The following is a 57,671-nucleotide window of genomic DNA, read 5'->3' as shown; positions in this document are numbered from 1 at the left end:
CAACATTACCTGGATTAATACGAATTTTCCCTAGTGCCTTTGATTCCTCGGGATAGTCAACTAAAAGCCTATCCAGCTCATATTGACCACACCCTACTATCATTTTTTCATCAAATCCTTCTTTCACTAGCGCATCTCTGATGTAAGGAACAGATTTAGTAGCTATATCTGAATTCAGTGCAATGCGAACAAGCTCAGAACCAGCATGCGCAAGTTCTACTACCTCTTGTATAGCTTCCTGTATATACTGCTGAAATTCCGCACCTTCGTGTTTATCAGGTTGCTTAACTGGACCAAGTGCCATAGATTGCACTACTACTGGACTGCTTCCTCCAATTCTTACTTTGCCAACTTTGACTTCATGAGCTCTATGTCTAACTGTAGGTATTATCCTGTACAACTCATCACTATAACAGAAAGTATCACCATCCTCTTTAAAAGATAAATTGCTATTCATAAAATTACTCCGTATCTATTTTAGCTTCTTCTTCTGTAAACTCATCTTTTATAAGCTCGTCTTCAAATGCTTCAATTTCAGTGTTACTTGCCTCATTATCCTCCTCTTGAACATCAGTAGAATCATCGCAAGTGCCGCAGCTACATTCAGCTTTGCTATAGTTATTAAAATTCACTATGGCTTCTTGATTACTAGAATTCATTGATTTTTTCTTATTCAGATTCTTCATCTTTGAGCCAATATCATGGCCTATTTCCTCAAATTCAGTTTCTATTTTTTGCAAAAGAGCTACAAAAGATGGCTTTTCTTCCTCGTGATTATGTTCATAATAACTGCTGTCATCTATAACCTCTATAAATTTTGCACCTTTAAGACGCGCAAGATCTATACCATAACTGTTAACCATAGCACTGCTATCATCAGTAAATTCATCACTGTCAGTAAATTGAGAACTTGATTTGGTAGATTGATTAACTCTTTTGCCTAGCTTGTCTGCTTTTGGAGCATAGTTATATTCCAAAGTAGTTTTCTCTTTTAAAGCATCTTGACGTTTTTGGTATAGTTCATACGACTTTGAAAACTTTTGATCGAAAAAAAAATATTCTCCCCCTGGATTGTAAATAGGGATGTATTTCTTACTGAATTGAATTTTTTTACTGCTACCGCAAAATATAAAAAAGAAACAAATAATTAAGAAAAAACTATTAATAAGCCTATACATTAACTTATCCTACTTTAGATAAAGCTGTGTATTAATATATCAATTAATATGTCTACAGCAAATTATTTTTATTCATGTTTAACCTGAATTTGAAAAAAGAATATAAAATTTAATAAATATATAATATAATTAATAGTTGATATCAAAGAGGGATATATGCAAGGAAAGCAAAAGAATGAAGTTAAACAAGTTCTAGATAAGCATTTAATGGATAATCGTATAATCCATGCAAATAGTGAGTTTGTAGAAACCTCTGGTCCTAAAACCAGAACAGCAAAAACTGTAACTTATAAGGATAATACATATGATACCAAGTTTGTAATAAAGAATGAAGGTTTAAAAAGTACAATTACAGAAGTTATTGCAGGTAGCCTATATAAAACACTACTTTATGATAGATCTCCTACTTTTACTTTAGTAGAAACATCAGATAAATCTAGCTCTACTGAGCTGAAGTTAAAATCAAAATTATTAAATAATTTTATTACATTAAGCAAGTTTATGTGTGATAAAAAGGAAGAAAAAATTTTGAATTTAATATATGAAAAGTCTTCTAATGACCACGAAAAAAAAGAGTTGGTAGAATACTTATCTTTTTTTGGTTACTCTAGATCCGTTGGCCGTTTTATAGATGAGTTAAATAAAAAAAAAGAAGAAGTAAAAGGGTTGGAAAAATTCTGTGATAACGTTATTAGTCAATTGGACGGTATAGATAGAAATATCAAACTAATAGAGAGTTTACCAAATTTTAAAGAAGTACTGGCTCAAATATTTGAAAAATTTAAAGATCAAAAAAGGGTTGTAAAAGATCTCTTTGTCGGTAATTTATGTTTATATGGTTGTTGTCCATTATATGAAGGTATGAAAATAGTACATAAAAATAAAAGCTTTCTTCTATCAAACACTATGAGTAATCTATGTGGTCATCGAAATGATGAATATATAAAAGAAATAATAGATGATTTAAATTCAATTTATGGATCACATAATCTTTTTAAAATTGATAAAGCAGAAACTAACAAGGAATTAATAGGTAAAATAAAAAAATTTATAACTGAAAGAACAGAGGAAATCAAGAATGTTGAAGGCATTTTTAAACAAATAAATGATTATGCAAACAAAAAGCTTAATGAAGAAGTGCAAGGTATTGAAAAATTAATAGTTGCTATGATGCTTTTAGGATATGGAGATATGCATGGTTCCAATATAGGTGTTATGGGGGTAAAATATAATGACCAAGAGGTAATAGAGAATGTGTATGCAAAAATTGATATGAGTGCTTCATTCTATAACTTAAAGTATACGCATTATCTTGATTATATAAATGAATTTAAATATCTGCTTTACCCAAGTATGCAATCATTAAACATAAAGATAGAATATGATATTAACTATAATAAATTGAAGGAGGAAATAAATAAAGCTTGTAACTTGTTTATCGACAATTCTGAATATGTAGAGTTGCTGGTACATAGAGCTCTATTTTATAAAAAGCCGTTACTAAAAACTGCAGAAGAATTAAATCTGGTTAAAGATTTAGCGGGGCAAATAAAAACACAAGCAAAGCTGTTAAGGGAATTTGCAAATAGTGAAGAGTTTCAGTTTTTAAAAGAATATGTTACTTCTGAGTGCAGTGACTACAAAACTTGGGCGCTAGACAATGGTTGGAAAGTTAACGAAGAAATACAATTACAGACAACAAAAATGCGTTCACGTAACAATGATGAAAAAAGCGTGATTGAGAAAATTACAGATGCAGTCAAAGCTAACTTAGCTCAAAATTCATCATACAATAAGAATTGTACAATTGAAGAGCATCGCATTAGCTGTATTAAAGATAATATACAAAAAGCCCGGTAAGTTAAATAATATAAATAGTAGGCAAAATATTATATATGAGTCATTGACTCACAGTATATATTTTATATACTTTATATTAAAGATTTAAAGTTTTGATGAAAATAATACTCTTTTTGCCTGCAATACTACTGTTACTTACAACCAGTATTTACCTTTCAATAAAACTAAAATGGGTACAGATATTAAAATTACCTTTTGCAATATCGCTGCTGGGCAAAAGTAATAATGGAAGCAGCAGATTATCATCTATTGCAGCACTGTTTATAGTATTTGGAGGTAACTTAGGCGTAGGAAACATTTCAGGCACAGCTGTAGCACTAAAAACTGGAGGACCAGGGTTTGTGCTATGGATGATCATAATAATTATGATCACCTCCATAATTAAATACGTTACTTGCTATTTTAGTTTGGAAAAAAGAGTAAAGCATGACGGAAAGTATATAGGAGGACCAATAACTTATGTTGGTGATGCACTGGGCAGCAGTAAAGTTACAATTTTATTTCTCATAGCTATGATTTTAGCCTCCATAACTGTTGGTAATCTAGTGCAAGTTAATTCACTGTCAATACCATTGAACCTTATTGATGTTCCTACAGTTGTGGGAGGAATTGCTATGATGGTTGTTTTTCTTGGCTCTATCACAGTTGATGCTCGTAAAATTACGATTTTAATGTCAACTATAGTGCCACTTATGACTGTAAGTTACTTCTTGCTTGCTACAATAGTCTTATATAAGTTTAGTTACAATATTTTACCGTCGATAAAATTAATCTTTAGCAACTTTTTAGCAATTGAGAGTTTAAAGTCCGGCTTAATTGGCAGTTTTATACTAGAGACTTTCAGTATCATTCAAGTAGGAACACTGCGTGGTATTTTTGCAACTGATATAGGTTTAGGGCTTGAAGGAACTATACACTCATCAATAAAGAGTGATGGAGACTTTCAGCAATTTAAAATTAAGCAAAGTTTAATTACAATAATATCGCCACTACTGGTTGCAGCAGTAGTTTTTGTCACAACACTGGTACTTTTAGTCACAGGTGCATGGGTAACTGATGCAGAAAGCACAAACATGTGCATATTAGCTTTTAAAGCAGCGATTAATTCAAATTACACGAATTATATTATAATCGCTATTATGTTTTGTTTTTCTTTTACAACTATTATCAATTGGTTTCTTTGTTCTAAGTCAACTATAAGTTATGTTTTTGCAGGAAATAAAAATTGCCTTAAGGTATGGGGCGTAATATTTGCTTTGGTTATACCTATAGGTTCAATATGCAAAGCCCAAATTTTATGGGATGCAGCAGATATTGCCATTGCCTTTATGATAATGATAAATACTGCAGCAATACTTATGATGTTTTTAAAGTATAAGGAGAATATAATAGGCAAATCTTATTATTTTTAATATTTTGACATTAAGAGATTATACATTATACTTTTAATATAATAATTAATGGGGGGTAAGATGCCAAATCAATCGTTGAAAGGACAAAAGTAGCAGGAGCAATATTCGGATTAGCAATAGCAGCAGCATTATCTTCAGTAGTGGGAATTGCGATATTTGATAGAAGCCGTAGTATTAATGATCCAATGGTTATTGCAGGTGGAGTGTTTATATGTCTGACTACGCTGAGTGCATTTACTATGTTTTGTATACTAATAAACAAGCCAGATGATAGGCAGCCTCCAAAACCAAAGGTTGCTGCTGCTATAGTTGTAGAAAATACAGGCAAAGAACATTGTATTGATGTTCAATACAATTAAATATTCAACACATATACATCTATAGTTGGTAGTGTTACATAATTTAAAAATTTTCTTAATCATTCGTAAAGTTACTCACACAGATTCCACAGCAAGATGCTTTTTTTCTATACGAGTTGATATAAAGAAATTTATATATTATACTATGAACTTACTACTTAGGGGGATAAGTGTCGGGTTGGAGGAAATTTGGAGTAGCATTATATTACTCAACAACACTCGCTGCAACAGCAGCAATAGGGTTTGCTTTATTTATAGGAGCTGCTCCATCTAACATAAATTTATTTGATAAAAATCGTTATGTTAGAAATTGGATTTTTATTGCAGCAGCAGTTTCTTTAGCATATATAACACTGAGTGCACTTACAATGTTTTGCGTACTTACCAGCAAATCAGCTAAAAAATCTGACTCAAAGTGTGTTAACACCGATCCTATTACAGATAACCTGCAGCAGAAATGTAAAATTGCTGAACAAAAGACGAATGATAATTCAGATTGGACAATGAACATGAAAGTACCCCTACATCTTTATGCCTCAGACATTAGTATTTAAAGATCATACCTTCCCGTATAATCTTTAAACAGCCCTTCGCTTGAACTAAAATATAGTTTTATGTTACCTATTGGGCCGTTTCGTTGTTTAGCAACGATGAGTTCTGCAATATTTCTAATTTTCTCCATTTTCTCTTGCCAATCCCTATGTTTGCTACTGCCCTCATCTGGTTGCTTTCTCAACTCATAATATTCTTCTCTATATAAGAACATCACTATATCGGCATCTTGCTCTATACTTCCCGACTCACGCAAATCAGAAAGCTGTGGTTTTTTATCATCTCTTTGCTCTACCAAACGAGAAAGCTGTGACAGTGCAATAATTGGAATATTAAGTTCCTTAGCAATTGCTTTTAACCCTTGAGTAATTTCTGATATTTCTTGCACTCTATTTTCACTACTTCTTTTTGTGGTTCCCCTTAGCAGTTGCAAGTAATCTATAAACACTACTCGTAAGTTATATAATTGATATAGAAGCCTTATTTTTGTGCGCAGGGCGCTGATAGATAGTGCTGGAGTATCATCTATTATTAGCGGAAGATCTGATAGCTTACTACTGGTAGTTAAAAATTTACGCAGCTCAAAATCGCTAATTTTTCCCGTTAAGGCTTTATAATAACTTATTCCAGACTCTATAGTCATAAACCTTGCAGTTAGCTGTTCTGCCGACATTTCAAGTGAGAAAAAACCTACGTGCTGTTCTTCAGTATTTTTTTGTAGAGCTTTGCAAGCATTTAGTGCCATATTAAGTGCAAATGCCGTTTTACCCATTGAGGGCCTTGCCGCTAGGATTAATAAATCAGATTTTTGCAGGCCCCCTAAAAGCTGATTTAAGTCATGAAATCCTGTTGTTATACCAAGTAGTTCTGGGTTGTGTTTTACCAAATTTACTTTTTCTATAACCTCTGCTATTGAGCTAGATAATTTTGCATAAGTTCTTTCAGTTTGTCCCTTAACTGCTAGATTAAATAGCTTTGTCATGGCTTGTTCTATCTGTATTTGTGCAGGGCTTTCAACATCATAGCTATAGCTGTCACTTACTATACCTTGTCCAATCTCAATTAAGCATCTTCTTAAATAAGCATCTCGTATAATTTTTGCAATGCTGTGAATATCAAGTGCTATACTGGCTTTAGCTACAAGCCTTGCTAAATACTGGACTCCTCCACATTCAATAAACCCTGCATCTTCTTTGAGAAACATTTCCAAGCTCATTTCATTTGCAACAATACCACGTTTTCTTACTTTAATGATCTGCTCAAAAATACGCCGATGCAATGGTTCATATAATGCCTCTGCTTTGATAATATCTTCCATAGCATCGCAAATTCCATTATTGCGTATCATTGCTCCGATTAACATTTGCTCTGCTTCTATATTATGCGGTAGCTTGCATATTTCTTGTTCTATGTTAAAAGGTTTATTTTGTAATAAATTGGTAGTCTCTGTCATTAACAATAATTCGTTAGTATTCTATTCTACGGTATAATTTAAAATGTTAGAGAAAAAACATAGTGATTATAATTTACCTTCTAATTTAGAAGAAGGAAAAGTAAATGTTACATATCGGTAGTATGTCCATGCGGTAAACACACAGATATTGGAAATTTTATGCATGCTCATACTACCTTCTATATGTGTCTTTAAGTCTATGGGCACTTACAAATACGTAGTGTTAATTAACCCTAATTACTTCTTTTTCAGTGGCAACTATATAATTAATATAATCAACTACATTGCTATTGTTAAAGGTAATTTGCAAAGACTTACTGCCGCATTTTCTTTTCTGAAAAAAACGATATTGCTTTATTTTACTTGATACATAATACCAAGTTTCATCATCATATTGTAATGTAAAAGTGGGACTGCCAAGCAAATCTACTACTGCTTCTTTACTATCTCCCAACTTTATTTTATCTCCTAATTTCATGTCCAAAGAAGAATAACCATGTTCATAAATAATTGGCTTAAAACCGAACAGTAAAATCAAACATAATATAGAGAAAATACGCATATTTAAAGGTGTATAATATAATCCGTTATTGGTTGTACTTACATTGTTAAACTTGTCAAATTTTTATAACTAAACAAAACACTAAACTGATAGAGCCAATTTAATATTGGTAACGTCTTCTCTAAAACATAGATAAAATTACCCACCTTTTTCTTGGCTATTGCCCTATCATTCTGATGATGAGTTTTCTATGTATTAGCTTGCTTATTAATACCAAGTTTTTCTAGATCTTCTGGGTTATTATAGTTAATTTTCCAATTATCACGACGTTCATCATCCAAAACGACAGTTGACGGCAAATTACTGCTAAAGTCCAGTAGTGCATTAAGAAAAAGATCATATGCCGAACGGTTAGTATAACATATATGACCATCTTTTATAACACATCCATGACGGGGTAGTAAACACTCAAACATAAAAGATGATGGTGATACATTACTCATCACTGTTTGTGCGAGTATTTTATCTTTTATTCCCACAATATATTGTGAAATCACACTATTAAAAAATGGACATTCTCTGTTAGGTTTGACAAAAAAATTACAGAAAACACTAGTACTTCCATCTCCACTTTGAACATTAAAGTTAAACCCATACTTACTTTTCAAAGCTCCTATTTCTCCTGTAATTTCTGTATCCATATCAAGGTAAATACCACCTGTTATATTTAATAATGGCAATCTAATTAGATCACTGGCTATACAATATTTAAGTGATATTTGCTCTTGATTTTTATAAAAATGGTATATTTTAAACACTTTATTGAACAGGTCATAAATTCTCTCATCTTGCTTATTAAATCCCATATCATACACATCAATCTTCCAAAGGTTTTGAGTACTAGTATCTCTTTTTAACTTAACTCTTGTTTAATGTCATCAATGCTAATACTTTCCAAACTACCAATATTTTTTCTATTATTTTCTGGTAGAGATTTTTCGCTATAAACTAAGATTACATCTCTTGATTTGTTTTTTCTGCAGCTTTCAATAAATTGTCAAAATATTTTGGTGGAACGTCACTACCAAACCAGATGAAGTACATTGGCAGATTATCTGAAACGACATTATCATTATTTGTAAGCATAGTTAATGATATTAACTATGCTTACAGTAACATATAATTAAAATTTGGTCCAGATTAATTTTTTTTAGTTGTGCATTTTTTTATTTTCTTACATACTGAAATTTATTAAAATACTTAAGAATATCATCTAATCTTTTTTAAGTGTACTTCAAAACCTTTATGTAGAATTTCATAATCACCTTTATAAGATTTTAAAAACCCATCTACTGCAGGTTTGGGGGTTAGCTCTGGATTTTCTTTAAACTTATCCCATCCATAACCAGCCACAGCCATAATTCCATCAACTTTTAACATTTCCCAAGATGATGTCATATCAAACATATAGTCTTTTGCTAAGTGCGAACCACAAATATAGACAAAATCAAACTTTTGTAGCTTATTTTGTGATACCTCATATGCTAACTTTAGTAACATTTTTCTAGATTCTCCTCTAAGAGGAATAACTTTTTTGTTTTTTATGTAGTCTCTTAAATTATAAGAAAATATAGCGAATAAATCTCTCTGTTCTTGTGGTGTGTAATATGATATCGGCCACTCCCACGTATCTATAACATAAGTCTTACTATTTTTTGAGTTACAGTAATTCTGAACAGTATATAGTGTTGATCTACCTTCAAGTGCACCGATTTCAAGACATTGAGAATTCTCATTACCTTCAAAAAAATCTTTATATTTATTCCAGTTCTCCAAATTATGGCTAAACCAGTCTACAGAAAAATCATAACTAGTTGTGTCTTTTGGATAAGTAATAAGTGGTTTACTTATTTTAATTAATTTTAACAGAGCAAACCCTCCTGTAAAAGAAACAAAAATAAAAGTCATAGTAATAACGACTATAAACAATAGCATTTTTTTGTAGTTGACAGTTTTCACCATTTATATTCTATAATTCTGCGTATATTAATAATACATTTCTTAAATTTTTATAAACTATATTGTTAATTCATCTATTTTTAGTACACAAGAATTATAACCCTTGTTAAAACACTTTTCATAATTTACTATTATTTAGTCTTTATTGGAGTTTTACAGATGTGTAAATTTATACCTAACATAAACAGAGAGGGTTACATCTTTATAGCAGCTTCTTTTGTTGTATCTTGCATAGCATTTGCCCTCTCTTGGGGAATTGGCATCACTTTTTTATTTTTAACTTTAATCTGTATTTATTTCTTCCGTGATCCAGTAAGGGTTGTACTGAATGATGAAAATTTAATATTAAGCCCAGCTGATGGCGTGATAGATAAAATTATGGAGATTGATTATCCCTTGTTAGATCAGAAACAGGATGGCGAACAAGAAAAGCTTGTATGTGTTAGCATATTTTTAAGTGTTATGGACGTTCATGTAAATCGCATACCAATTTCTGGTATGGTAAAGAATTTAGTATATAAAAAAGGAAGATTTTTTTCTGCAATGCTAGATAAGTCTTGCTATGAAAACGAAAAGCAAGTAATTTTAATTACTTGTAAAGACGGCAAGGAAGTTATTGTTGATCAAATTGCAGGACTGATTGCCCGCCGCATAGTTTGTAACTTAAAAGTCGGTCAACAAGTAAAAGCAGGAGAAAGATTTGGCATGATAAGGTTTGGCAGCCGTGTCAACATATATTTTCAGCATAACATTAAGTTAAGTGTGGTAGAGGGACAAACTGTAGTAGGTGGTGAGACCGTAATTGCAAATTTAAAAGACAATTCTCAAAAGAAACTAAGCTTTAACATTATATAAGTATGGATGAAGATAATAATCTTAAGTTCCTACCGATTACTAAATTGTTTCCTAATGTTGTAACGCTATTGGGTTTGTGCTGTGGGCTTACTGCAATTAAGTTTACATTTATAAAACAATATGAACTATCTATCATTTTTATACTAATTGCTGCAATTGTTGATGGAGTAGATGGTAGAATAGCACGTTTATTTAGGTCTACAAGTCATTTTGGTGCAGAGCTTGATTCCTTTGCTGATTTTCTTAGTTTTGGCGTAGCACCGGCATTTTTGCTTTACTTTTGGGTACTCAAAGAAATAAGGGTAATTGGATGGATGCTTGTTATGATATATGTAACCTGTATGTCCATAAGGCTTGCACGTTTTAATATTTCACTAAATGAAAAAAAATTACCATGGCAAAATTTCTTTTTTACCGGTGTACCTGCGCCTCTAGGTGCACTGCTATTACTCTTACCTGTAATTATTACCTTTCAACTTTACGAAAGCGAATATGTTTTTATTGCAGAAAGGTTTCTAACTAGAAATAATATAGCTATATATTCTGGAGTAATAGCCCTTCTTTTGGTAAGCAACATTCCAACTTTTTCTGCTAAGCATTTGTACATACCTAAAAGCCTGTCTTATATATTCATGCTAATTTTTGGCATACTAATTATCTCTCTTATAACTAAACCCTGGATAACACTACCAATAGTAGGGATAATATACATATTAACAATACCTATAAGTAGTACGGTTTATTTATATTTTGTATATAAGAACCATTAATTATAGAATGTTTAGTGATTCTTATAGCAATGCCAGGAAGGTATTTTTGCTTTTTTAGTGTTATTTATATCTAGAAATAGTAAATTAAATATCTAGCTATTTTGCAAATAAAATATCAATTTTGCCTAATACGGTTGATTATTACTTTATAAGTAGTATAGTAAGTATAAGTTAAACAAAATTTATATTCATCATTTATAATTTAAAGGTTCATTTGAGCAGGTTTAGTAATGTCTGATGTTTTGTGTGATAGTTTTTATTCTTGCAAAGAAGTATACAAGGAAGGATTAGAGCAAAAATATGAAATTACTGTAAGTAACAAGTATATAGAAAGTCAGTTGGGTAACAAGTTGTCAGAAATTTCTAAATATGCAAAATCACCTGGATTTAGAGTAGGTAAGGTACCATATCACATCATTGTTAAAAATTATGGTGAAGAAGCTAAGCAAGAAGTAATAAGGGATATAATCAACAAATGTGCCGATGATTATATTAAGAAAAATAAATTTAATTCCTTAGTTTCTTCAAACATTGAGGTAGTTTCTGCACCAGATTTAAATGAGCAAAAAGATTTGATTTATAAATTGTCTTTAGAGGTTATGCCTGAGGTGCCTCTAATAGATCCAAGTATAATAAGTGTAAAATCATTAGAAGTCAAAATAGAAGATAGCGATGTAAAAGAACTCGTCTCCTCAATTAAAAGTAAGTCTTATAGCTTTGTTTCCACACCTAGTGATCACAAGATAGTCGATGGAGATCGGGTTACTATTGATTTTGAAGGGCAAATAAGAGGTAAGTTATTTAAAGGCGGTAGCGCTAAGAATTTTGTTGTTGATGTTGGTAGTAGTCAACTTTTATCTGATTTTAGCCATAACTTAATTGGCATGAAAAAAGGAGGAACAAAGAGTTTTACATTAAAATTTCCTGAAGATTATAAAATCATCTCTCTTGCAGGTAAGGAAGCTAAATTCTATGTAGAAGTTAAGGATGTTTTAGTACATGTTGCTTTAGATAAAGATGATGAGTTAGCAAAAAATAACGGATTTGAAGATATTACAAAGTTTACTGATTATATAACTGAAAAAATTAATCTTGAATGCAATTACATGAAGTTAATGGTAATGAGAAAAGATTTATTTGGCCAGATAGGTAAAAGTTATGATTTTGAATTGCCAAACACGGTAGTTGGGCAAGAAGAAGAAAAAATACAAAAGTTAAAGGATAAGGATAGTACAATAGATTATACTTCAGAAGCTAAAAGACGTGTAAAACTAGGTATGCTGCTTATGAGATGTGCTCAAGAAAATAAAATATCTGTTAACCATGAAGACATATTAAGTGTAATTTTAAAACAGTATGTGACTGAGCATTCTCCAATAGAGGATGTGCTAAAATTGTTAAAATCAAATAGAAAATTTTATGAAGCTGTAAGTGGGCAAGCGATTGAAGATAAAGTGGTAGATTATATTATGGAAAAAGCGAATAAAGAAGAAAAGCAAGTTATATCAGTAAAAGAACTAAAAGAATTATTTAATGCAATTTAAAATATAGGAAGTTATATGAATCTTGTACCTATTGTTATTGAACAGACTAGCCGTGGAGAGCGTGCTTATGATATATATTCTCGTTTACTCAAAGAAAGGGTAATATTTGTCGTTGGCCCTATAGAAGACAATATGGCTAGTCTTATTATTGCTCAACTTCTATTTTTAGAGTCTGAAAATCCTGATGGAGATATTTGTATGTATATAAATTCTCCTGGTGGAATTGTAACTGCTGGTCTATCTATATATGATACTATGCAGTATATTAAGCCAAAAGTATCTACTTTGTGTATAGGTCAAGCTGCATCAATGGGTTCTTTACTGCTTGCTGCTGGCACGCCTGGTAAGCGTATGTCTTTGCCTAATGCTCGTATTATGATTCATCAGCCTTCTGGCGGCTTCCAAGGACAGGCAACAGACATAGAGATCCATGCTCAAGAAATTAAACAAATTAAAAAAAGGTTAAATAAGATATATGAAAAGCACACAGGTAAATCATTAAATGTTGTTGAAGAAAGCATGGAAAGAGATAATTTTATGGATGCTGAAAAAGCAAAAGACTTTGGAATTATTGATAAAATAATATTTGAGCGCTTGGAAGATAATGATAATAAACTTGAAAAGACTAATTTTAATTAAGGCCAATGAGTAATAACGATCAAAACCCTAAAGATTCTTTTTATTGTTCTTTTTGCAAAAAGAAACATGATGAGGTACGTAAGCTAATAGCAGGATCATGTTCGTCATTTATTTGTAATGAATGTATAGACTTGTGTTTTAGTATTCTACAAGAGGAAAATAAACTTTCTAATAAAAAAGAAAGAGGTGTTCAGTTAAAGCCTCAAGAAATAAAGAAAATTCTTGATGAGTATGTTGTTGGGCAAGAACATGCAAAGCGTGCTTTATCTGTCGCTATCTATTACCATCATAAACGTATAGCTCAAACTGATGTGATTAATGACGTAAAAGTTTCAAAATCAAATGTTATGCTAATTGGGCCTACAGGTTCAGGAAAAACCTTGTTAGTCAATACACTTGCTCAATTATCACAAGTACCATTTGCTATATCTGATGCTACTACTTTAACTGAAGCAGGTTATGTTGGAGAAGATGTAGAAAACATACTACTTCGTCTACTTCAAGCTGCAAACTATGATATCGATTCAGCACAGCGTGGTATAATATATATTGATGAAATAGATAAGATTAGCCGTAAATCTGAAAACATGTCTATTACTCGTGACGTATCTGGTGAGGGAGTACAGCAGGCATTACTGAAAGTTATTGAGGGTACTATTGCTTCTGTTCCCCTTCGTGGTGGTAGGAAGCATCCACAACAGGAATTTGTGCAAATCGATACTACCAATATATTATTTATATGTGGTGGGGCTTTTGATGGTTTAGAGAAAATAATAGAAGCCAGAAATCGAGGTAGCACTATGGGATTTGAAGCTAACGTCTGTAAGTTAATAGAAAAAACAAAAAATATCCTATACGATGTTGAACCAGAAGATTTAATTAAGTTTGGATTAATACCAGAGTTTATCAGCCGTATTCCAATTGTTACAGCTCTTGATAAATTAAGTCATTCTGATTTAGTCCGGATCCTTGTGGAGCCAAGGAATTCTTTAACAAGACAATACCAGAAATTATTTCTAACGGAAGGGGTAGAGCTTGAATTTCAAGATACAGCCTTATCTGCAATTGCAGATAAGGCTGTGAAGCATAAAACTGGGGCAAGGGGTTTACGAGCTATTGTAGAATTCTTATTGCGTGATTTTATGTTTGAAATTCCAAGTCAAGGTTTAAAAAATAGTAAAATTTGTATTACCAAAGAAATGGTAGATCCAGATAAAAATTCTGATTTTTCTAAGAAGAAGTTGGCTGTTGCCAGTTAAGTTTATATATTAAGTAAGAATAGGGAAGCTTTTATGGCTATTAAAATATCTGACAGTGGCGTTACTATATTACCAGTACTAGCACTACGTGACATAGTTATTTTTCCTGAAGAGATAACAGCTCTATTTGTAGGTAGAAAAAAATCTGTTAATGCCTTAAACTATGCTATGCAAAATAATAGTAAAATTTTACTCATTACTCAAATTGACGAAGGGGTTGAAGACCTTAAACCTCAGAGTTTATACAGGGTAGGTGTAATTGCTGATATCTTACAATTATTAAGACTTCCTGATAATTCAATTAGAGTTGTAGTAAAAGGTAAAAAGAGAGTAAAAATTATCAATTACTTTGATTCTGATCTTTTTCTTAAAGCTGAGGTAAGTTTCATAAGTGATGAGGTAGTGATAAAACCTAGTAAAGTGGAAGATCATATTGAAGCTTTAAGAGAATCTATTCTAAGTGAGTTTAAAAACTGGAATAAATGTAGTAAGAGAATCCAATTTGAGGATATGGATTCCATTAGTCAAATCAAAGATGCAAGCCAGCTTGCAAATAAAATAGTTTCACATTTAAGCGCCAAAACAGAGGATAAGCAAAGAGTACTTGAGTGTTTTAAGATAAAAGTGCGTCTTGAATTAGTATATTTTTTAATTAAAAAAGAGATTGCTATTTTAGATGCAAAAAATGAATTAGATAAAAAAATCAAATCTCAAATTGAAGAGGCACAAAAAAAGTATTACTTAAGTGAAATGATTAAAGCTACATCTGAGAAGCTAGAGAATAGTGAAGAAAATGATGAACACACAATGAATAAGTATGAAAAAAAAGTTAAAACAATAAAATTATCAGCGGAAGCAAAGGCAAAAGCAATTAGCGACTTAAAACGGTATAAGAAAATGAGTAATACTTTGCCTGAAGCTACAGTAATTTCAAATTATCTTGATTGGTTGCTTGATCTGCCATGGGGAAAATATACAAAAGCTAAAATTAATTTGGAAAATGCTGCAAAAATCTTAGATCAAAGTCACTATGGCATGGAAAAAGTTAAGAAAAGAATAATTGAATTCTTGGCAGTATTAAAACGAGTTAAGGAACTTAAGGGACAAATACTCTGTTTGGTTGGCCCTCCTGGGATTGGCAAAACGTCATTACCAGAATCTATAGCACAAGCAACAGGTAGAAAGTTTGTACGTATGTCATTAAACGGTGTTAAAGATACATCAGAAATTCGTGGTCATAGGAGAACTTACATAGCTTCTATGCCAGGTAGAATTATACAATGTATAAAAAAAGCTGGTTCAGTTAATCCTCTTTTTCTCTTAGATGAAATAGATAAGATAGGAAAAGACTTCAGTGGTGATCCAGCTTCTGCTTTACTTGAAGTTCTGGATCCAGAACATAATAAACATTTCGTTGACCATTATATGGAGGTTGAGTTTGACCTTTCAAATGTGATGTTTATTGCTACTGCTAATACCTTAAACCTTCCTCCGCCTCTAATCGATAGAATGGAAATAATAGAATTATCTGGTTATACAGAAGACGAGAAAGTGAAAATTACAAAACATCATCTTATTCCAAAACTTGCTAAAGAACATGGCTTATATGAAAAAGAATGGGAGATATCTGATGATGCTTTACGTAAAATAATTCGCTTATATACACGTGAAAGTGGAATTCGTAATCTGAGAGAAAAGCTTTCTGCACTAATGAGAAAAGCCATTGTAGAAATATCAACTAAAAAAACTCAGCAGGTTGCTGTAAATGTTGATAATCTAAAGGGTTATTTAGGGGTACATAAGTTTCACTATGATGATGTGGAAGAAGAAAATCTAATTGGTGTAACAACTGGGCTTGCGTATACTGAAAGTGGTGGAGATATTTTAGCTATAGAGTCAGTTCTAATGCCAGGCAAAGGGGAGATAAAGTATACAGGAAAATTAGGTGAAGTTATGCAAGAATCTGTAAAGGCTGCATATAGCTATATAAGGTCATGTTGTTTAAAGTTTGGTATAAAATCTAAGCAATTTCAAACCAATGACATACATTTACATGTTCCTGAAGGTGCAACACCTAAAGACGGTCCTTCTGCTGGAATTGCAATCTGTACATCTATTGTTTCACTTATGACTAAAATACCAGTTAGTAGAGTCGTTGCTATGACTGGTGAGGTCACTCTACGTGGCCGTGTTCTTGCAATTGGCGGACTTAAAGAAAAATTATTGGCTGCTCTAAGAGTAGGGATTACCACTGTTATTCTTCCAATGCAAAATGAAAAAGATATTGAAGAGTTACCAAGTAATATAAAAGAAGGACTGAAGCTTATTTTTGTTAAAAATGTTGATGAAGTAATTTACGCTGCTTTGACTGCAACACCTACTCCAATCACTGTGGATGAATTCATAGAACAAGAAAAGAATCTTCCATTACAAAAAGAAAGTAATAATTTTTCTTCTACTAAATTACTTAAGCATTAGTTTGTATTACAAAAAGCCCAATATTATTTCTGCATATTATTCAATAGTTGAAAAAGGTAAAATTAAATATGATGATACGCAGCTCGATGTATTAAAGCTGCTTGAAAAACTTTCTAGTAGTTTTTATAGCTATAATTTTTTTTCTAAAAACAAGTTAGGCTTATACCTTTATGGTCATGTAGGGCGTGGTAAATCTACAATAATGAATATTTATTATGAAAATTGTGGTATTACTAAAAAGCACAGGTTGCACTTTAATACTTTCATGCAAGAGATACACGAGCATCTTCATAAACTGCGCAATACATCTACTAAATCGCCACTAAATGAAGTTGCTAAAAGTATTGCTAAAGAAGTTAGATTATTTTTTCTTGATGAGATGCAAGTACATGATATTGGCGATGCTATAATATTATATCGCCTATTTTCTGCTTTGTTCACAAACAGAGTAGTCTTTCTTATAACGTCAAATTATTCTCCAGATGATCTATACTATAATGGACTACAACGTGAGCTATTTGTTCCAGCAATAGATCTGATAAGAAAAAACATGCATATTGTGTGCTTAGATGGTAAGCAGGATTATAGAATTCTAAAGGGAAAAGCTCATGATTATTTTTTTGGACAAGGTGCAGACGAAGTTTTAGCTAGTACTCTTGCAGACTTAACTTATAGTAAAAAAGAAGTAGATATCTCTAGTCTTTTTATTAATCACAAAGAAATTAAAATTAAACGAGCTTACGAGGGAATATTATGGTTTGAGTTTGCTGAACTATGCGAAAAGGCAATTTGGACTGCTGAATATAAGAAGATAGCACAGTCTTTCCATACGATTTTTATTTCCAATATTCCTGCTTTTGATTTTAGCAATCAAAATGAAGCAAAAAGGTTTACAGTATTAATAGATGAGCTATATGAATACAAGGTCAAGCTTTTTTGTTCTTCTGCAATTGAATTAAGTAATATCAATCAATATTCTCAGGATTTAAAAAGGACAGTTTCACGTTTAATTGAAATGTGTTCAATAGTTTAAAAATATGCAATTTTTTAAGTTGAATTTGAGTATAAATTGCTTTTCATAGTGAAAAAGAAAATTTGTTTAATAGAATCCTCTAAGTTATTGTTTGTTTTTAGACCTTTTGTATCATCAACCTGGAGATAAGCAAACCAGAAGAAGGAGCGTCTTTCTAGACCACCGATTATGTTAGCAGTACTCCAGACAGCAATATATGGGCTCTTCAAATACTTCATACAAATCAATTTGGGTTACCTATACTTCCCAGGTCAGTATCCCTATTATACTAACTATAGTATTTCCTAAACTGAATCACTGTTGACCAATAAGAAGTTTTGAGCCAACTTTTGATCGTATGCCAAAATAGGGTTCAAATCCGGAGAATATGGAGAAAGCAAATAGCAGCTTCTATTAATACTTTTGTTTTTTGTGCAAAGCAGCATAATTACTGTATGGTAACTTAGGCAATGCTCCAGCCGTTTATTACAACCTCCAGTAAAGCAACAAATCTTCTATCCCACCTTAGACATAAATTTTCTCTCCTCTTGGTGCCCCCTCTATATCTAGCTTCATCTATATACGATTTTTTCGATAAATCTCTGCCTATTTGATAAATTTTTTTAATGTGATTTTTAGCTATCTGACCAAATTGTGCTTATCCCGAAACCAAGTTTCATCTCTGCCAGCTGGATGCTTTTTTACATATTCTTCTATTACCATTCTTTCTTTTTTAGCCATCTATATAGCGTCTAAAAGCTCCACAACCTCAGCTTTTGACCCCCCTTCGATCACAGATATTGCTTTTTCTCGCTTATCTCTTTATATACTAAACATTTCATTTTTTTGTAGGTAATATAGGCTCTGTGAACAGCCATGAAATTCAAAAATCCCATAAAACAATTCTTTTTAACATTTTTAATTGGGTGGTTATGAGATGGGACAGAGAAATCTAATTTGAGTTTGAATTCAAGAATTTTTGATTATTTGTAAAAAATACCTAAACTTTATCAATTTCTAGAAATCGATTTAATCAGGTTTTTTACTCTATTATCACACCCTTTGAAGTAATTTGACAAATTCATATATTAAGTTAAATATTTAGAGTTTATTGTAATAAAGCCATGGGTTAAGTCACACGTCCATACAGTTGCTTTGCTTTGACCTTGACTTAGGTCAATTTCAATCTCAATATTACTTCCTTTCATATATTCCATAATTAAGTGCTCATTGTACTTGACACTTAATTCACCATTTTCTACTACCTGAACGTTACCGATTTTTATTGCAATCTTATTTTTATCAAATTTTATTCCCGCTTTACCAAGAGCCATAACTATTCTACCCCAATTAGCGTCTCCACCAGCAATTGCAGTTTTTACAAGCGGAGAATTTGCAACTGAAAGAGCCAGTTGTTTTGCAGATGGAACAGATGATGTGCCCTTTGCTATTATTGTGATAAATTTGCTTGCACCCTCGCCATCTTTAACAATAAGATGTGCCATTTCTATCAACATTTCTTTGAGTGTTAGCTTAAAACTGCTAAATTTTGGATCATCAAATGAGTCCACTTTTTCATTGCCTGCATAACCTGTTGCAAAGACAAGCAAAGTATCACTGGTTGAAGTATCACCTTCAACTGTTATGCTATTAAATGATATAGGTACATACTCGTCTAATATCTTTTGTAGAACTTCAGTTGAAATATTAGCATCAGTTATTACATAAGATAGCATTGTTGCCATATTTGGTGCTATCATACCTGAGCCTTTACATATTCCGTTTATAGTTATCTTGGTTCCACCTATGTCTGTTTCTCTGGTTACCATTTTATGATATGTATCAGTTGTCATAATGGAGATAGCTGCACCTTTCCATGAATTTGCACTTAGCTCTTTTGCAGCTCTTTTTACAGCGGCTTTCATTTTATCCACTGGAAGAGGCCTACCAATTACTCCCGTTGAAGAAAAATATACTTCTTCTCTTTTGCATTGAAATAGACCAGTGCATAAGTTAACTATCTCTTCTACGGCCTTATATCCCGCACTACCATTTGCAACATTAGCATTACCTGAGTTTACAATGAGCACTCTAGCTTTACCAAAAGGCAGGATTTTTCGGCAATGTTCAATGTTACTACTTGCAGCATATGACGTAGTAAAAACGCCAGCAACAGAAGTATCCTGAGTAAATTCCATAACTAGTATATCATTTTTACCAGAATTTCTAATTCCTGCTTTTTCTACAGCCATTTTGACACCTTTAATTTCAGGCATCTCCGGGAAATTTTGAGGATAAAAAGGAGACTTCGGTATTTTCATGAAATTGCTAACGATAAACCTACAACATATAGAATGTTTCAGTATAGCACAAACTACACTTTTTGTTGAATATCAAGATGATTGATTGATTTTATTACTAAGTAAGTATATTATATAATAATATTAATAGGAGGAGTTAATAGTGTCAGTATCAGAAAAACGCAAAAAACACCTATGGGAGAAGCTTATACATGCAGCTAAAAGTTTTGGTAAAGCTGGCACGAGATCTGATCATCCCAAAGTGCCAAAAGAAGAGCAATTATCTATTGATCTGGGTAATAAGAAGCCATTTAGCATTATAGGTAAAATACTCAATTGGATAGAAAATAAACTCAAATTCCTTTTTCCACGCTATAACCTTTTTACAGAAGTAGGAACAGAGGAAAGGAAGGTCATTGGAACTAATATTAAGGTTAAATATTTTCCTCAAGTAGAACAATTTGAACATGCTTTATATATTGGTGAAGAAAATAAAGATTTCAAACTATATAGCTTAAAAGGTAGGTTATACGATACGCGTGGCAAAATTAGCAAAACAAGAAAGGACTGTGTAGCTTATGTGGTAACTCTTGATGACAAACTAGTGGTGCATGAGCATATTGACGTTGGTAAATCAGAATATGCTTATCGTCATTCAACGCTTGCAGGAGGTAAACCGGTTATTTGCTCTGGTTTAATAAAAGTAGTAGATGGTAAAATTGCATACATAGACAACAATAGTGGACATTATAAACCAAAACGGGCAAACCTATATAATGCAGTAAAGAAATTAGAAGATCTATTTTTACAAGATGCAAAAGTTACTTATTTAGGATCTCTAGAGCTCTTAAGAAAACAAATTCCACTCATATGCAGAATTCCACATACACAAGAATCAATAAAGAAATTTTTGAAAAGAATGAAGAAAAAAGGAAAAGATGGACTAACTAAATATCAAAAACATTTTACTCAGATAAAAGAATATAATGATCGGTATATAGAGCTATATCAATGTACACCACAATTTAGACGGCAATTGTTTCTCAAAAATTATAAACCAGTTCCCATTCTAGATAGAGACAACCATAAAATGATTAAAATGGCAGTAGAGCACTCAATCAGAAAAATCATTGGAGCGGCTTATGGTCATAAGCCGATTATTGATTTTGTGCGTGATCAAGGAAATATTACAGCAGTTAGTATAACCTTTTGCTCTAAAAATAACTATGAAAGATTAACTGAGATTTTGGATTTAAAAGGGCTATCTTACCTCATTCAAAATAGGAAGGAAGGTGAATATATGGTTTCTGTAGAAAAAGATAACATGGATAAATTTATTAAAAACACTTTGCAAATTAATGTAGATAGTGTTAAACTACTTAGGGAATCTACAGATAATTATAAATTAAAATAATAAAAAATACTAATAAGAAAATTGAGATTCTTGTTTAAATAGATATTATTAACACTATAAGAGCTCCTCTTAAAACTTATTTAGTCAACTTTAAGACTATAAGCTTCAGCAATTATAATTCTGAGGTTTTTTAGAAGAAGATACCTAGCAATACAATATTACTCTTAATTTGTGTTAAGTTCATTCCTATTTTCTATAGATCTATTCCATGTAAGATGTCATTTTAGTTAAACAGCTTTCAATAAACTTAACTAAACCCATATCTTTCACAAGCTTAAAAAGCAATAATCTTATTCTCCTTTTATCAATTATATAATCATTTTCAATCCTTATGAAGGATATATAAACCTTTTACCCACCTGGAGCTACAACTTTACGTATTTCTTTTGATTTGCAAGCTATCATCTCTGCTATATGCTTAACTCCCTTGCTTCTTGCAAATTCCTCTGCTGTTTCTCCTTCATTATTTCTAATAGAGAAGTTTATGTCTTCACTTTTTAGTAATTTTTCTACTAATCTCTCATTAGACAATATAGCACCTATATGTAGAGCGGTATTACCATTTCTTTTATTTTGAATATTAATATTTAACCTCTTATTATTAAGAAGCAAATTAACCATACCATAGTATCGTTCTTCTTTATTATTATTAGTTACTACTGCCATACGATTAATAATATCCATTAAAATCGTGTTGCCATTATAATCTGTAGTGTTTATATCAATATTTTTCTCTTCTAGCAATTTATTAAACACTACAAGATCTACATTCTCTATTGTTCTTTTAATATTTTGTTGATCATTACTTTCTTCTGGGATTTTAGCAAGCATATATCCCCTACCCCAAATAGTTTTTATATGGTTTTTTCCATCATTAACTTCTGTTAGCTTTTGACGTAACTTACACGCAAATACATCTATTATTTTAGAATCTGAAGGCTCATCAGACCCACTATACAGATGATTCAAAAACATTTCTTTTGAGATAACTGTTCCCTGTCTCATAGCCATTAATTCTAGCATAGAGTACTCTTTATTAGTTAATTTTATATCATGTTCACAACCATCTTTTTTAACTGTCAACGTACGTCTATCAAAATTAATTTTAAAGTTGCCAAATTCATTAGAAGACTCTGGATGGCCAATAGTACGTCTCATCACAGCGTGAATGCGTGCTAACAGTTCACTTTTCGGTAAAGGTTTTACCATATAGTCATCAGCCCCAAGCTTAAGGCCTCTAGTTTTGTGACTAACAGAACTTATGCATGATGTTATTAACACTGGAACTGTTATTTTTGCATTTCTCAATTTAAGTAAAATATCAAAACCGTTATCATCATCTCCCAAATGTATATCCAGTAGGATCATATCATAATGACTGTAATTACTTGAATAAACCAGATCATTTCTATATTCTTGAGGACAATTTATAATGTCACAGGAATGTCCACCATCTCTTAACATCTTCACAACACTCCTTGCACTAACAGGATCGTCTTCAACTAATAACATACGCATATTAAAACCTCATAAAACTTACAACTTAAAATAACAGGATTATAATTACCATTTATACAAAAGCTTTTGTAAAACAATATTAACTAAACACCTAACTTATTTAGAACTTATAGATTACTTAAGCACAACCCTCAAGTTGAAATTTAATAAATATTAAATATAGTCAACACAAATTAATATATTTTTAATAAAAACTTAAGAGCAAAAACCTCATGTACAATTAAGTCGCTTGTATTTTTTTCTACTATCTATATCCTGTACCATAGTTGCTTCATTAAAAATAAAATCATAACTTAAGGGTAAAATAGTGGTAGAATCAATATCAATTTTAGGTGCTGGATCATGGGGGACGTCATTAGCAATATCGTTAAGTAGCAATACTAATATCAAATTGTGGACTCGCAATCAAGGTATAATTAAGTCTGTAAAAGATTTGAGTGAAAATAGTCAGTATTTACCTGGCTGTAAAATTCCTAGCAATGTTTCCATCACTTCCAATTTGAGTGAATTTGCTGCTTCAACAATAATAATTTTAGCTGTTCCAACTCAGTCCCTACGCAACCTATGCATTAACCTTAAAAAACAGAATCTTGTGAATAGTCATTTCATTATAGGATGTAAGGGAATAGAGCAACTAACACTTATGTTTCCTAGTGAAATTGTAAGCGAGATGTTTGGCAATAGTCCAGTTGCCGTCTTGTCCGGTCCAAGTTTTGCATCAGAAATAGGACGTAAATTGCCATGTTTTATGACACTTGCGTGTAAAAATGATAAAGTTAAGTCATTTCTTATGCCAAAGTTAGCAAATAATTATATAACGCTGCTTCCAAGTACAGATTTGATTGGGGTTCAAATTTGTGCTGCAATCAAGAACGTTATAGCTATAGCATGTGGTATAATTTTAGGTAAAGAAATTGGGCATGGTGCCCATGCAGTAGTTATAACTAAAGGTATGGAAGAAATAAGAAACATGTATGTAGCAAGAACAGGTAACACTAATATAGATACTTTACTTGGTATCTCATGCTTAGGAGACTTGGTTATGACCTGTAATAATTTAAACTCGAGAAACATGTCTTTTGGTTTTGTTATAGGAAAAAGCAATGGCAACGTAAAACAGACCTTATCAGAAAGTAAAACTGCAATTGAAGGTGCAGCAACTGCTGAAGCGGTATCACAATTAGCAACAAAGTTAAATATATCAATGCCAGTATGTGAAACTATTCATAAACTTTTACGTGCAGAGTTAACAGTAGAAGACTCAATATCAAACCTCTTAAGTAAGAAAGATTGAAGTGAAATTATTTTCTAAAATAATATCGACTTGGTTTCTACTTGGTATGTTTAAAAAAGCACCTGGAACAATAGGCAGTTTAGCTGCATTGCCACTTTTGCCTCTAATTCTACTAAATGGTCTCACAGGTATGATAATTATTTTTGCCATGTTTCTATTAGGTTTTTGGTCTATAACCAATTACATGTATCATTATGGAACCACCAATGATCCGAGCGAGGTTGTCATTGATGAGGTAATAGGACAGCTACTAACAATCTTTTTAACATTTACTACACTAGGAAATAATGTAAACATAAAACATCACTTTAGTTTATACTCCATATGTTTTATCTTTTTTAGGTTTTTTGATATAGTAAAAATCTGGCCTATAAGCTTCATTGATAGAAAGTTAAAGGGTGCATTAGGTATTATTCTAGATGATGTGTTGGCAGCTGTGTTTGCTTATTTCTCTATAATATTATTATACTACTTACTATGAAACAGAAAAATAGTATTCTTAAGTCATCTCTCGTAACTAAAAACCTAAGAGATTACATAATAGATACAACTAAATTGTCTAATTGGGAGATACATAAGTTTAATAACCTTACTGTTACAATAGGCAGCACTAGCCAATCTTTATTTAATTATGTGTTTTACACAGAAGAAGGTGAGTTTTGCATAGAGTCTGTCCGAGAAGTTCTAAGTTACCTACAGGAAAGAAAGATAGAAGCAACCTGGCCTATAGATTCCCACATAAAGGTTAGAACTAAATTAGAAAATCTTGGTATAAAAAGTTCTAGCACCCCTAAAAAAGCTTTCTTAAATATAAGAAATTATTTGCCATCTCAGGACAAGGTATCTAATTTAGTACTAAAGGTAGTTAGTAGTCAAGAAGATTTAACAGAGCTGGATAAAATAACATCTGTTATCTTTTATCATGACATAGGAATTGTAAGTACATTCCTACGTGGAATACTAAATCATGATAATCAGGCCTCTAAATTAAAGTTCTTTCTTGTAAAATTAAATGACAAAACAGTCGGTACCTGTGGAATTTACATTGAAGATGAAATAGCAGGTTTCTACAGCGATGGTGTATTGCCTATGTATAGAAACCAAGGCATTGCTACTGAAATGGTTATGCAAAGAATTAAAATAGCGCAACAACATTGTTGTAAATATGTTATAGCTCACTGTATGAAATCTTCAGTTAATCTTTATAAAAGAGTAGGATTTAAAATGTTAGGTAATTTGCACTTATACGTTTCTTCATAAAACTAGGTTCTTCAATTCGCTCTTTTAAAATAAAAGAGCGAGCTTGTTTTTATCTACTTAGGTTAATATGCTTACATACATTTTTATTTTTGTAAACTTATGGCTATCTTTTTTAGTTTCCTATTTTCTAATAAAAATTAACCACAAGTCAAGAAATTTGAAACACGAAAATATGCTGCTAAACAATCTAATTGATGCTACAGACGACGGGTTCTATTTATGGGATGCAGAAAAACGGATAGAGAGGTTTTCTCCTAATTTACTACTTTTATTTAACACTATATTCTACTCATTTAATGAGTTTGCAAATTTTTTTGAAGAATCAGACTTATTAAAAAGAAATCTAAATGAAGTAAAAGAAATAAGCAAATCTTTCACGATAAAATTAAAAGCAAAAGGTGTTGAAATTTATTGCGTATGTCATGGCAGAAGCATAATTGGAAGTACAAATGATATAGTTGGGGCTTTGTTATGGATTAAAAATATCTCAAATTCTGTTACAAGAATTAATAACCTTAATATGGAAAATATAAGGTATGCTCAAAAATTAAGAGACTTTACAGATGTTTTAGACATAATACCATACCCTATATGGAAGCGTGATCACAGTTTCAAAATAAGTGTATGTAATGCATCATATTCTAAATGCGTTAAAAGTTTAAAAAAAATACTAAACAACAATACGCTAAAAAACAACATTTCACCTCAATATTACACCGAAACTAAATATATCATAATTAATAACAAGCGAAAATTATACAATTTTACGGAAGTTAGAGTAGAAGGATCAAATAAATTTGTAGGGTATGCAGAAGATATAACCCAGATAGAGCAGCTAAATAACAAACTTAATAACTATATTACTATACAAAAAACTTTATTAGCAAGTTTACCTGTTGCTATAGTTATACATGATGAAAATCAAAGACTGCAGTTTTACAATAGAGCCTTTGCTGAACTTTTTAGCTTTGATTCATTACTGCTAGCAGCAAAACCTACTTATGAAGAAATCTTTGGCTTATTAAAAGTTAAAGAGACTTTAGAAAGTAATGATTACAATAACTTGTGCAAACAAAAATTTGAGTTTTTAAATACGTTATCAGATCCATATAACTACTTGTTACACTTAGCTGACGGTAGAACATTAAGTGTTTTAATTATACCACATGCCGTAGAGGGATTGATTTTCTTATATGAAAACATAACAAACAAAAGTAAAATAGAAGCATAATAGTAGTCTAGAAAAAGCTAAAAGATTTTCTCTTCTACATATATAAGCCTTTAAAATGTATCAACACAAATTGCATATTCAACCATTATGGATTAAAATCCAAAGATTAAGGAGAGCATGGAATGCTAATTTTCGACTTGAAAGTCACCAAATTTATCTTCTTTTTTAGAGTGATTCTCAATAGATATCTTTCAAAATGAAGAAAAAGGTATAGATCATACTTTTTGGGGTATAAGATATAAAGAAATAGAAACGCTGGAAGAAGAGAAATTTCGGCAGGAGTAAAAAAGGCAATTTTCAATAGAATGGTGGAAATTCTAGATAAGGAGATAAGAAAAAAAGAAAAGTAAAAGCAAGCTCTGCATAGAAGATAGGCCACTAATGGCACTGGAATACATAAAAGAACATATTTTCATATTGGTCAGAGTTATGGAATAAGTGAAGTTTTAAGATAATAAGGTGGATCGAAGATAGACTGATAAAACATCCGGATTTTGCCTTACCAGGAAGAAAAGAGCTGTTAAAAAGTGATATGGAGTATGAAGTTTTAGTGATACAGAGACAGCGATAGAGAGACCAAAAAAAGCAAAATTCCAGAAAGAAGAAAAGGTACGCGATAAAGACGCAAGTAGTGATGGAAAAAGAGAGTAGAAAAATTGTGTGCACGTCATTTTCTAACAGATGATTTTCGGATATTTAAAGAGTCAAAGGTACAGATATTAGCAAAAATAGAAGTTTTAGCAGATGCAGGGTTTGCAGAAAATTCATAACTATTGCCTCATAGGAGGACAAAAAATTGACCAAAAAGAAAGAAAATCAAGAGTAAGAGAGCAGTAGTTGAAAATGTAATAGGCTTATTAAAGAGGTTCAAAATTATCGCTATCGAAACAGATGAAAACGTTTTGCTCTGAGATTCAATTTGATAGCTGGAATTTATAATTTCGAACTTATTATATGAATTTTGTAAGAGGTCTAATATGGAGATTATGAATTGCTTACATAAGTACGGAGTTATAGCTGTTGCTCATTACATTATTGAGCGAATTATGAACTGTAGACATTGAGAAAATTGTCAATTTATCTTTAAGCTTTTTCTTTCAGTTCAAGATATTTACTAAATTAGTTAATGTGTGGCCTTTGTCTAAATTAAATTTTTCAGCAGAAATAAAAAGGTCAGTGACTTGTCGACACTTTTCATACCAGTATGAAATACTATAGCCAATGTTTTTTGTAATAAATTTCTCATTTGATTGCCACTCTATTCCAATTTTACTTTTTACAATTCTTAAAATTAAGTTTTGTAAAATATAAGCTATTATATCGAGTTCAATATCAGTATTTATTATGCAATTTGCTGTTTTGACATCACTTTGCCCCTGTAAGACTCTTAGTAAAGATTGATATAGATCATTAATTTTGCTGCTTGCAGTATTAATTATTATCCCTGGCAATCCACAGAACAGAGAAAATAACTCTTCGCACAGTTTCTGTTCAGAGGGAAATTTTGCTATGACTTGTTTTGTCTCATCGTAACTTAAAGGAGATAGCTTAAGCTGAAAGCAACGTGACTTTATAGTTGCAGGTACATGATAAGGTTTATGGCTAATTATAATTATTATTGAATTTTGCGTTGGTTCTTCCAATATTTTTAGCATTGCATTTCTAGCATTATTATTTACTGCTTCAATGCTATCTATTAATACTACTTTATAGTCAGAATATTTTGGGCTTAAATATAAAAAATTTTTTAGATATCTGATTCTTTCTACAGTAATTAAGGGATCTTCAATTATGAGAAAATCTGGATGATCATAAGATATGCTTTTTGTTAAAACAAAACTTGCAAAGGATTGAGCTAGTGTTGCCTTGCCTATGCCTTTTTGCCCGCAAATGAGCCATGATTGCACAGACTTATTGTTAATCAGCGTTTGTTTTGCAGATTTATGTCCTATTATATTTTCCATACTTATCAAATACCGTTTTAACGTTTTCTTCTGTTACTTTACCTCTTCTCAAAACAGAAATTTCATCCGTTGTAAGATCAACTATAGTTGACTCTACTCCCATAACTAATTTATCATCTTCTATGATGATAGAAGCTTCTTTCTTTATATCGCCTGGAATATCACAAGCTCTTGATACACTTTTTTCCCCTGAAATGTTAATGCTTGTTGCTACCACTACATTTTTAAATTCGTTTAGTATTTTAAGAGCGATTGGATGGTTTGGAATTCTAATACCAATAGTACTTTGGAAAAACTCCTTTGGCAGCCTACTATTTTCTTTAAGAGGTAAGATAAATGTTATTGGACCTGGAGAAAAATATTTAATAGGAGCGAGATAATTTTCCTTAACTATTGCTATATCCTTAAGTTGATCGATATTAGCTACAAATACTGACAGAGGTTTATCTTTATTACGTTTTTTTATTTTGTAGATTTTATCTATTGCACTTGCATCGTTAGCATTACAAGAAAGAGCATAGACAGTTTCTGTTGGAAAACATATCAGCTTACCGTTGTTTAAAGCATTAATTACGTTTAACATGTATTATGTTTATATGTTTTAACTGTAAAGTGCACTAAATATGATCATTTTAGGTTTAACAGGTGCAATTGGGGTAGGGAAAAGCTTTGTTGCAAGCTGTTTTCAAAGATTTGGGGCTGCTATATTTGATGCCGACGCTACAGTACATAAAATTTACCAATCAGATGAATTGATTATCAACTTAGCAAGAGACTACTTTCCAGATGCGGTAGTAGATGGAGCAATTAGCAGATCAATACTTAGGAAGCATTTCTTTCAATACAGTGAAAAATGGCAAATTTTCGAATCTAAAATACATTCTCTCGTTCTAGAAAAGCAAAATGATTTTCTCATTGAAGAGAAAAAGAAGAACAGCAAGCTTGTAGTACTGGATGTACCACTACTTATTGAAACAAAATCTCATTATGAATGCGATTTTATCATCTTTGTCACTGTAGATTCGAAATTACAAAATAAAAGGTTAATAAAACGTAATTTAACAGCAAAGGAGATTGATTTATTTGCCAAACGACAACTTGCTTATCATATAAAACATAAGCTTTTAGATTTTACTATAAACACTAGCTTTAACAAAGGGTATACTTTTTCTCAAGTAAGAGAAATTATAGACTGTGTCACTCGTAATAGCGAAGTTGTTTATGATGTAAGCTCTAGTTTTTAAGATAAAATAGGATGCTTATTAATGAAATGTGCAGGAAAAAATGTCAATTCAAATAGCCGCATCAATACTTTCAGCAGATTTTGCTAAGCTTGGAGAAGAAGTTAAGAAGGTAGGTGATTTAGGTGCGGATTTAATACATATAGATGTTATGGATGGCAATTTCGTACCTAATATTACAATTGGTCCAGGAGTTATATCAGCAATAAGACCTTACTCTTCTTTGCCTTTTGATGTGCATCTAATGATAAATTCTCCTTCAAATTATATCGAAGCATTTGTAAGTGCAGGAGCTGATATAATTACTATACATGTAGAAGCAGAAGTTCACTTGGATAGAGTAATTAAAAAAATTAAATCATATGGAATTAAAGTTGGAATATCAATAGTTCCTTCAACTCATCCGGGTGTATTAGAATACATAATACATGAACTAGATGTAATTCTTGTGATGTCTGTCAATCCTGGTTTTGGTGGGCAAGAATTCCTTGTTTCACAATTGGATAAAATATCTGAAATAAAAAGCATGATTAAAAAAAAATCACTTGCAACAAAAATAGCCGTTGATGGCGGTATTACTGTAAATAATGCGCCTTCTGTTATAAAAGCAGGAGCAGATATTTTAGTTATGGGATCAGCTATTTTTAAAGCACAGGATACTGCAAAAATGATAAGTGATATTAAGAGTTTATCTTAAGACTCAACTATAAGTGGCATATTGACGTATGTTAGTATTTATGTAATAATAGTTAACATTTCATAAAAAGTGGGGGAATAATGGGAGCATTAACACTAGAACAATTAGGAAAATATGAAGCACATTATGTCAAAAAAAATGGCGGTATAGGTGCTTTAGAATCATTGCTTGGAGGCATTGATAATGAAAACGAAATTGAAGAAATTAGAAGTATTGCATACAGCATGTATGAGGAATTCCATTCTGATCAAAAGAAAAGGATTATTAGAAATATTACTATAATTTCTACTGTTACAATGTCTGCTGCTTTTGGTGTATTTTTACTAATAAGACATTTAAATCCAATAGTAGACATAAAATTACCTATAGAGGTGGTATCACTTACGCTAGCGGCTACATGCTTACTTATGTTGTGTTATCAGTTGATAAAATATGAAAGCATAGAATACAGATTTGATAATAGATGTTCTAATGAACAAGATGACAGTAAAACAAGTATGATTCAAGCTAATGATAGCAATGATATTGTTACGTTAAAAACGCGGTTAAAAAGGCTTACAGATTGTGTAAGATCAGATTATATTAATAGCTGTGATGATAATAATCCACAGATGATTATAGAGAGTAAGAAGCTGTCAGGAGCACCAATGCCACCTCCTATGCCAGATGATAGTAAGAAATTACAAAAACAGGTAATGGCTTCCTACTTACAATCTCAACAGAAAAGTAAGATACAAGATGAAATGAATCATAACGATGAGCTAAGAGCGGCAGTAGAGATACGGGCAGCAAAGAGTAAGAAAAATTGGCTAGAACATACGCTTGGACAAGAAGTAATGACAGACCAACAAAATCAACAGGATGGTGATGATTTTCCTCCACCTCCATCTCTTTGTGATGATTTTAAGGGAGAAAATACTTCTACGTGGACCAGTGAAAAACCTATACTTGATGGTGTCCGTGATAGATAAAACACTTTGTTACTACTTATCTTAAGTAGTAACAAATTTATTTGTACATTAGCATTTCTTCTTATATTCACATAGATCTTTTATTATGCATGTTTTGCAAAGTGGCATGCGTGCTTTGCATACATACCTGCCATGTAATACCAGCCAGTGATGAGCATATAGGAGCCATTTTTTTGGCACTACTTTAAGCAAGCTTCTTTCAGTTCCTATTATGCTTTTTTCTTTTACTAAACATATCCTATTGCTGACTCTAAATACATGAGTATCAACTGCAAGTGTTGGCATGCCGAGTGCTGAATTTAAAAAAACATTTGCGCTTTTTCTTCCTACTCCTGGCAATGAAACTAGCTGATTAAACTCTGCTGGAATGTTGCCGTTATACTCTTTTATTAATATGGTGCTTAGTTTGATGATATTTTTTGTTTTGGTGTTGTATAAACCAATACGGCAGATATGATTCTTTAACTCTTGTTCTCCAAGATCTAGGATTTTTTGTGGAGAATCAGCAATTTTAAATAGCTGTTCTGTTATCTTATTTACACTAACATCAGTTGTCCGTGCTGATAAAATTATTGCGATTAGTAGAGTAAAATGGTTTATATAATTTAGCTCAATTTTAGGTATAGGGTTAGATTGCTGAAAACTTAAAAAAATTAACTCTACTTTTTGTGGGTTCATAAACATAGCAGTACTACTGCTCAAGTAGTGTAGGTTAGAGCAAGTTGAGATGCAAACTTTTTTCCTAATATGTACTAATTGTGTAGTTTTAAGAAACTCATTATAATAAACTTTGAAATAGTAAAATTAATTGAAGTTAATGGAAATAAATTTAAAAGATGTAATTAAAAAGGTTTTGCTTTCTGGTAGGGAAGTATGGCCTATTATAGAAGGTGGTAAAGGCATTGGAATAAGTGATGGATTTTCTTGTGGAGCCTTTGCTGCAGCTGGTGCAGTCGGTACTTTTTCAGGCGCTAACGCAGAACTTATAGATGATAACGGTGAGATAGTTCCTTTGATTTACAAAGGCAAAACAAGATATGAGCGTCATAATGAATTAATTGAGCGTAGCATAAAAGCAGCAATCAGCCAGGCACGTATTGCAAACAAGATTTCTAAAGGTCAAGGCCGCATACATATGAACGTCTTATGGGAAATGGGAGCTGTACAACGTATACTTAATGGGGTGCTGGAAGGTGCAAAAGGCCTAATACACGGAGTTACTTGTGGTGCAGGAATGCCTTATAAGTTAGCTGAAATAGCATCTAAATATCAGGTATATTATTATCCAATAATTTCATCAGTACGTGCGCTGAAAATTTTATGGAAGCGTTCGTATGAAAAAGTATCTAAATTTTTACTAGGAGGAGTAGTTTATGAAGATCCATGGCTTGCTGGTGGGCATAATGGTTTAAGCAATAATGAAGATCCAGGAGTGCCGCAAGATCCATTTGCAAGAGTTGTAGAGATTAGAGCATTTATGAATGAAGTTGGCTTATGTGATGTGCCAATTGTAATGGCTGGGGGGGTGTGGTATTTAAAAGATTGGCATAACTGGTTTGATAATGAATTGATAGGCAATATAGCTTTTCAATTTGGTACTCGCCCTTTGTTAACACAAGAAAGTCCAATTTCGGCAGAATGGAAAAACTATCTGCTTAATATCGAAAAAGGAGATGTTTACTTAAATAGATTCAGTCCCACAGGATTTTATTCCTCTGCAATTGAAAATGATTTTTTACGCGAACTCAAAGAGCGTAACTTGAGGCAAGTAGAATTTTCAGATAGTTATAGTAGTGTATTTAATACTGAGCTAACCATTGGACAAAGAAATAGAAAAGTTTATTTAAAAGCAGAAGATAAAGATTTATCTAATAAATGGATTGCAGGGGGGTATACAGAGGTATTAAAAACACCTAGTTCGACTATTGTTTTTGTGGCAAAAGATAAATTTGAAGAGATAAGAAGAGATCAAATTAATTGCATGGGTTGTTTAAGCCACTGTTTATTTAGTAATTGGAAGGATCATGATAATTATACAACAGGGCAAAAGCCAGACCCACGTAGCTTTTGCATACAAAAAACTCTGCAAAATATAATAAACGGTGGTGATATTAAAAATGAGCTTATGTTTTCTGGCCACAATGCTTATAAATTCAAAGAGGACCCTTTTTATAAAAATGGTTATATTCCAACAGTAAAAGAGCTAGTTGAGAGGATATTAACTGGTTTTTAGGATTATTTATAATGGCTGTTTTTGGTAAAAATTATTAGAGTGAAATTACTATAAACTCCCAATTCTTAAAAAGAAACAATTCTCAAGGAAGTTCATTGTACTGGAAGTATTAATATAATATACTTTAAATTAACATTTAAAAATATTATATGTCAGAAATTAGGAATTTAATCTTAGCAGTTTTTTTGTCAGTTTTAATAATGATTGGCTGGAGAATCTTCTACGAAAAATTCTTTGGCTATGAAAAAACTGCAGTAGAAAATGCTGATGACATCAATTTAAATGACACAGAATTAGCATTTCCTGAATTAAAGTACAAAGATCGTTATGAGATTATAAGTTCCAGCTCAGATCAAAGAGTAAAGATAGCCAATAACAAACTGCATGGTTCTATTTCTTTAAACGGAGCTAAGTTTGATGATTTGACCTTAGCCAATTATCATGTAACTTCTGATCCTACTTCTTCTGAAGTGGTTCTATTGTCTCCATTCGGTTCAAAAGATGTATATTTTGCTGAGTTTGGTTGGATAGATCCAGAAAATAAAATAAAGACTCCAAATTCATCAACAATTTGGCAAGCTGATAAAAAGAAGTTAAGTAATAAGGAAGAGATTATTCTCCACTGGGATAATTTAGATGGAATTGTGTTTAAAATAAAAATTAAACTAGATGATGATTACATGTTTAAAATAGAACAAATAGTTGAAAATAGTACAAACACACAGGTTCATCTAGTACCTTATGGTAGAATAAATCGCAGTCGTGATGATATTAAACATTCTTACTTTATATCACATGAAGGTGCTGTAGGCGTTTTTGATGATAAATTGAAAGAGTGGACTTATAAGAAAATTTCTTCGCAAAAAAATATTAAGATAAAGCAAAATCAAAATAATAAAAATTGGTTTGGTTTTGCAGATAAATATTGGTTTACAGCTATAATACCAGAAGGCTCATCAAGCATCAATATTAAACATGCTTTATCTTCTTTAGATAATAAATTTCAAATAGATTTTATGAAACAGCACAGTACTGCAAATAGTAGCCATTCTCATATCAACTATTTCTTTGCTGGTGCAAAGGAATTAAAACTTTTAGATCATTATAAAAATACTCTCAAAATAACACTATTTGATAAAGCAGTAGATTTTGGTGTTCTTTATTTTATAACTAAGCCAGTATTTATATTGTTGGAATATTTCCATACAGTATTTAAAAATTTTGGTTTAGCAATCTTGCTGCTAACACTATTGATTAAGTTGATTATGCTGCCTTTATCTAATAAATCTTACATCTCAACATTCAGATTAAAGCAACTACAGCCAGAAATGTTACGGATAAAAGAATTATATAAAAACGATAAAATGAAATTAAATAAAGAAATGTCATCATTATTTAAAAAACATAATATAAACCCGATGTCTGGTCTTTTACCGATACTGATCCAAATCCCGGTCTTTTTTGCACTTTATAAAGTGTTGTTTGTCACCATTGAAATGAGGCATGCCCCATTTTACCTTTGGATTCATGATCTTTCATCACCTGATCCTATGAATATTTTAACGCTATTTGGTCTTTTAGATTACAATCCTCCAATTTCGATTGGAATCTTACCTATAATACTTGGTATGACCATGATAATTCAACAGAAGTTAAGCTATGACAATAATTCTTCTGAAAATATGCAAGTAACAAAATTTTTGCCATATATCTTTACATTTCTTTTTGCCTCTTTTCCTGCAGGATTGATAATATATTGGATATGCAGTAATACTATAACAATTATGCAACAATTAATTATAAAGCTTTTTATCATTAAAGATAATACTATTTTTATCAAAAAAGTTTCAAATGAGAGTATGTAGTGTCTAAAGTACTCACTGTAATTTCAGATTATTATAAAGATATAGCAGGCCTTCTGTTAGTTGGTGCCAAAGAGGAGTTGGATGATAAAGGTGTTCAGTATGATGAACTCTATGTACCAGGCGCATTTGAAATCCCAGCAGCAATTGTTTTTTCAATTATGAGTGATCGTAGCAGTTACAATGGCTATTTAGCACTTGGGTGCGTAATACGTGGAGAAACAGATCACTATCACTACATTTGCAAAAGAGTAATTGGGTCCTTAGGTGAGATTGCTATTCAGCATTCTGTGCCTTTAGGCATGGGTGTAATTACAGCTGATAGTAAAGAGAGAGCCTCAGCCAGGGCTGATAAAAACCAAAAGAATGTTGGTGGTAATGCAGCTTTAGCAGTGTTACGTATGATGGAAATATATAATCAGTTTTTAAAATAATGGAGCTTTTAGCTAAAAAAAACTGTTATTCTAGAAGAAACATTGCACGTTTTCTTGTTATACAGGCCTATTATTCAGCCATGTTTGTAGATTACAAATATTCTGAAGAGTTAATTGATTACATAAATGAAGTTGCTCATTTATTTGGATTTTATAGTTTTGATAATCAGTTTTTGCTAAAGTTACTAGACGGTATCATCGACAATCCAAAAAAACTTGATACAGTAATAGAATCTAATCTAAGCCCTAAATGGTCTTTAACAAGAATAAATTTGATTAGTTTAGCAGTATTGCGAACTGCTGCGTATGAATTAGTGAATTGTGATACTCCCGTTGCAGTGGTAATAAATGAATATACAAATATCTCTTCTGATTTACTTGATAAGGCAAGTGAAATTAGTTTTATTAATGCTATTCTCAATAAAATAAATAATACATAATACTAGATATTTGCTACACATTAGATTTCTAAAAAGAGATGATAGAAGATTTAATTCCCAAATTGGTTGAGGCAACAGAAAGTGCAGCTATAGCTGCATATAATTTTCTTGGCCTGGGTCAAGAGAAAGAGACAGATAAAGCTGCTGTTGATGCGATGCGTTCTGCACTTAATTCTATAGATATGAATGGTACAGTTGTTATCGGTGAAGGTGAAAGAGATTCAGCACCAATGCTTTATATAGGTGAAGAGGTTGGAACAAAAAGAGGCCCAGAGGTTGATATTGCACTTGATCCCTTAGAAGGAACTTCTATATGTGCAAATTATGGAAGAGGGGCAATGTCTGTTCTTGCTGTTACAAAAAGAGGTAGTTTTCTAAACGCACCAGATGTTTATATGGAAAAGATAGCGGTAGGTAAAAACTTACCAAACGGTGTTGTATCACTTAAAAATAGTATTGAAAGTAACTTATATCAGCTGTCCGAAGCAAAATGTTGTAAAATTAGTGAATTGGTAGTTATAGTACTAAACAGGCCAAGGCATGAAAGCTTAATAATGAGAATTAGAAAATGTGGAGTAAAAGTAAAATTAATAGATGATGGTGATATATCAGCTGTTATTTCATTACTAAATAATAGTTATGATATGTATGTAGGAATTGGAGGCGCACCAGAAGGAGTTTTAGCTGCATCAGCCCTCAGCTCTATTGGAGGGCAAATGGAAGGAAGGTTAATCTTTGACACTGATAAGCTAAAAAAACGTGCGGATGAAATAGGTATCAAGGACAAGGAAAAGATCTATAGAATAGAAGATATGGTAAAAAGCAAATCGATATTTATCAGTACTGGCATTACAGATGGAGATATATTAAGTGGAATAAAAGATAAAAACAACAAGCGTATTATCAACTCACTTATAATATTAAAAGATGTAATAAAAAGGATAAAAAAAATTACTTAGAACAATTCTAGCAGGTAAAATATTTACTAGTTTAAAGTCAAAGAAATCATGAAGAATAATAAAAAGAAAATATTCAAAAAACTGAATCAAGCCACGTTTTTAATGATATAAAGCAAAACATAACCTGACCACTAAAAGCGGTAAAACTGTAAAGGGAAGAAACATTAGTAATAAGGTCAAAACTAAACAAAATAGTTAAGTAATATATAGTGAAGCTACTGAAGATTTTATATGAGGATAAGGCAAACAAAAGTAGTAGAAATATAGAAAAGTAGTAATATTTCCAGCATATGGACAAGAAAGAATGAGCTGAGAAAAATAATTTTCTGTTGTGCGATAGAAGAAATAAAATACTAGTTATCTAGATAAATAATATATTTACATTTTAATAAAATAGTATAAAATACATACTAATATATAGAGATATTATGTGAAGTGGTTCGAGTTTATCTTGGAATAGAATGCATTAGTCAACGATGGCAGTCAACTTAACCGAGAAATGAATCACAAAATAATATTTTTGTAAACTAAACAGAGGTAAAAATATGCACGGACAATTTCCCATTCATCAAGCAATAGAACAAAATGATTACCAAAACGTTTTAGAGCTAATTAATAAAGCTACATCAGACGATGTAAACGCAACAAATAGATTAGACCAAACACCACTGCATTTAGCAATAGCAGCAAAACATTTGGGTGGTGTTTTTACCGACTTTAGAGATGAGGTAATCAATGCTTTGATAGCAAAGAATGCTAATGTAAACGCTCAAGATAGTGATGGTGAAACGCCAGTGCATTATATTAGTAGGTGGTTGCGCAATGATAACAGTGATAAAAAGGTTAAGTCTCAAATTTACAATAATGTGGAAAAATGGTTAGATAAAAATTTAATCTCAAGTTTAGAGTGTTTAATTAAAGGAGACTCAAATGTTAACATTGAAGATAATACAGCTTTAGATTATATATTGAATTATAAAGAACTAAATCAATATAAGGCTATGAACACAATAGAGCTTCTACTGAAAGCAGATGCAGAGATTAAAACCTCAGCACAGGCACTTAAAGTAATAGATGCTAGTATTTTGTATAGTGAAGATAGTTTAGAAATAATAAAATTGGTAATACCTAAATATCTAGTTGATATAAATTATCAAGATGCGAAAAAAAATACAGCTCTTAGTTTAGCATACGAAAAAAAGAAATTTGATGTAATTAAGTATCTAATTGAAAACAGTGCTGATCCTGGCACTATTATACCATCAACCGGCAAAAATTTTATAACTCATGTTGTTGAAGAGAATCTATTTGATTTAGTTCCTTCTTTAAAGTTTGATACTATACTTATAAATGATTTTACACCGCTGATAATTGCTATGAATTCTGGTAATTACAATTCAGTCAAAACATTAATAGAAAAACATAAAGCTAATGTTAATTTCAGTGATGGATTTGGCAAAAAACCAATATATTATGCTGCAGCTGGTGGAAGTACTGCAATAGTTGAATACTTGCTGAATCACGGTGCAGATATTAAAGGTTTAGATGGAAATGGAAATACAGCACTTCATTACGCTGCAGCAAACAAAGATGGGAATGAAAATATTTCTTTTTTAATAGAAAAGGGAGTTGACGTTAATTATCGGGATAAGCATGGCAATAGACCAATAAGTTTAGCTATAGCTAATAATCTTTTTAACAACTTTCAAACCCTTCTTAATAACGGAGCAACGTTAGAAATGAAAGATTTCGAAGGAGTAGAAAGTATTAATCCATTCATTGTTGTAATTGCGCTAATGCGTAATCATCCAGTCACTGAGCTTTACTAAAAGATAAACGCGTTAAACTTAGTGATGTGTTTACACTTCAATACGATTATGACCCTGATAACAAAGAAAATCTAGGCACAATCTTGCATTGGGCAGCACAAAATAATAAACCTGATATTTTTGAGACACTTAAGCCGTATATTGAAAGTAAACGTGGTATTTTTAGATTCAAACCAAAAAATCAGTATATCAATCAAGGTTATAACCAAAATAACGAAACACCACTTCATCATGCTGTAGACGCCAATAATATTAAGATGGTTGAATATTTACTTGCAGTTCCCGGGATAGATGTAAATGCTTTAAATAAATATGGTTATAATTCTCTAATATATGCTAGAAATACAGAGAATGCAGAAATGGTGCTTTTATTAGTTAATGCAGGTATAGATATAAAAAGTAAAAAAGCTCAGATAGCTTTAGTTGAGACTATGATGGGTTTTGCCAAGAAAGGAGATACTAAATCATTAGAAAAATTACTATCACATGAATTATTAAAAGACAAGATAGATGTTAATGTTAGAGCTTCTGTCGGCGATTATAATAATGCCACAATGTTAGCAGTTGCAGCTTGGCAAGGCAATATAGAGATGCTAAAGATGTTACGTAAGTATGGAGCTGATGCAAATCTTAAAGGTATAAACGAAGGTGATAATGGAAGGGCAACTTTACATTACATTGTGCAAGAGTACAGCAAGACAGAAGATCCGACTAAAAAAAATAATATTAAAGATGTAATGACATTGTTAGTTTTACTTTTTGATGCAGATTTAACTTTAAAAGATAATAAAGGTAAGGCTCCACTGGATTATTTGCAAGACCAAGATTTAAGAAAATATTTAGAAGACATTGCTGCAATCGATAATATTGTCATTAAGAAATGTGAGAAATATGTGAATGATCTTTTCAAAAAGGGTCATGTTGCATTATTTGAAAAAGAAGCTACAAGTGAAAAAAGGATCCGTTTTAATGAATATTTTTCAAAAGAAGTTTTTAAAAATCTTGGCAACGTTGATAAGAAAAATTTCTTCTTATCAATTATTTCAAATTCAGCTACCAGTTATGAGCAATTTATTTCTGAATTTAAATCATGGCTCCTTGAAAAAGACCCTAAAAAATCAATTGTAGATCATGTAAAAAATTTAGACGATAATTTTGATCAGTTGATGGATGAGTACATTCATGATTCTGGCAGCCCTGCTAAAAGAGCTGATTCCAAAGATAACCCTAGTACTTCCTTTAAAAGTGCAGAAGTGAAAAAAAACGATAAGAACTGTACAATTTTGTAATGAAAAATTGGTAATGTAATTTTTAATTAAATTACTTCACTTTATTATACTTTGTATTATGCTCTTTTTGCTTCCTTCTGATTATATTGCGTTTTAAAGCTGCAGCTAAACGTTTTTTGTTTTCTTCAGCCTTATTTCTTTTTGACTTTTCCATGACTACAAATAACCTAAAGTACTATAGCCGTTATAGCTCAGTGGCAGAGCGCGTCATTGGTAATGACGAGGCCCCAAGTTCAACTCTTGGTAACGGCATAAGGCAATATCATATTAATAAACTAACTTCGTTGCAAACTATGTTTTATGAATTCACTTATGTTTAAAATTGCAATAATTGGGTTACCAAACGCTGGAAAATCAACCTTATTCAATAGGCTTATTGGCCGCAAATCAGCCATAGTAAGCAGCATTGCTGGTGTAACTAGAGACAGGCGTGAAGGCATAGGGGGAATTAGTGATTTGTCATTCAAACTGGTTGATACAGGCGGTTGGGATGAGAAAATCACCTTCTCGCAACAAGTAATGGAGCAATTAGAATTGGCAATTGGTGAAGCAAATTTAATATTTTTCTTAATCGATGCTAATTTGAGAGAACAAAATAAAGAGCTTGCTAAATGGTTAAAAAAACGAACCAAAAAACCCATAATACTTATAGCAAATAAGTGTGAAAGTGAAAAATCTTGTGATGCTGATTATCTACAGCATTTTGATTTCTTAGGTCCTGTATACATTTCTGCTGAACACAACCTAGGTATGGCAGATTTATATGAAGTATTGAGCCCTATTATATCTGAATTTTATAAAGAAAATACACTAGAAAATAGCAGCAGTAGTAACATTAGAATTGCAATTGTTGGTCGCCCAAACGTGGGTAAATCTACATTTTTAAATAGTATACTTGGTAGCAATAGAGTTATTACTGATGAAAAATCAGGAACAACACGTGATCCAATAGATACAATTTATAGTCATAATGGTCATTCAATTACCCTTATTGATACTGCAGGAATTCGCAAAAAAACACAAATTATAGATGATTTAGAGGCCACTTCTGTAAAAAATAGTTTGGATATCATGAGGCGCTCGCATATAGTGATTTTACTTTTAGACTCGGTGTTTGGAATTGAGCGCCAAGACCTTCACATAGGAGCGCAAGCAATGAATGAAGGTAGAGGGCTGGTTATAGTTTTAAATAAGTGGGATTTAATTAATAGTAACGATCGCAAAACATTACTTAAGTTTATAAAACAATATGAGGTTAGCTTCAGTGCTCCAATAATTACCACTTCAGCACTTAAAAATGCTCGCTGCACAGAAGTAATAGATAAATGCCTTAAGCTCTATACTTTTTTTGATAAAAGAATCAGTACTTCCATGCTTAATAAATGGTTTGCAGTTGCTACCCAAAAACACAGCCCTCCCTTAGCTAAAGGAAAACTTATAAAATTAAAATATATAACTCAAGTTAGCATAAGACCGCCAGCTTTTGTCATAATGTGCAATACACCAGAAAACCTTGAAGAAAGTTACAAGCGCTATTTGCTAAATAGCTTAAGAGAAACATTTTACATGGAAGGAATACCAATGAAAATAATTTTTAAAAAGAGTAAAAACCCTTATTTAAAAAATAGTAACTATCAACTACCACCAGCTAAAGCTGGTGGTTTGGGTAAACGTTTGCAAAGCAAGTTTTAAAACTCAGAGATGTTAAATATGAACTTCTTGCTCTTCAATATATTTTTCTGTGTTAGTAGAATAAAGTTCTAATAAATTAGTCATTTACATTTACTTTCTTTCAGTTTAAGAAAAAATGAATTGCCATTTTTATCTTTGTCAGAGAAAGTTTTGACCTCTTGATTACTGTTATTTAAATCAAAGTGAAGGTCTACATGAATAGAAAGTGTGTAATTTGTCTCACTATCTGAACCAAAGGCTTCTTTTATATTTAAATTAAAATGACTTTTTTCTAATGAATGCATATCCAAATAACATTTAGATGGATATGAAGTTGCGCAAATACCAGAGATATTGTTTAACTGACCGCTTATCTCTTCATATTTTGCTATTTTTTGAAAAGGCCATATCTTACCATCTTGGCCAAGGTGTACTATATTTGCTAAATCAACATTCATATTACCGTGATAATGAAAGCTCTCATGGCCTTTATTATCGATATAATAACTTTCAACTTCAAAACATGGAAAATAATGGAGATCCATAGAAGTACCTATAAATTACACTATTGCTTATTACAATTATACAGTAAAAAAGTAAAATAATTTTAATTAAAAGTTAAAAATTTAATTTACTCAAGACAAAATTCAGATTAAACACGAAATCTCAGAGAATTAATTCTGATAAACCCTTCTGCATCACTTTGGTCGTAACTTTCATCATCAAAACTTGCAAGTGTTTGTGAATAAATGCTATTGTCTGATTTTCTACTAACAATTGTCACTGACCCTTTATATAGTTTAGCACGTATAGTGCCATTGACATTCTCCTGTGATTTATCAATCAGTGCTTGCAACATCTCACGTTCACGCGTCCACCAATAACCATTATAAATTAGTGCAGCATATTTAGGCATTATCTCATCTTTTAAATGTGATGCTGCTTTTTCTAGAGTAATACTTTCTATAGCACGATGGGCATGAAATAAAATAGTACCTCCAGGAGTTTCGTATACACCACGAGATTTAATACCAACATAGCGATTTTCAACTATATCTACCAAACCAATACCATGCCTGCCGCCAATTTCATTTAACCTTCTTAAGAGGTTTGCTGGTGATAGTTTAGTACCATCTACTGAGACTGGATCACCTTTAGCAAAGGCTATCTCCACATATTCAGGATTATCTTGAGCTTTCTCTGGTAGGATGATGCGTTGTAACATTGAGTAGTCAGATTCAATACTAGGATCCTCTAAAACCTTACCTTCAAATGAATTATGCAATAGATTCGAATCTATTGAGTAAGGCGGCTCATCAGTTTTATCCTGTAGTATATTTATATTGTGCTTTTTAGCATATTCCATTAATTTATTACGTGAAGTTAAATCCCATTCTCGCCATGGAGATATTACCTTAATTTTAGGGTTAAGACTGTAGTAGCCAAACTCGAATCTCACTTGATCATTGCCTTTGCCCGTTGCTCCATGAGCTACTGCATCTGCACCTACAAGCTTGGCTATCTCAACTTGACGCTTGGCAATCAGTGGACGTGCTATTGCTGTTCCTAGTAAGTAATAACCTTCATATAAAGCATTAGCACGAAACATAGGAAAAACAAAATCTTGAACAAATTCCTCTGTTAAATTTTCTGTATATATGTTCTTATCTTTTATTCCTAATACAGATGCCTTCTCTTTTATTAATGAAAGATCATCATCTTGATCCAAATTGGCAGTAAAAGTGACAATCTCACAATCATATTTATCTTGCAGCCACTTTAAAATAATTGATGTATCAAGCCCACCAGAATATGCAAGTACTACTTTTCTCACTTTTTGATTATTCACTGCTAATCTTAAATTTATTTATTAATTAGTTTAGCCTCAAAATGTAGAAAATAAATCTTTATTTTGTGATATTAAATTAGAAACTTGTTTCCATAAGTTCTAAAAGTTCTAAACAGTTAATTGGGTTTGACTTTGATAATATTGGCACTACACCATGTGAAGATAAAAAACCAGAGTCAGTACTGCTACGCTGAGGTGAAATGCTAGAGCCAATATTATATGAGGGTGGGAAGGGGCTTGAGTTAATGCCATGCGAACTTGGTACTACTATACTAGGAGTAGGATGAGGAGGAGAGATAGAAGGAGTAGAAGAACTATAAACGTCATAATTGCTGCAGAGCCTATAGCTTATGCCTATTGCTGAAATAAAACTAACCGTCCCTACTACTGACGTTACAATTGAAAACGTTGATAACGCTACTGTGCTGCATTCAGCTTCTAATCCATGATCAAGAAGATATATACCAGAAGAAGCAATAGCACTAGATAAAGAACAGAAAAATGAAAAAGCTGCTATTGTAGCAAATATTCTTGCTATTCTGTCTGTACAAGTACTAGACGAACCTAAATAATTATTAACAACACAACTTGCACTGCTGTTACTGTTTGTCATACTTTCTCAAAAAAATTGATTATGTCTTTTTTACAATAAAATATTAAGCAGTCAATAAATATTTTTATGGGCATTTGATTTTTTATTATAAAATTTGAAATGGATAAAAAATAATGAAGAAATTTACATTTTTTATCATATCCTATATTTGTTAAATACAGGTTATTAGGTATGCAAATAAATCAAAGTTGGATAGGTAATAAAGAGGTAAGACTAGTAATAGATGCTACTGAAAAATTTGGTGGAGAGATACGGTTTGTTGGTGGTTGTGTTCGAGATAATGTCTTGCAAAGAGAAGTGCATGATATCGATTTAGCTACTAATTTGCTCCCAGAGCAAGTGATAGACGCTTTAGAAGCTAGTAATATTGCAGTTATTCCTACAGGATTAAAGCATGGTACCGTAACAGCAATTATAAACCAACAACCGTTTGAGATTACAACTCTTAGACATGATATAAGGTGCGATGGTAGACATGCCGAGATTGAATTTACCAGTAGTTGGCAGGCAGATGCCTCAAGACGTGATTTTACATTCAATGCCCTATATGCTGATAAATATGGCAATGTATATGATTACTTTGATGGCTTAGGAGATTTAAAGCAAAGAAAGCTTAGTTTCATCGGCGATCCTGAGTCTAGGATAAAAGAAGATTATTTGCGAATATTGAGAGCATTTCGTTTTCATGCAGATATATGTATAGGTAAAATCAGCGATAAAATACTTAATGCATGTAATAGGCACGCATGGATGATATCTAGTTTATCTGGAGAAAGAATAAGAGATGAAATGTTTAAACTGCTATCATGTAGTGACCACTTGGTATCCACTTTAGTAAGTATGCAGGAGTGCGGTGTTCTGCAGAAAATCATTCCAGATAAAATCTCATGTCATGTCCTATCACATAAGGTTTTAAGTGTAGTTGATCCCATAGTTAAGTTAGCGCTGCTCTTACGTACAGCTATAGCTCATAGAAAAAGTATAGGTGAATATATGAGTAGCTTTTTACGCCTATCAAAAAAACAAAAGAAAAAATTAATGTTTATACTTAAAAACAGCATACCAACTGACTTGTCAGAAAAAGAGCAAAAAAGGTACATATGTTTGTTTGGTTTAGAATTGTATAAGGATATAATAAAAGTTTGCTGTATAGAGGCAGAAAAAGATGTGAGTGAAATACAGGAGTATATATTATTTGCCGATTCATGCTTCATTCCAGATTTTCCTATATCAGGTTCTGATCTGCAAAATATAGGATATAGACAAGGAAAATATTTGGGCGAAAGCTTAAAAATGATCAAAAATTACTGGGAAGCTAGCTCTTATGCCCTCAAAAAAGATGAGCTAATTTCGTACGCTAAGAGTTTACTTCGTAAAAAGAATAGAGAAGATATTCTGTAGGGTATATAGCTAAAAAGACATAAGTTCTCAAAGAATTTATGAGTAATTTGAGTATATAAGACCTGGTGCAAAAGAGGAGAAATGGTTATATAAAGAGAGATAGAGCAAGAAAAAGTGAGGCAAGATGAGCATAAATTACCATAATATAAAAGAACATCCGAGGAATTTTCGAGATGTAACAGGTCTGACAATAAGAGAATTCGAAAAGGTTATAGAAAAAGTGCGCCCAGAGTGGGAGAAAGTTAAAAAACGGAAATGGAAGAACATCAAAATAGCCTGTGTTGGAAGACAAAATACTTTGTATAATTCTGTATTATAGAACTTACATAACACACCGATTCTTGAGTTACCGATTCAACTTGTATAACTCAAACATCTGCCGATTACTCAAGAAAATGGAACCACTTTTGGCTAAAAAAATCTCAATAAAAAAGGACAGAACTATGACGCCAGAAAGAATTTTGAAGATATTAGCAGATGTTACAGAACAACCAATAGAACGGCCAAAAGACAGGAAAAAAAGAAAATTGTCTTATTCTGGCAAGAAAAGAGTAAACACGATAAAAACGGAAATCGTTATAAGAGAAGATGGGCAAATTCTATCAGTGTCAAAGTCATACAGAGGTCGAACTCACGATTTTAAGATATGAAAGCAGGAAAAAATGTTACCAAAAGAGAATATAAAGTATGCAGATTCTGGATATCAGGGGTGGCAAAAATTGCAGAGTAACGTTATGATTCCGCATAAAAGGTATCGAAAAAAATTGCTGACGGACGATCAAAAAGAGCACAATCGGAAGCTGGCATCATTTAGGATGAAAGAGGAGCATAAAATCCGTGAAATTAAGATTTTTAAAATCATGTCGCATACCTATCGCAATTTTCAGAAGAAATACAACATGAGATTTAACATAATTGCTGGTCTCGTAAACCTCAGGCATGAGTTTTAATTGATTCTTGCTGTTGTTGCTGCTGAAATTAGTTGCATACCGTTTCTCAGCGGGTCTATTCTTCCCTTCTGGCAGATACTTTCCTTCAAGTGATAAAACCTTCATTGACTTCTGTAATTTTAACTCTATCAACCATTTGGCTAAAGCTTCAGCCACTGATGCATAAATTTCTAAGTTTCGATTTATCTATAAGTTCAAATAGCCTAGAGCCATCTCATTGCCAATTGGTGTGGTTAGAATATCTACTATTGATTGTTTTAAATGCTCTAACCCTTCTAATACCTTGCCAACTTTAGCATCCATTCCTCTCATATCCTATCTAAACAAAAACGTTGCTTTATAATGCAAGAAATAATATGAGCTACAATGTTATGAACTGAACATCTTTTATATTTTGATCTTGTGTAGAACATTTTATTTTGTCCACTTTAGTATTAGGTTTTGACATTATATATGCACAAGCAAATATCAATGCTACAGATACAGATATGCCCACAAGCACTTGTACAGGCAATTTAACAATATACCCAATAGGTGCTATTACCAATACGGTTATAACACCACTTATAGCGATAATTTTTGCCTGTACCTTTTTCCTGCGCTCTATTTCTTTATTATACTTTGCTGTTTCTGCTTCCTCTAAAACAGTAGCCACATTCCTGTTTTTTGCGATATCTCTTGGAGTTTGGTTGTGAATATCTTCTATCAAAGGGTTTGCCCCCTTATCTAATAAAAATTGGACTACATCTACATGTCCTTTAGTAACAGCAAAATGTAATGGAGTAGAATTCAATTTAGATACTGAATTAATATTAGCTCCTTTTTCTAGTAATAATTCTACTATTTTTATATTGCCATTGCTAGCAGCGCAATGTAAGGAAATATACCCACCACCATCTTTGATATTAGATTTTGCACCTCTTTTCACTAAGCGCTCTACTGTCTTTGCATAGCCTTTATGAGCACAAATATTTAATGCTGTAGTATAATATCTGGAAGAAAACCTAAAATCTTGCCTTATTTCAAATAAGTGATCTATATAGAAATTATGTCCTTCCCAAGTATTATACACATCTTTATTATGTGAATACAGCTTTTGTTTAATTTCCTCAATTATGTTACTTTCTGTTGATTCTTGATCTATTTCCTGAAATATATTATCAATCTCTTGTTCTTTAATCATAACATCACCAATACCTACTTAACATAGACTATTTTAATCATAAACAAAAGAAAGGCAATCTATACATAACCTTCTCTCTACCCAGAGAACACATTATTACTACCACTTATTACTTCAAACCCACAAGAAACTAAATCTCCCACTCTTGCTATACCAAAGCAAAAACAGTAGTTGAGTTAACACTTTATTTTCTGTAAAATTATCAGATTTTCTTGCAACAGGTTTACAATTAACAAATACGTTACTACTTCCATGGGTACTAAAATGTGATACATCTTCTTCACAACTATCTCCTACCCGCACAACTGATTTACCTGTAAACATATTTTCTTCAGTTAAGATCGATTCTCTGAGCATTTAACCTAATACCATCTCGAGTTATCTCTAAACTTGACTGATTAACTTTAAGCGTAATTTCACAGAAATCTCAAGATGATTTTGTTATATGACAACTTTGTTCCATCTTGAAACACTAAGCTACTGATCATTCAGAAAAGCTTGGGTTAGTTTTTTAGAAAGATTTATAATATTTGCTTTTTAAAAAAGCTATTATTTATCTATACTTTGCCTTTTTAATACTTTGTATAGTAGATAGTTCTTTTGAACTATCTACATTCAGACTCAAACTTGATAAGCTTTCTAATGTGCTTAAAAATTTTTGACATTTAGATGCAGTAGATACTAAAGACCCGTCTACATTAGATCCAGATGAACTCACATTAAACATACTAATGCTGTTAGATCGGAATGAAGATTTATTTGAACTAATGTCTAAGCTGTCATAAGATTTACTACAGCTATTTGATGTGTTTGAATCCCTTTTGCGTTTGTGCATTGAATATTTATGAGCAAATGAGCTTATATCTACTGATGTCTTTGAGGATTCACCATACTTATGAACTATATTTCTCATTTCTTCTGTAGCTGCAAATGCGCTAAACGTTTGTCCGTAACAATTTTTTTGATTACAATCGGCTCCACATTCCAATAAAAACTCGACTGTTGATATATGGTTATTTTTGCTTGCCATAATTAAGGCAGAATTGCCTTCTTTATCTTGTGCATTAATATCAACTGCGTTATAATATAGTATTTCAATTACACTATTATATCCTTCTTGCGCAGCTAAATGCAGAGGGGTAAACCCAGAAGAATTTATTGCATTTACAGTATATTTGTCAAGCAGACCCTCAACTATATCTGGATAACCTTGCTCTGCAGCTAGATGAATGGGAAGATTACCATCTTTATCTTCTATATACCGAAATGCACATAATTCTAATAAGGTAGAAACCATTTCGATATCATTTATCAAAACTGCTAAATGCAGTGAAGTCCATCCATAAGTATTTCTTATATCAATTTTAGCACCCAACCTCACTAATGTTCCTATTAAACTATAGTGCCGATGTAAAACAGCTACGTGCAAAAGTGTATCTCCTTCATCGTCTTTAATATCAACATTACCACCTATTGAACACAATAGTTTTTTAATTAGATCTATGTCATTATTGAATGCAGCTTCAAAAAGCTCATCTTTTATCCTCATCATCCCCATCCAAACTATACTAATTCAAAGGTTATAGTATTTTTGGTATGTTACAAACTTTAAATAGCTAAACTTAGATTTGATATAAACAAAAATTACTACTACCACATTAAGGTAACAATTTTTATTAACTCTGATAGACTGCAATTTCTACTGCTTTTTTCTAAGATATATAATGCCTGCTGCCCTAGATATAAGAAACAATCTGCAAATGAACATTTTTAAACATATTAAGCGGTGATTTTGATCAATATTCCAGGTCTGTAACACATAGGAAACCCAATCAAATCTTCTTGTTTTGCATAAAGTTAAAGTATTTACAGTTTCATTAAAGTCTGCTGTAAGTAGTAAACGTATTTGCATGGGAAAACAATGTCCGGTATCTTTTTCATTCTCACATTGCTATCAGTTCGATACTCTTCAAAAGTAATGCCACATCATATCATTTCTTTGCCATCTTTCATAGTTTACAAAAAAGTTAAAAAAACAATAAAAAACTGCAAAAATTCTGCTTCCGTGGTTGTGAATATATATGATATAAAGAGAATGCCAATCTGGAGAGATTGAGGCTGTAGAGGCGGCCTTTAAAGTGGCAGATGTATAGGAAAAGAAGATCTGAATATATTGAATAGGATCTTTGGCGACCTACTGAATAGTTTTAGCTATTTTAGGCTCTTTTGCCTAGAGTAAGGGTTGATATCCTTATAGTTATATGCCTTAAAACATATAACCATAGCGCTTCCAATTATCAATTGGTAGTCCTCTCATGGTGGGAATCCGTGAAAAGGGCTAAAAACGCTCCTCTCTCTGATGTTGTTCATGTGCTTTCTCTCCAGATTGGCACTAAAAACAATAAAAGGTCGAAGAAAGTTCAAAACATGTATCAGAAATCTAATCTTAAAATAAACTCTATTTTATAACATCTTTTTATAATTTTTCTCTATTGATAATTTTTTTATCATTCTTTTTTCTTAACTAAACATTTTTTATGATGTGAACAATTCTTTTTTTTAACATTTTTATCATTCTTTTTATCCGGGTGTTTTGTGTAATTAAAAGCAGTTGCTAGCTTCCCAGACTTTTACTGTTACATCACCAGTGACAATAATATTTCCCTTATGGTTAATGACAAAAGTTTCGGGAATGCCAGATATTTTTAACATTCTTATCCATAGTAGCAATTATTTTATCTTGATATTAGTCAATATACTAATTATAGTATAACCCATGCTTAAAAATAATGATAACGTTGTTTCAAAAAATTTACCAATCTATTTCATCTGGTTTGGCAGTGATGTTCCACCAAAATATTTTGGTAACTTACAAAGAACTGCAGAGACAAACAAATCTCGAGATATTATTCTAGTTTACAGTAGAGAACATTTACCAGAAAATAATAGAAAAAATATTGATAGCATGGAAAGCATCAGTATTGATGACATTAAAACAAAAGTAGCATTAGAAAGGAACAGCAATACAAAAAATCTTTTTAAAATTGATGTCTACAAGATGGAGCTTGATAAGCAGGATGAGCGCATTTATGACTTATATAAGCAGATGTTTGAACAAAATACGTTCCTAGGAAAATCATACCCACTTTGTGCTACTAGTGACATAATTAGGCTACCACTAATCAACATTACAGGTGGAATTTATTTTGATATGGATACTAAGGTTACCGGAGAGATAGGAGATCTAGATAGTAAATATGGGTTTGATTTTAATAATTATTTTGATAATATCAAGCTAGATGTTGCTGCTGCTGATATCTTATCGACTTGATAACTTTGCAAACATACTAAAAATTTTTGCTTCGGATGTAAATCAGTCTATCTTTTTTTGACTACCTGTGGCTCTATCTCATAAGCTCAAATGAGTCTGTATTTTGAACTTTTCTACTTCTTCATTCTCATTTATTTTCTATTTCACCTTCTAAACTTGCTTCTATTGATCAGAGGCTCCTCCTTTGCCAGTTAGCAACCTCGGATGGACGATAATATATTAACTCTTTATAATCTACTAATCCACTGGTTTTATTCGATGTTTTTGCGTCCATTCCATGTTTTATATTAATATTTTTCTTGTTTGATCCAGTTTGTTGCACGCTCTCGGGAAAATAATTGCTCCTATGACCTTCGAAGTGATACAGAGGTTTTTAACTTTAACAATTTTTAACACTAGCCTGGTCAAACTGTAATTCTTGACAATGTTACTTTCCATAAATCAAAAAAAATCAGTGAATTTGCTAAGGCACTGAAATCTTCCACCCTGACTTTAATAAACTCATTGGTTAAAAACAGGGCCAGGAAGAACATCCCTCTGTTCAAGTCATATTCTGCTTTCTTATGAATCCTTCTGTGGGAAATGCTATATTTATAATTTTGAGCTCCATACATGAATTTTGAAAGAGGTCTATTCTTTTGATTTGCTAGCCCTTATTCTTTTGATTGTATTCAGTTAATTTTTGATCTCACTTTAATTTTTCCCTTTCTAGAAATTCTAAATAAACTCTATTTTTTGATTTGTTTCTATGTCATACATATTGGTATCGGATTTATAACGGCTAACAAAATAAGCTCCAGCTTCATCCATTTGTTTATTGGTACAACTAAGTCAGCAGTTGATATATTGCCTCTATAACCCTGATCTGTTAGCTCATGATTTAGAATGTAATTTTATCCCATTCATAACCACTATACATATCCTTTATAAAGATAAGAAGTTTACTTAATATCCATTGCAGCAAGTACAGCAAGGTTCAACATTTCCGATACTGACGATGTCATTTGCACGATTTGTACTGGTTTTTCCATACTTATTAAAATAGGTCCTACTGTAGATCCTCCACCTATTTCCTGTAGTAGCTTTGATGATATACTTGCACTGTGAAGCCCAGGCATAATCAAAACATTCGCTGATCCACTTAACCTACAGAATGGATATAAAGATAATGTATCTTGATTTAACGCTGCATCAACCGATAATTCTCCATCATACTCAAAATCTACATTGGAATTATCTAAGATTTCAATTGCCTTATGAATCTTCTCTACTCCATTTTTTATTCCATGACTACCAAATGCTGAAAAAGAAATAAACGCTACTTTAGGTTTATGGCCCATTTGTTTTGCCTTAGCAGCAGATTTTATTGCCACTTCAGCTAATTCCTTTTCCGTTAAGGTTTCATTTATCGCAGTATCAGCAATAAAAAGGGTACGATCTTTTGTAATAACTATAGATAAACCAAAAACTACATTGTTACCAAAGCTAATAATTTTTTGAACATCACTTAAAGAAGAAGTGTAATCTCTAGTTAGCCCAGTAATTAAGATGTTGCCTTCTCCACAAGCTAACATACAAGCTGCAAATGTATTGCGGTCAGTTTTTACTGCACGAACACAACTTCTATACAAGTAACCAAAGCGTTGTAATTTTTTATACATATAATCTATGTATACATCATTGTGCTCTGAAATTGCAGCATTCATAATCTTGATATTAGTTGTATCTTCAATACCAAGCTCTTTCATGTTCTCTATAACTTTATCACTACGTCCAACAAGTATTGGCTCACCATAACCATTATCACGCCATTCAACCGCTGCTCTTATTGCTCTTTCCTCTTCTCCTTCTGAGAAAATGATCCGCTTAGGACTAAGCTTAACATGTTCGTAAAGTAAATTCAGTGTATTGAAAGTTGGAGATAAACGTGACCGTAGTTGTTTTTTATACTCACCCCAATCTTTAATTTCTTTCCTTGCAACTTTTGAATCCATAGCAGCTTTCGCTACTGCAGGAGAGACAACTGAAATCAACCTAGAATCAAAAGGAGTTGGCACGATATAATCTGGCCCATAACTCATTTTTTTACCACCATAAGCAACAGAAACTTCATAAAGAACTGGCTCCTTAGCTAGTTTAGCAATAGCATATGCTGCTGCTATTTTCATTTCATCATTTATTGCTTTTGCTTGCACATCTAGCGCTCCCCTGAATATATATGGAAAACCCATAACATTGTTGATTTGGTTAGGGTAATCAGACCTTCCAGTAGCAATTATCGCATCAGGACGAGCTTTTCTTGCAAGTTCAGGTTTTATTTCTGGATCAGGGTTAGCAAGAGCAAGAATTATAGGACTTTTGCTCATACCAGCAAGCATATCTTCTGTAAGCACATTCGCTACAGATAAACCGAGGAATACATCTGTACCATTTAATGCATCTTTTAAAGAGCGACAAGAAGTATCAGCAACATATTTTTCCTTCCACTCATTCATTTCAGACCGGCCTTTATATATTACTCCATGTTGATCACATAAGATAATGTTATCACCTTTTATTCCTATCAGTTTCAACATCTCTGTACAAGCAATTCCAGCTGCTCCGGCACCATTTATAACAACTTTAATATCTTTTAATTCTCTTTTAGTAATATCAGCAGCATTAATTATGCCAGCTGCAGTAACTATAGCAGTTCCATGTTGATCATCATGAAAAACTGGTATATCCATCAGCTCGTTTAGACGTTTTTCTATTAAAAAGCATTCTGGAGATTTTATATCTTCTAGGTTTATCCCTCCCCAGCTTGGACCTAAATACCTAACAGCATTTACAAAGCTCTCAACATCGCCTGTATCAACTTCTATATCAACTGCATCTATATCAGCAAAGCGTTTAAATAAAACAGCTTTTCCCTCCATAACAGGCTTTGAAGCTAAAGGACCTATATTACCAAGACCTAAAACTGCAGTACCATTTGAAATAACTGCAACATAATTACCTTTTGCTGTGTAATCATAAACTCTGCTTGGATCTTTTTCTATTTCACGACATGGCTCTGCAACACCAGGAGAATAAGCTAAAGATAAATCACTCTGAGTTAACAGGGGCTTTGTAGGTAAGAGAGAAACTTTACCAGGTTTATTATTTTTTTTGTGAAAATCAAGTGCTTCTTGCCTTTTGTTACCCAAGTGCTCACCATTACTATTCATTTTAATACTACAAACTTACAGTACAAAGTTTATTATGTCTCACTTATAAAGTCAATTTTCTATATTTATGTTAAAACCATATCTATGATAAGCTCTTTAAAAACTTTAATTCTTTATATGTTCTAAGATACTCTTTGTGTTATTTAAAAAACAGCTTTTTTCATTTTCTAAATTTTCTAGCTCACTACTTATAATTAAATTAAAACATTTTGGTTCAAAACATTGCAACTTTGATTCATCAAACTTTCTATCATCAAAATCTCTGTAGAGACTACTAACAACATTCCAATATATCTCTATTTTATATGTTTCTGATTTATTAAGTATTGGTGTAATTATTTCTCTAATTTGCTTATTAGCTTCCAACCTACTTAAACCCTTTTTCATTACTTTTTCCATTAACTCATCTTTTATCTCATCAACATACTTTTTACCAAGATCAAAAGCATTACTTATTCCTCTTTCTGCTTTTCCCCTTATCATGCTTACTAAATCCTTAGCATGAGTTTTAGCAATTTTTTTCTGCCACTCACTATACTCATTATTCCTAAACTTTATACCTTCACATTCCCCTCCTACATCAAACATCTCTTCATTGCAAACCTTATCACCTTTATAAATGTAACTACCTATATCAGTTTGACTATTAGGATTCTGATAAGCTTGTATTGCTCTCTTGTTTCCAGCAAGCTCTTCTCTATACCTGCTTACGCAATCTGATATTACTTTATCACAGTCAATAGCCCAAGCATTCATACAAATAGTTAAACTTAATACAAATAAAGGTAAAAATTTTCTCATAACACACCCCAATTTTAAATAACACAGTTATAGACTAATATAGAAAATAGTATATTAATACTAAATAAGAATTTTTATTTTTCAAATAAAAACTGATAGTGTTGTATTACTTATACTTCCATTCGTTTATCAAATTTCTAACTTTTATATCTATAAAATAATCAGATTTGATTTTAATTCCAATTTCTTCTTTTTTTGGAATACATATTTCCTTGCAAACGGAATATTCAACTGTTAAAAAAAATTCAGTATCATTACTGTTTTTTAGTAAATCAATTGTCATTGGGAATACGACAATACCTTCATATACCCAACTTATAAATGTATCTTCCTCTATTTTATCTATATGCAATTTTGGTTTTGGCCAATGTGTTTTTGCAATAAACACTTTATCATCAGAGCTAAATGACGTCGGTATACCAAAATCTCCATTATCTTTGTAGTATATATGCCACCCATCCTCAATTTTTACTTTTAAAGCTGCCTCAATTTTTGAATTTTCCACTTTGCCAATCAGCAACTCAAACTTTGCAACTTTATCCCTGCTTGTTGCAACATAAGGATATATCAGCAATAAAATCAATAATATAAGAAATCTCGATTTCATTTTACTATTTTTGTATAAAATACAACTAAAGCGATAATAATCTATTAAAATATAGATTAATAGTTGTTAACAAACTTAACCAACTCTTCAACATGCTCAACTGGAGTATCTGGTATTATACCATGACCTAGGTTAAATATAAATGGCTTATCCGCAAAACAATCCATTATCTTCCTTGCTTGCTCAATTGCTCCTGTTTTATCATATGCTAGCAAATATGGGTCCAAATTTCCTTGTATTGGTAGTTCTATGTTATCCTTAATCCAATTTATAGGCATACTGTAATCTACACTTATAGCAGAGATACCAGTTTGCATAGCGTATTTTTTATAAAACAAACCTGCATTCCTCGGAAACCCTATTATTGGAAATTTTGGGTATTTACTTCTAATGCTAGACACTATTTCTCTTGTAGGTTCTATTATCCACTTATCAAAAACGTCTCCTGTAAGTAATCCTGCGTTACTCTCAAAAAGCTGTATAATGTCTGCTCCACTTTCTATTTTCTTCATAAGATAAGCAGTAGTTATATCTACCAATCTTTCCATGATAAATTCAAAGTTATATTTATCTGTGTAACACATTTTCTTTGTTTGCAGCAACTGTTTACTACTTCCCCCTTCTATTATGTATGATGCAACTGTCCATGGACCACCTGCAAAACCAATTAGTGCTTTTTCTTTCTGCAGATTTTTTCTCACTGACTTTACCGCTTCAAATATTGGTAATAGCCTCTCTAACGCCTCCTCTTCACTTTTTAATGCTAGGTAGTTGTTTATTGGGTGAATCTTTGGTCCAAAGCCTTTAATAAATTCAACATCAAAACCAAGCGCATCTGCGACTACTAGAATGTCTGAGAAGATTATAGCAGCATCTAGGTCAAACCTCTTTATTGGTTGTAGTGTAAGCTCTTCCACTAGATTCGGTGTATAACAAAGACTAATAAAGTTATCTGATTTCTGCATTACTTTGTGATACTCTGGAAGGTATCTACCAGCTTGACGCATTAACCATATATTTTTTTTTCTGCCTTTTGTCCTGTCTTTTATTACTTCTACCAAACTATCCTTTTTCACTACATTAATTAAATAAATTATATAATATAATATATATTGTGTTGTGGATAATTTTGATTTTTTTATTTTTTGGTAAAGATAATTATTTATAAAGCTGTGGATAAAGCTGTGGATAAAATATGGAATATCACATGTAATTGTTGTGAATAACA

Annotated in this window: 53 protein-coding genes, 1 tRNA gene and 5 pseudogenes (1 of these 59 running past the window's edge); 34 read left to right on the top strand and 25 right to left on the bottom strand. The window is 31.9% G+C overall.

The genetic code is table 11. The features are described 5' to 3' along the window. A protein-coding gene (gene ispG, locus AACL19_RS00285) for a flavodoxin-dependent (E)-4-hydroxy-3-methylbut-2-enyl-diphosphate synthase (RefSeq protein WP_339045796.1) crosses the window boundary here: on the bottom strand, positions 1–457 show its 5' end (the start). 872 nt of this gene lie to the left of the window's left edge; the window shows 457 of its 1,329 coding nt (coding positions 1–457); the start codon lies at positions 455–457; its stop codon lies beyond the left edge, outside the window. A 4-nt stretch (positions 458–461) separates the two neighbouring features. Beyond that, positions 462–1,178 carry a TRP75-related protein gene (locus AACL19_RS00280; protein ID WP_339045795.1) on the bottom strand — a complete coding sequence of 239 codons (717 nt, stop codon included), beginning with the start codon at positions 1,176–1,178 and terminating at the stop codon, positions 462–464. A gap of 156 nt (positions 1,179–1,334) precedes the next feature. Between AACL19_RS00280 and AACL19_RS00275 the strand changes: the two genes are divergently transcribed. From AACL19_RS00275 to AACL19_RS00260, 4 genes are all read left to right on the top strand, one after another. Continuing rightward, positions 1,335–3,038, top strand: coding sequence for a hypothetical protein (locus AACL19_RS00275; RefSeq protein ID WP_339045794.1), 1,704 nt, complete (start codon positions 1,335–1,337; stop codon positions 3,036–3,038). A gap of 95 nt (positions 3,039–3,133) precedes the next feature. Then, positions 3,134–4,450, top strand: a complete 1,317-nt coding sequence (locus AACL19_RS00270) for an alanine:cation symporter family protein (RefSeq protein WP_339045793.1) — start codon at positions 3,134–3,136, stop codon at positions 4,448–4,450. 140 nt (positions 4,451–4,590) lie between these two features. Beyond that, entirely contained in the window at positions 4,591–4,809 is a 219-nt protein-coding gene (locus tag AACL19_RS00265; protein WP_339045792.1) for a hypothetical protein, read from the top strand. A 170-nt stretch (positions 4,810–4,979) separates the two neighbouring features. Beyond that, entirely contained in the window at positions 4,980–5,363 is a 384-nt protein-coding gene (locus tag AACL19_RS00260; protein WP_339045791.1) for a hypothetical protein, read from the top strand. On the opposite strand, the gene AACL19_RS00255 is transcribed toward AACL19_RS00260, so the two are convergent. The 5 genes from AACL19_RS00255 to AACL19_RS00235 all read right to left on the bottom strand — a co-directional run bounded on the left by AACL19_RS00255 (position 5,360) and on the right by AACL19_RS00235 (position 9,284). After that, the gene (locus AACL19_RS00255; protein ID WP_339045790.1) at positions 5,360–6,814 is read right to left on the bottom strand and encodes a replicative DNA helicase; all 1,455 of its coding nucleotides are present in this window, start codon (positions 6,812–6,814) and stop codon (positions 5,360–5,362) included. The two genes, AACL19_RS00260 and AACL19_RS00255, sit on opposite strands and share 4 nt — an antisense overlap. A 223-nt stretch (positions 6,815–7,037) precedes the next feature. Continuing rightward, a complete protein-coding gene (locus AACL19_RS00250; RefSeq protein ID WP_339045789.1) occupies positions 7,038–7,352 on the bottom strand; it encodes an outer membrane protein assembly factor BamE in 315 nt (104 codons plus the stop codon). Between the two features lie 212 nt (positions 7,353–7,564). After that, positions 7,565–8,182, bottom strand: coding sequence for a glycosyltransferase (locus AACL19_RS00245; protein ID WP_339045788.1), 618 nt, complete (start codon positions 8,180–8,182; stop codon positions 7,565–7,567). 148 nt (positions 8,183–8,330) lie between these two features. Continuing rightward, positions 8,331–8,462, bottom strand: coding sequence for a hypothetical protein (locus AACL19_RS00240; protein WP_339045787.1), 132 nt, complete (start codon positions 8,460–8,462; stop codon positions 8,331–8,333). Between the two features lie 123 nt (positions 8,463–8,585). Continuing rightward, entirely contained in the window at positions 8,586–9,284 is a 699-nt protein-coding gene (locus AACL19_RS00235; RefSeq protein ID WP_339045786.1) for a class I SAM-dependent methyltransferase, read from the bottom strand. 210 nt (positions 9,285–9,494) lie between these two features. Between AACL19_RS00235 and AACL19_RS00230 the strand changes: the two genes are divergently transcribed. From AACL19_RS00230 to zapE, 7 genes are all read left to right on the top strand, one after another. After that, positions 9,495–10,190, top strand: coding sequence for a phosphatidylserine decarboxylase (locus AACL19_RS00230; protein WP_339045785.1), 696 nt, complete (start codon positions 9,495–9,497; stop codon positions 10,188–10,190). Between the two features lie 2 nt (positions 10,191–10,192). Beyond that, on the top strand, positions 10,193–10,960 hold the full coding sequence (gene pssA / locus AACL19_RS00225; RefSeq protein ID WP_339045784.1) for a CDP-diacylglycerol--serine O-phosphatidyltransferase: 768 nt from the start codon (positions 10,193–10,195) through the stop codon (positions 10,958–10,960). Positions 10,961–11,190: 230 nt separating this feature from the next. Continuing rightward, positions 11,191–12,504 (top strand): trigger factor, encoded by a 1,314-nt coding sequence (gene tig / locus AACL19_RS00220; protein ID WP_339045783.1) that lies wholly within the window; start codon positions 11,191–11,193, stop codon positions 12,502–12,504. Between the two features lie 15 nt (positions 12,505–12,519). Further along, entirely contained in the window at positions 12,520–13,143 is a 624-nt protein-coding gene (gene clpP, locus AACL19_RS00215; protein ID WP_339045782.1) for an ATP-dependent Clp endopeptidase proteolytic subunit ClpP, read from the top strand. Between the two features lie 5 nt (positions 13,144–13,148). Beyond that, positions 13,149–14,402, top strand: a complete 1,254-nt coding sequence (clpX, locus tag AACL19_RS00210) for an ATP-dependent Clp protease ATP-binding subunit ClpX (RefSeq protein WP_339045781.1) — start codon at positions 13,149–13,151, stop codon at positions 14,400–14,402. Positions 14,403–14,435: 33 nt separating this feature from the next. Further along, the gene (lon, locus tag AACL19_RS00205; RefSeq protein WP_339045780.1) at positions 14,436–16,880 is read left to right on the top strand and encodes an endopeptidase La; all 2,445 of its coding nucleotides are present in this window, start codon (positions 14,436–14,438) and stop codon (positions 16,878–16,880) included. A gap of 1 nt (position 16,881) precedes the next feature. Continuing rightward, positions 16,882–17,913: a cell division protein ZapE gene (gene zapE / locus AACL19_RS00200; RefSeq protein ID WP_339045779.1), complete on the top strand. Its 1,032-nt coding sequence runs from the start codon at positions 16,882–16,884 to the stop codon at positions 17,911–17,913. A 1,067-nt stretch (positions 17,914–18,980) separates the two neighbouring features. Here the strand turns inward: zapE and argJ are convergent. Then, positions 18,981–20,213 carry a bifunctional glutamate N-acetyltransferase/amino-acid acetyltransferase ArgJ gene (argJ, locus tag AACL19_RS00195; protein ID WP_339045778.1) on the bottom strand — a complete coding sequence of 411 codons (1,233 nt, stop codon included), beginning with the start codon at positions 20,211–20,213 and terminating at the stop codon, positions 18,981–18,983. 142 nt (positions 20,214–20,355) lie between these two features. Between argJ and AACL19_RS00190 the strand changes: the two genes are divergently transcribed. Next, positions 20,356–21,606 (top strand): hypothetical protein, encoded by a 1,251-nt coding sequence (locus tag AACL19_RS00190; protein WP_339045777.1) that lies wholly within the window; start codon positions 20,356–20,358, stop codon positions 21,604–21,606. A 351-nt stretch (positions 21,607–21,957) separates the two neighbouring features. On the opposite strand, the gene AACL19_RS00185 is transcribed toward AACL19_RS00190, so the two are convergent. Beyond that, entirely contained in the window at positions 21,958–23,124 is a 1,167-nt protein-coding gene (locus AACL19_RS00185; protein ID WP_339045776.1) for a winged helix-turn-helix domain-containing protein, read from the bottom strand. A gap of 307 nt (positions 23,125–23,431) precedes the next feature. Between AACL19_RS00185 and AACL19_RS00180 the strand changes: the two genes are divergently transcribed. The 5 genes and pseudogenes from AACL19_RS00180 to AACL19_RS00160 all read left to right on the top strand — a co-directional run bounded on the left by AACL19_RS00180 (position 23,432) and on the right by AACL19_RS00160 (position 27,867). Then, positions 23,432–24,418, top strand: a complete 987-nt coding sequence (locus AACL19_RS00180) for an NAD(P)H-dependent glycerol-3-phosphate dehydrogenase (RefSeq protein ID WP_339045775.1) — start codon at positions 23,432–23,434, stop codon at positions 24,416–24,418. 1 nt (position 24,419) lies between these two features. Next, positions 24,420–24,899 carry a phosphatidylglycerophosphatase A gene (locus AACL19_RS00175; protein WP_339045774.1) on the top strand — a complete coding sequence of 160 codons (480 nt, stop codon included), beginning with the start codon at positions 24,420–24,422 and terminating at the stop codon, positions 24,897–24,899. Then, positions 24,896–25,678, top strand: a complete 783-nt coding sequence (locus tag AACL19_RS00170) for a GNAT family N-acetyltransferase (RefSeq protein WP_339045773.1) — start codon at positions 24,896–24,898, stop codon at positions 25,676–25,678. Before AACL19_RS00175 ends, AACL19_RS00170 begins: the two co-directional genes overlap by 4 nt. Before the next feature lie 157 nt (positions 25,679–25,835). After that, positions 25,836–26,909 (top strand): PAS-domain containing protein, encoded by a 1,074-nt coding sequence (locus tag AACL19_RS00165; RefSeq protein ID WP_339045772.1) that lies wholly within the window; start codon positions 25,836–25,838, stop codon positions 26,907–26,909. Positions 26,910–27,140: 231 nt separating this feature from the next. Continuing rightward, positions 27,141–27,867: pseudogene (locus AACL19_RS00160) on the top strand (transposase family protein). Between the two features lie 139 nt (positions 27,868–28,006). Here AACL19_RS00160 and AACL19_RS00155 read toward each other — a convergent pair. Together AACL19_RS00155 and AACL19_RS00150 are read right to left on the bottom strand one after the other, a co-directional pair. Beyond that, positions 28,007–28,873, bottom strand: coding sequence for an AAA family ATPase (locus AACL19_RS00155; RefSeq protein ID WP_339045771.1), 867 nt, complete (start codon positions 28,871–28,873; stop codon positions 28,007–28,009). Beyond that, on the bottom strand, positions 28,851–29,456 hold the full coding sequence (locus AACL19_RS00150) for an L-threonylcarbamoyladenylate synthase (RefSeq protein ID WP_339045770.1): 606 nt from the start codon (positions 29,454–29,456) through the stop codon (positions 28,851–28,853). The genes AACL19_RS00155 and AACL19_RS00150 overlap by 23 nt, the downstream gene beginning before the upstream one ends. A 40-nt stretch (positions 29,457–29,496) precedes the next feature. On the opposite strand from AACL19_RS00150, the gene coaE reads away from it, so the two are divergent. The 3 genes from coaE to AACL19_RS00135 all read left to right on the top strand — a co-directional run bounded on the left by coaE (position 29,497) and on the right by AACL19_RS00135 (position 31,782). Next, the gene (coaE, locus tag AACL19_RS00145; protein WP_339045769.1) at positions 29,497–30,117 is read left to right on the top strand and encodes a dephospho-CoA kinase; all 621 of its coding nucleotides are present in this window, start codon (positions 29,497–29,499) and stop codon (positions 30,115–30,117) included. A gap of 40 nt (positions 30,118–30,157) precedes the next feature. After that, positions 30,158–30,811: a ribulose-phosphate 3-epimerase gene (gene rpe / locus AACL19_RS00140; RefSeq protein ID WP_339045768.1), complete on the top strand. Its 654-nt coding sequence runs from the start codon at positions 30,158–30,160 to the stop codon at positions 30,809–30,811. An 80-nt stretch (positions 30,812–30,891) separates the two neighbouring features. Beyond that, the gene (locus AACL19_RS00135; RefSeq protein WP_339045767.1) at positions 30,892–31,782 is read left to right on the top strand and encodes a hypothetical protein; all 891 of its coding nucleotides are present in this window, start codon (positions 30,892–30,894) and stop codon (positions 31,780–31,782) included. 48 nt (positions 31,783–31,830) lie between these two features. Here the strand turns inward: AACL19_RS00135 and nth are convergent, their stop codons facing one another. After that, the gene (nth, locus tag AACL19_RS00130) at positions 31,831–32,460 is read right to left on the bottom strand and encodes an endonuclease III (protein WP_339045766.1); all 630 of its coding nucleotides are present in this window, start codon (positions 32,458–32,460) and stop codon (positions 31,831–31,833) included. Between the two features lie 139 nt (positions 32,461–32,599). Here nth and AACL19_RS00125 point away from each other — a divergent pair, with 139 nt between their 5' ends. From AACL19_RS00125 to AACL19_RS00095, 7 genes are all read left to right on the top strand, one after another. Then, positions 32,600–34,015: an NAD(P)H-dependent flavin oxidoreductase gene (locus AACL19_RS00125; RefSeq protein WP_339045765.1), complete on the top strand. Its 1,416-nt coding sequence runs from the start codon at positions 32,600–32,602 to the stop codon at positions 34,013–34,015. 149 nt (positions 34,016–34,164) lie between these two features. Beyond that, on the top strand, positions 34,165–35,880 hold the full coding sequence (gene yidC / locus AACL19_RS00120; RefSeq protein WP_339045764.1) for a membrane protein insertase YidC: 1,716 nt from the start codon (positions 34,165–34,167) through the stop codon (positions 35,878–35,880). Then, positions 35,880–36,311 carry a 6,7-dimethyl-8-ribityllumazine synthase gene (locus AACL19_RS00115; RefSeq protein WP_339045763.1) on the top strand — a complete coding sequence of 144 codons (432 nt, stop codon included), beginning with the start codon at positions 35,880–35,882 and terminating at the stop codon, positions 36,309–36,311. The genes yidC and AACL19_RS00115 overlap by 1 nt, the downstream gene beginning before the upstream one ends. Next, on the top strand, positions 36,311–36,751 hold the full coding sequence (gene nusB / locus AACL19_RS00110; RefSeq protein ID WP_339045762.1) for a transcription antitermination factor NusB: 441 nt from the start codon (positions 36,311–36,313) through the stop codon (positions 36,749–36,751). Before AACL19_RS00115 ends, nusB begins: the two co-directional genes overlap by 1 nt. 41 nt (positions 36,752–36,792) lie before the next feature. Then, complete coding sequence (gene glpX, locus AACL19_RS00105) at positions 36,793–37,710, top strand: class II fructose-bisphosphatase (protein WP_339046722.1); 918 nt, start codon at positions 36,793–36,795, stop codon at positions 37,708–37,710. A 545-nt stretch (positions 37,711–38,255) separates the two neighbouring features. Continuing rightward, positions 38,256–39,539, top strand: a complete 1,284-nt coding sequence (locus tag AACL19_RS00100) for an ankyrin repeat domain-containing protein (protein ID WP_339045761.1) — start codon at positions 38,256–38,258, stop codon at positions 39,537–39,539. A 26-nt stretch (positions 39,540–39,565) separates the two neighbouring features. Continuing rightward, entirely contained in the window at positions 39,566–40,828 is a 1,263-nt protein-coding gene (locus AACL19_RS00095; RefSeq protein ID WP_339045760.1) for an ankyrin repeat domain-containing protein, read from the top strand. Positions 40,829–40,859: 31 nt separating this feature from the next. Here the strand turns inward: AACL19_RS00095 and AACL19_RS00090 are convergent, their stop codons facing one another. Continuing rightward, positions 40,860–40,982, bottom strand: coding sequence for a hypothetical protein (locus tag AACL19_RS00090; RefSeq protein WP_339045759.1), 123 nt, complete (start codon positions 40,980–40,982; stop codon positions 40,860–40,862). A 26-nt stretch (positions 40,983–41,008) separates the two neighbouring features. Between AACL19_RS00090 and AACL19_RS00085 the strand changes: the two genes are divergently transcribed. After that, positions 41,009–41,080: transfer RNA gene (locus tag AACL19_RS00085), tRNA-Thr, on the top strand. Positions 41,081–41,140: 60 nt separating this feature from the next. Beyond that, positions 41,141–42,520 carry a ribosome biogenesis GTPase Der gene (gene der / locus AACL19_RS00080; protein WP_339045758.1) on the top strand — a complete coding sequence of 460 codons (1,380 nt, stop codon included), beginning with the start codon at positions 41,141–41,143 and terminating at the stop codon, positions 42,518–42,520. Positions 42,521–42,600: 80 nt separating this feature from the next. Here der and AACL19_RS00075 read toward each other — a convergent pair whose 3' ends face one another. From AACL19_RS00075 to AACL19_RS00065, 3 genes are all read right to left on the bottom strand, one after another. Continuing rightward, a complete protein-coding gene (locus tag AACL19_RS00075; protein ID WP_339045757.1) occupies positions 42,601–43,044 on the bottom strand; it encodes a hypothetical protein in 444 nt (147 codons plus the stop codon). A gap of 107 nt (positions 43,045–43,151) precedes the next feature. After that, complete coding sequence (locus tag AACL19_RS00070; RefSeq protein ID WP_339046720.1) at positions 43,152–44,333, bottom strand: argininosuccinate synthase; 1,182 nt, start codon at positions 44,331–44,333, stop codon at positions 43,152–43,154. A gap of 91 nt (positions 44,334–44,424) precedes the next feature. Continuing rightward, the gene (locus AACL19_RS00065) at positions 44,425–44,961 is read right to left on the bottom strand and encodes a hypothetical protein (RefSeq protein ID WP_339045756.1); all 537 of its coding nucleotides are present in this window, start codon (positions 44,959–44,961) and stop codon (positions 44,425–44,427) included. Between the two features lie 171 nt (positions 44,962–45,132). Here AACL19_RS00065 and AACL19_RS00060 point away from each other — a divergent pair, with 171 nt between their 5' ends. Continuing rightward, positions 45,133–46,362 (top strand): CCA tRNA nucleotidyltransferase, encoded by a 1,230-nt coding sequence (locus AACL19_RS00060; protein ID WP_339045755.1) that lies wholly within the window; start codon positions 45,133–45,135, stop codon positions 46,360–46,362. 124 nt (positions 46,363–46,486) lie between these two features. Then, positions 46,487–47,312: pseudogene (locus AACL19_RS00055) on the top strand (transposase family protein). Between the two features lie 60 nt (positions 47,313–47,372). On the opposite strand, the pseudogene AACL19_RS06945 reads toward AACL19_RS00055, so the two are convergent. The 5 genes and pseudogenes from AACL19_RS06945 to AACL19_RS00035 form a co-directional block, all read right to left on the bottom strand. After that, positions 47,373–47,624, bottom strand: a pseudogene (locus tag AACL19_RS06945) (baseplate assembly protein W); the annotation flags it as partial. A 49-nt stretch (positions 47,625–47,673) separates the two neighbouring features. After that, positions 47,674–48,495 (bottom strand): ankyrin repeat domain-containing protein, encoded by an 822-nt coding sequence (locus tag AACL19_RS00050; protein ID WP_339045754.1) that lies wholly within the window; start codon positions 48,493–48,495, stop codon positions 47,674–47,676. A 114-nt stretch (positions 48,496–48,609) separates the two neighbouring features. Then, positions 48,610–48,852, bottom strand: a complete 243-nt coding sequence (locus AACL19_RS00045; RefSeq protein WP_339045753.1) for a hypothetical protein — start codon at positions 48,850–48,852, stop codon at positions 48,610–48,612. A 196-nt stretch (positions 48,853–49,048) separates the two neighbouring features. Further along, complete coding sequence (locus tag AACL19_RS00040; protein WP_339045752.1) at positions 49,049–50,044, bottom strand: ankyrin repeat domain-containing protein; 996 nt, start codon at positions 50,042–50,044, stop codon at positions 49,049–49,051. Between the two features lie 230 nt (positions 50,045–50,274). Continuing rightward, a pseudogene (locus tag AACL19_RS00035) lies at positions 50,275–50,481 on the bottom strand (major capsid protein); the annotation flags it as partial. 342 nt (positions 50,482–50,823) lie between these two features. Between AACL19_RS00035 and AACL19_RS00030 the strand changes: the two are divergent. From AACL19_RS00030 to AACL19_RS06940, 3 genes and pseudogenes are all read left to right on the top strand, one after another. After that, on the top strand, positions 50,824–50,964 hold the full coding sequence (locus AACL19_RS00030) for a hypothetical protein (RefSeq protein WP_339045751.1): 141 nt from the start codon (positions 50,824–50,826) through the stop codon (positions 50,962–50,964). Positions 50,965–51,271: 307 nt separating this feature from the next. Further along, on the top strand, positions 51,272–51,826 hold the full coding sequence (locus tag AACL19_RS00025; RefSeq protein WP_339045750.1) for a glycosyltransferase: 555 nt from the start codon (positions 51,272–51,274) through the stop codon (positions 51,824–51,826). 399 nt (positions 51,827–52,225) lie between these two features. Then, a pseudogene (locus tag AACL19_RS06940) lies at positions 52,226–52,393 on the top strand (IS630 family transposase); the annotation flags it as partial. 374 nt (positions 52,394–52,767) lie between these two features. On the opposite strand, the gene AACL19_RS00020 reads toward AACL19_RS06940, so the two are convergent. The 4 genes from AACL19_RS00020 to hemE form a co-directional block, all read right to left on the bottom strand. Beyond that, positions 52,768–55,035 (bottom strand): NADP-dependent malic enzyme, encoded by a 2,268-nt coding sequence (locus AACL19_RS00020; protein ID WP_339045749.1) that lies wholly within the window; start codon positions 55,033–55,035, stop codon positions 52,768–52,770. Between the two features lie 105 nt (positions 55,036–55,140). Beyond that, the gene (locus AACL19_RS00015; protein ID WP_339045748.1) at positions 55,141–55,836 is read right to left on the bottom strand and encodes a hypothetical protein; all 696 of its coding nucleotides are present in this window, start codon (positions 55,834–55,836) and stop codon (positions 55,141–55,143) included. 106 nt (positions 55,837–55,942) lie between these two features. After that, positions 55,943–56,443, bottom strand: coding sequence for a protein-disulfide reductase DsbD domain-containing protein (locus AACL19_RS00010; RefSeq protein WP_339045747.1), 501 nt, complete (start codon positions 56,441–56,443; stop codon positions 55,943–55,945). A gap of 56 nt (positions 56,444–56,499) precedes the next feature. Further along, positions 56,500–57,519, bottom strand: coding sequence for a uroporphyrinogen decarboxylase (gene hemE / locus AACL19_RS00005; protein ID WP_339045746.1), 1,020 nt, complete (start codon positions 57,517–57,519; stop codon positions 56,500–56,502). Positions 57,520–57,671 lie beyond the last annotated feature (152 nt).

The organism is Candidatus Mesenet endosymbiont of Agriotes lineatus (genome assembly GCF_964019585.1).
In the GTDB taxonomy this organism is placed as follows: domain Bacteria; phylum Pseudomonadota; class Alphaproteobacteria; order Rickettsiales; family Anaplasmataceae; genus Mesenet.
Note: the sequence above shows the minus strand (reverse complement) of the source record. Positions and strands in the feature narration are given on the sequence as shown.

What these genes read in the sequence shown, in the direction of transcription:
- argJ (WP_339045778.1), bottom strand. Translation starts at nt 20,213, where the DNA reads ATGAAAATACCGAAGTCTCCTTTTTATCCTCAAAATTTCCCGGAGATG.
- AACL19_RS00040 (WP_339045752.1), bottom strand. Translation starts at nt 50,044, where the DNA reads ATGAGGATAAAAGATGAGCTTTTTGAAGCTGCATTCAATAATGACATA.
- yidC (WP_339045764.1), top strand. Translation starts at nt 34,165, where the DNA reads ATGTCAGAAATTAGGAATTTAATCTTAGCAGTTTTTTTGTCAGTTTTA.
- clpP (WP_339045782.1), top strand. Translation starts at nt 12,520, where the DNA reads ATGAATCTTGTACCTATTGTTATTGAACAGACTAGCCGTGGAGAGCGT.
- AACL19_RS00065 (WP_339045756.1), bottom strand. Translation starts at nt 44,961, where the DNA reads ATGACAAACAGTAACAGCAGTGCAAGTTGTGTTGTTAATAATTATTTA.
- lon (WP_339045780.1), top strand. Translation starts at nt 14,436, where the DNA reads ATGGCTATTAAAATATCTGACAGTGGCGTTACTATATTACCAGTACTA.
- AACL19_RS00045 (WP_339045753.1), bottom strand. Translation starts at nt 48,852, where the DNA reads ATGCTCAGAGAATCGATCTTAACTGAAGAAAATATGTTTACAGGTAAA.
- AACL19_RS00090 (WP_339045759.1), bottom strand. Translation starts at nt 40,982, where the DNA reads ATGGAAAAGTCAAAAAGAAATAAGGCTGAAGAAAACAAAAAACGTTTA.
- AACL19_RS00235 (WP_339045786.1), bottom strand. Translation starts at nt 9,284, where the DNA reads ATGACTTTTATTTTTGTTTCTTTTACAGGAGGGTTTGCTCTGTTAAAA.
- AACL19_RS00280 (WP_339045795.1), bottom strand. Translation starts at nt 1,178, where the DNA reads ATGTATAGGCTTATTAATAGTTTTTTCTTAATTATTTGTTTCTTTTTT.
- tig (WP_339045783.1), top strand. Translation starts at nt 11,191, where the DNA reads ATGTCTGATGTTTTGTGTGATAGTTTTTATTCTTGCAAAGAAGTATAC.
- clpX (WP_339045781.1), top strand. Translation starts at nt 13,149, where the DNA reads ATGAGTAATAACGATCAAAACCCTAAAGATTCTTTTTATTGTTCTTTT.
- AACL19_RS00245 (WP_339045788.1), bottom strand. Translation starts at nt 8,182, where the DNA reads ATGGGATTTAATAAGCAAGATGAGAGAATTTATGACCTGTTCAATAAA.
- AACL19_RS00255 (WP_339045790.1), bottom strand. Translation starts at nt 6,814, where the DNA reads ATGACAGAGACTACCAATTTATTACAAAATAAACCTTTTAACATAGAA.
- AACL19_RS00025 (WP_339045750.1), top strand. Translation starts at nt 51,272, where the DNA reads ATGCTTAAAAATAATGATAACGTTGTTTCAAAAAATTTACCAATCTAT.
- nth (WP_339045766.1), bottom strand. Translation starts at nt 32,460, where the DNA reads ATGAACCCACAAAAAGTAGAGTTAATTTTTTTAAGTTTTCAGCAATCT.
- AACL19_RS00050 (WP_339045754.1), bottom strand. Translation starts at nt 48,495, where the DNA reads ATGATTAAAGAACAAGAGATTGATAATATATTTCAGGAAATAGATCAA.
- AACL19_RS00015 (WP_339045748.1), bottom strand. Translation starts at nt 55,836, where the DNA reads ATGAGAAAATTTTTACCTTTATTTGTATTAAGTTTAACTATTTGTATG.
- AACL19_RS00060 (WP_339045755.1), top strand. Translation starts at nt 45,133, where the DNA reads ATGCAAATAAATCAAAGTTGGATAGGTAATAAAGAGGTAAGACTAGTA.
- AACL19_RS00240 (WP_339045787.1), bottom strand. Translation starts at nt 8,462, where the DNA reads ATGCTTACAAATAATGATAATGTCGTTTCAGATAATCTGCCAATGTAC.
- pssA (WP_339045784.1), top strand. Translation starts at nt 10,193, where the DNA reads ATGGATGAAGATAATAATCTTAAGTTCCTACCGATTACTAAATTGTTT.
- AACL19_RS00155 (WP_339045771.1), bottom strand. Translation starts at nt 28,873, where the DNA reads ATGGAAAATATAATAGGACATAAATCTGCAAAACAAACGCTGATTAAC.
- AACL19_RS00230 (WP_339045785.1), top strand. Translation starts at nt 9,495, where the DNA reads ATGTGTAAATTTATACCTAACATAAACAGAGAGGGTTACATCTTTATA.
- der (WP_339045758.1), top strand. Translation starts at nt 41,141, where the DNA reads ATGTTTAAAATTGCAATAATTGGGTTACCAAACGCTGGAAAATCAACC.
- AACL19_RS00270 (WP_339045793.1), top strand. Translation starts at nt 3,134, where the DNA reads ATGAAAATAATACTCTTTTTGCCTGCAATACTACTGTTACTTACAACC.
- AACL19_RS00100 (WP_339045761.1), top strand. Translation starts at nt 38,256, where the DNA reads ATGCACGGACAATTTCCCATTCATCAAGCAATAGAACAAAATGATTAC.
- AACL19_RS00150 (WP_339045770.1), bottom strand. Translation starts at nt 29,456, where the DNA reads ATGTTAAACGTAATTAATGCTTTAAACAACGGTAAGCTGATATGTTTT.
- AACL19_RS00125 (WP_339045765.1), top strand. Translation starts at nt 32,600, where the DNA reads ATGGAAATAAATTTAAAAGATGTAATTAAAAAGGTTTTGCTTTCTGGT.
- nusB (WP_339045762.1), top strand. Translation starts at nt 36,311, where the DNA reads ATGGAGCTTTTAGCTAAAAAAAACTGTTATTCTAGAAGAAACATTGCA.
- coaE (WP_339045769.1), top strand. Translation starts at nt 29,497, where the DNA reads ATGATCATTTTAGGTTTAACAGGTGCAATTGGGGTAGGGAAAAGCTTT.
- AACL19_RS00135 (WP_339045767.1), top strand. Translation starts at nt 30,892, where the DNA reads ATGGGAGCATTAACACTAGAACAATTAGGAAAATATGAAGCACATTAT.
- AACL19_RS00020 (WP_339045749.1), bottom strand. Translation starts at nt 55,035, where the DNA reads ATGAATAGTAATGGTGAGCACTTGGGTAACAAAAGGCAAGAAGCACTT.
- rpe (WP_339045768.1), top strand. Translation starts at nt 30,158, where the DNA reads ATGTCAATTCAAATAGCCGCATCAATACTTTCAGCAGATTTTGCTAAG.
- AACL19_RS00185 (WP_339045776.1), bottom strand. Translation starts at nt 23,124, where the DNA reads ATGCGTATGTTATTAGTTGAAGACGATCCTGTTAGTGCAAGGAGTGTT.
- AACL19_RS00275 (WP_339045794.1), top strand. Translation starts at nt 1,335, where the DNA reads ATGCAAGGAAAGCAAAAGAATGAAGTTAAACAAGTTCTAGATAAGCAT.
- AACL19_RS00010 (WP_339045747.1), bottom strand. Translation starts at nt 56,443, where the DNA reads ATGAAATCGAGATTTCTTATATTATTGATTTTATTGCTGATATATCCT.
- AACL19_RS00075 (WP_339045757.1), bottom strand. Translation starts at nt 43,044, where the DNA reads ATGGATCTCCATTATTTTCCATGTTTTGAAGTTGAAAGTTATTATATC.
- AACL19_RS00170 (WP_339045773.1), top strand. Translation starts at nt 24,896, where the DNA reads ATGAAACAGAAAAATAGTATTCTTAAGTCATCTCTCGTAACTAAAAAC.